The sequence below is a fragment of the Nonomuraea pusilla genome, assembly GCF_900109355.1.
In the GTDB taxonomy this organism is placed as follows: domain Bacteria; phylum Actinomycetota; class Actinomycetes; order Streptosporangiales; family Streptosporangiaceae; genus Nonomuraea; species Nonomuraea pusilla.
The window spans coordinates 1-54,208 of sequence record NZ_FOBF01000034.1 but is presented as its reverse complement, the minus strand read 5'-3'; the positions used below and the strand labels follow the sequence as shown (position 1 = coordinate 54,208).

The 54,208-nt window shown below is 70.4% G+C and carries 62 protein-coding genes and 3 pseudogenes (1 of these 65 cut by a window edge); 41 read left to right on the top strand and 24 right to left on the bottom strand.

Annotation, left to right across the window (positions count from 1 at the left end):
* Both BMX74_RS40815 and BMX74_RS40810 read right to left on the bottom strand, forming a co-directional pair.
* A protein-coding gene (locus BMX74_RS40815; RefSeq protein WP_091105792.1) for a hypothetical protein crosses the window boundary here: on the bottom strand, positions 1-373 show its 5' portion. The gene continues 104 nt to the left of window position 1, outside the view; only the first 373 of its 477 coding nucleotides appear in the window; it begins with the start codon at positions 371-373; its stop codon lies off the left edge, out of view.
* The gene (locus tag BMX74_RS40810) at positions 370-735 is read right to left on the bottom strand and encodes a hypothetical protein (RefSeq protein ID WP_091105791.1); all 366 of its coding nucleotides are present in this window, start codon (positions 733-735) and stop codon (positions 370-372) included. Before BMX74_RS40810 ends, BMX74_RS40815 begins: the two co-directional genes overlap by 4 nt.
* 187 nt (positions 736-922) lie before the next feature.
* Between BMX74_RS40810 and BMX74_RS40805 the strand changes: the two genes are divergently transcribed.
* Together BMX74_RS40805 and BMX74_RS40800 are read left to right on the top strand one after the other, a co-directional pair.
* On the top strand, positions 923-1,474 hold the full coding sequence (locus tag BMX74_RS40805; protein WP_091105789.1) for an RNA polymerase sigma factor: 552 nt from the start codon (positions 923-925) through the stop codon (positions 1,472-1,474).
* Positions 1,471-2,226, top strand: a complete 756-nt coding sequence (locus BMX74_RS40800; RefSeq protein ID WP_091105788.1) for a hypothetical protein — start codon at positions 1,471-1,473, stop codon at positions 2,224-2,226. Before BMX74_RS40805 ends, BMX74_RS40800 begins: the two co-directional genes overlap by 4 nt.
* A 133-nt stretch (positions 2,227-2,359) precedes the next feature.
* Here the strand turns inward: BMX74_RS40800 and BMX74_RS40795 are convergent, their stop codons facing one another.
* A complete protein-coding gene (locus BMX74_RS40795; protein WP_091105786.1) occupies positions 2,360-3,580 on the bottom strand; it encodes a helix-turn-helix transcriptional regulator in 1,221 nt (406 codons plus the stop codon).
* 155 nt (positions 3,581-3,735) lie between these two features.
* Between BMX74_RS40795 and BMX74_RS40790 the strand changes: the two genes are divergently transcribed.
* Positions 3,736-4,227, top strand: a complete 492-nt coding sequence (locus tag BMX74_RS40790) for a hypothetical protein (protein ID WP_143078945.1) — start codon at positions 3,736-3,738, stop codon at positions 4,225-4,227.
* Positions 4,228-4,276: 49 nt separating this feature from the next.
* On the opposite strand, the gene BMX74_RS40785 is transcribed toward BMX74_RS40790, so the two are convergent.
* Entirely contained in the window at positions 4,277-4,807 is a 531-nt protein-coding gene (locus BMX74_RS40785; protein WP_143078944.1) for a hypothetical protein, read from the bottom strand.
* A 100-nt stretch (positions 4,808-4,907) separates the two neighbouring features.
* On the opposite strand from BMX74_RS40785, the gene BMX74_RS40780 reads away from it, so the two are divergent.
* From BMX74_RS40780 to BMX74_RS40765, 4 genes are all read left to right on the top strand, one after another.
* Positions 4,908-6,101 (top strand): sensor histidine kinase, encoded by a 1,194-nt coding sequence (locus BMX74_RS40780; protein WP_143078943.1) that lies wholly within the window; start codon positions 4,908-4,910, stop codon positions 6,099-6,101.
* Positions 6,098-6,763 (top strand): response regulator, encoded by a 666-nt coding sequence (locus BMX74_RS40775; protein ID WP_055509300.1) that lies wholly within the window; start codon positions 6,098-6,100, stop codon positions 6,761-6,763. The genes BMX74_RS40780 and BMX74_RS40775 overlap by 4 nt, the downstream gene beginning before the upstream one ends.
* A gap of 150 nt (positions 6,764-6,913) precedes the next feature.
* Positions 6,914-8,176, top strand: a complete 1,263-nt coding sequence (locus BMX74_RS40770) for a cytochrome ubiquinol oxidase subunit I (RefSeq protein ID WP_091105805.1) — start codon at positions 6,914-6,916, stop codon at positions 8,174-8,176.
* An 11-nt stretch (positions 8,177-8,187) separates the two neighbouring features.
* Complete coding sequence (locus BMX74_RS40765) at positions 8,188-9,141, top strand: cytochrome d ubiquinol oxidase subunit II (protein ID WP_177227705.1); 954 nt, start codon at positions 8,188-8,190, stop codon at positions 9,139-9,141.
* Positions 9,142-9,228: 87 nt separating this feature from the next.
* Here the strand turns inward: BMX74_RS40765 and BMX74_RS40760 are convergent, their stop codons facing one another.
* On the bottom strand, positions 9,229-9,453 hold the full coding sequence (locus BMX74_RS40760) for a hypothetical protein (protein ID WP_055509303.1): 225 nt from the start codon (positions 9,451-9,453) through the stop codon (positions 9,229-9,231).
* Between the two features lie 71 nt (positions 9,454-9,524).
* On the opposite strand from BMX74_RS40760, the pseudogene BMX74_RS46825 reads away from it, so the two are divergent.
* Together BMX74_RS46825 and BMX74_RS40750 are read left to right on the top strand one after the other, a co-directional pair.
* Positions 9,525-9,605 (top strand): annotated as a pseudogene (locus BMX74_RS46825) (YnfA family protein); the annotation flags it as partial.
* 104 nt (positions 9,606-9,709) lie between these two features.
* Positions 9,710-10,276: a hypothetical protein gene (locus BMX74_RS40750; RefSeq protein ID WP_143078942.1), complete on the top strand. Its 567-nt coding sequence runs from the start codon at positions 9,710-9,712 to the stop codon at positions 10,274-10,276.
* Between the two features lie 25 nt (positions 10,277-10,301).
* Here BMX74_RS40750 and BMX74_RS40745 read toward each other — a convergent pair whose 3' ends face one another.
* Positions 10,302-10,946: a class I SAM-dependent DNA methyltransferase gene (locus BMX74_RS40745; protein WP_091105780.1), complete on the bottom strand. Its 645-nt coding sequence runs from the start codon at positions 10,944-10,946 to the stop codon at positions 10,302-10,304.
* Between the two features lie 39 nt (positions 10,947-10,985).
* Positions 10,986-11,663 carry an SDR family NAD(P)-dependent oxidoreductase gene (locus BMX74_RS40740; protein WP_091105778.1) on the bottom strand — a complete coding sequence of 226 codons (678 nt, stop codon included), beginning with the start codon at positions 11,661-11,663 and terminating at the stop codon, positions 10,986-10,988.
* A 186-nt stretch (positions 11,664-11,849) separates the two neighbouring features.
* On the opposite strand from BMX74_RS40740, the gene BMX74_RS40735 reads away from it, so the two are divergent.
* Together BMX74_RS40735 and BMX74_RS40730 are read left to right on the top strand one after the other, a co-directional pair.
* Entirely contained in the window at positions 11,850-12,092 is a 243-nt protein-coding gene (locus BMX74_RS40735; protein WP_055509310.1) for a hypothetical protein, read from the top strand.
* 278 nt (positions 12,093-12,370) lie between these two features.
* Complete coding sequence (locus BMX74_RS40730; protein WP_055509312.1) at positions 12,371-12,577, top strand: cold-shock protein; 207 nt, start codon at positions 12,371-12,373, stop codon at positions 12,575-12,577.
* A 110-nt stretch (positions 12,578-12,687) separates the two neighbouring features.
* On the opposite strand, the gene BMX74_RS40725 is transcribed toward BMX74_RS40730, so the two are convergent.
* From BMX74_RS40725 to BMX74_RS40700, 6 genes are read right to left on the bottom strand one after another with little or no spacing between them, the layout of a single operon-like run.
* Positions 12,688-13,866, bottom strand: coding sequence for an ABC transporter permease (locus BMX74_RS40725; RefSeq protein ID WP_091105777.1), 1,179 nt, complete (start codon positions 13,864-13,866; stop codon positions 12,688-12,690).
* A gap of 1 nt (position 13,867) precedes the next feature.
* Positions 13,868-14,530: an ABC transporter ATP-binding protein gene (locus BMX74_RS40720; protein ID WP_236715136.1), complete on the bottom strand. Its 663-nt coding sequence runs from the start codon at positions 14,528-14,530 to the stop codon at positions 13,868-13,870.
* A 52-nt stretch (positions 14,531-14,582) separates the two neighbouring features.
* Complete coding sequence (locus BMX74_RS40715) at positions 14,583-16,316, bottom strand: peptidoglycan-binding protein (protein ID WP_091105773.1); 1,734 nt, start codon at positions 16,314-16,316, stop codon at positions 14,583-14,585.
* Positions 16,317-17,216: a hypothetical protein gene (locus BMX74_RS40710; RefSeq protein ID WP_143078941.1), complete on the bottom strand. Its 900-nt coding sequence runs from the start codon at positions 17,214-17,216 to the stop codon at positions 16,317-16,319. It abuts the gene before it with no gap.
* 34 nt (positions 17,217-17,250) lie between these two features.
* Positions 17,251-18,162, bottom strand: a complete 912-nt coding sequence (locus tag BMX74_RS40705) for a hypothetical protein (protein ID WP_091105770.1) — start codon at positions 18,160-18,162, stop codon at positions 17,251-17,253.
* Complete coding sequence (locus BMX74_RS40700) at positions 18,159-18,479, bottom strand: PadR family transcriptional regulator (protein ID WP_055509324.1); 321 nt, start codon at positions 18,477-18,479, stop codon at positions 18,159-18,161. The genes BMX74_RS40705 and BMX74_RS40700 overlap by 4 nt, the downstream gene beginning before the upstream one ends.
* A gap of 75 nt (positions 18,480-18,554) precedes the next feature.
* On the opposite strand from BMX74_RS40700, the gene BMX74_RS44660 reads away from it, so the two are divergent.
* Positions 18,555-18,722: a hypothetical protein gene (locus BMX74_RS44660; protein WP_177227704.1), complete on the top strand. Its 168-nt coding sequence runs from the start codon at positions 18,555-18,557 to the stop codon at positions 18,720-18,722.
* Positions 18,723-19,116: 394 nt separating this feature from the next.
* Complete coding sequence (locus BMX74_RS40695; RefSeq protein WP_218154233.1) at positions 19,117-19,926, top strand: DUF1259 domain-containing protein; 810 nt, start codon at positions 19,117-19,119, stop codon at positions 19,924-19,926.
* Between the two features lie 20 nt (positions 19,927-19,946).
* Here BMX74_RS40695 and BMX74_RS40690 read toward each other — a convergent pair whose 3' ends face one another.
* Positions 19,947-20,345: a hypothetical protein gene (locus tag BMX74_RS40690; RefSeq protein WP_055509331.1), complete on the bottom strand. Its 399-nt coding sequence runs from the start codon at positions 20,343-20,345 to the stop codon at positions 19,947-19,949.
* A 20-nt stretch (positions 20,346-20,365) separates the two neighbouring features.
* Positions 20,366-20,872: a DUF2231 domain-containing protein gene (locus tag BMX74_RS40685; protein ID WP_055509333.1), complete on the bottom strand. Its 507-nt coding sequence runs from the start codon at positions 20,870-20,872 to the stop codon at positions 20,366-20,368.
* 98 nt (positions 20,873-20,970) lie between these two features.
* On the opposite strand from BMX74_RS40685, the gene BMX74_RS40680 reads away from it, so the two are divergent.
* The 4 genes from BMX74_RS40680 to BMX74_RS40665 all read left to right on the top strand — a co-directional run bounded on the left by BMX74_RS40680 (position 20,971) and on the right by BMX74_RS40665 (position 24,361).
* Complete coding sequence (locus BMX74_RS40680) at positions 20,971-21,693, top strand: helix-turn-helix transcriptional regulator (RefSeq protein WP_091105767.1); 723 nt, start codon at positions 20,971-20,973, stop codon at positions 21,691-21,693.
* A gap of 149 nt (positions 21,694-21,842) precedes the next feature.
* Positions 21,843-23,030: an FAD-dependent monooxygenase gene (locus BMX74_RS40675; RefSeq protein WP_091105765.1), complete on the top strand. Its 1,188-nt coding sequence runs from the start codon at positions 21,843-21,845 to the stop codon at positions 23,028-23,030.
* Positions 23,031-23,061: 31 nt separating this feature from the next.
* Positions 23,062-23,922, top strand: a complete 861-nt coding sequence (locus tag BMX74_RS40670; protein ID WP_218154231.1) for an MBL fold metallo-hydrolase — start codon at positions 23,062-23,064, stop codon at positions 23,920-23,922.
* Complete coding sequence (locus BMX74_RS40665; RefSeq protein WP_055509343.1) at positions 23,909-24,361, top strand: MarR family winged helix-turn-helix transcriptional regulator; 453 nt, start codon at positions 23,909-23,911, stop codon at positions 24,359-24,361. Before BMX74_RS40670 ends, BMX74_RS40665 begins: the two co-directional genes overlap by 14 nt.
* A 493-nt stretch (positions 24,362-24,854) precedes the next feature.
* Here BMX74_RS40665 and BMX74_RS40660 read toward each other — a convergent pair whose 3' ends face one another.
* Entirely contained in the window at positions 24,855-25,289 is a 435-nt protein-coding gene (locus BMX74_RS40660) for a hypothetical protein (RefSeq protein ID WP_055509348.1), read from the bottom strand.
* A gap of 92 nt (positions 25,290-25,381) precedes the next feature.
* On the opposite strand from BMX74_RS40660, the gene BMX74_RS40655 reads away from it, so the two are divergent.
* From BMX74_RS40655 to BMX74_RS40600, 11 genes are all read left to right on the top strand, one after another.
* A complete protein-coding gene (locus BMX74_RS40655; RefSeq protein ID WP_091105762.1) occupies positions 25,382-25,762 on the top strand; it encodes a DedA family protein in 381 nt (126 codons plus the stop codon).
* A 25-nt stretch (positions 25,763-25,787) separates the two neighbouring features.
* Positions 25,788-27,413 carry an ABC transporter substrate-binding protein gene (locus BMX74_RS40650; protein ID WP_091105760.1) on the top strand — a complete coding sequence of 542 codons (1,626 nt, stop codon included), beginning with the start codon at positions 25,788-25,790 and terminating at the stop codon, positions 27,411-27,413.
* Positions 27,414-27,417: 4 nt separating this feature from the next.
* A complete protein-coding gene (locus tag BMX74_RS40645) occupies positions 27,418-28,383 on the top strand; it encodes an ABC transporter permease (RefSeq protein WP_091105758.1) in 966 nt (321 codons plus the stop codon).
* Positions 28,380-29,336 (top strand): ABC transporter permease, encoded by a 957-nt coding sequence (locus BMX74_RS40640; protein ID WP_063792343.1) that lies wholly within the window; start codon positions 28,380-28,382, stop codon positions 29,334-29,336. The genes BMX74_RS40645 and BMX74_RS40640 overlap by 4 nt, the downstream gene beginning before the upstream one ends.
* Positions 29,333-30,298 carry an ABC transporter ATP-binding protein gene (locus tag BMX74_RS40635; protein ID WP_055509355.1) on the top strand — a complete coding sequence of 322 codons (966 nt, stop codon included), beginning with the start codon at positions 29,333-29,335 and terminating at the stop codon, positions 30,296-30,298. The genes BMX74_RS40640 and BMX74_RS40635 overlap by 4 nt, the downstream gene beginning before the upstream one ends.
* Before the next feature lie 61 nt (positions 30,299-30,359).
* Positions 30,360-31,472: an oligopeptide/dipeptide ABC transporter ATP-binding protein gene (locus tag BMX74_RS40630; RefSeq protein ID WP_091105757.1), complete on the top strand. Its 1,113-nt coding sequence runs from the start codon at positions 30,360-30,362 to the stop codon at positions 31,470-31,472.
* The gene (locus BMX74_RS40625; protein ID WP_177227703.1) at positions 31,469-32,230 is read left to right on the top strand and encodes a FadR/GntR family transcriptional regulator; all 762 of its coding nucleotides are present in this window, start codon (positions 31,469-31,471) and stop codon (positions 32,228-32,230) included. Before BMX74_RS40630 ends, BMX74_RS40625 begins: the two co-directional genes overlap by 4 nt.
* A gap of 46 nt (positions 32,231-32,276) precedes the next feature.
* Positions 32,277-33,461: a M20 metallopeptidase family protein gene (locus BMX74_RS40620; RefSeq protein WP_091105753.1), complete on the top strand. Its 1,185-nt coding sequence runs from the start codon at positions 32,277-32,279 to the stop codon at positions 33,459-33,461.
* A 30-nt stretch (positions 33,462-33,491) separates the two neighbouring features.
* The gene (locus BMX74_RS40615) at positions 33,492-35,447 is read left to right on the top strand and encodes an alpha/beta fold hydrolase (protein ID WP_091105752.1); all 1,956 of its coding nucleotides are present in this window, start codon (positions 33,492-33,494) and stop codon (positions 35,445-35,447) included.
* A gap of 474 nt (positions 35,448-35,921) precedes the next feature.
* On the top strand, positions 35,922-36,251 hold the full coding sequence (locus BMX74_RS40605) for a hypothetical protein (RefSeq protein ID WP_143078940.1): 330 nt from the start codon (positions 35,922-35,924) through the stop codon (positions 36,249-36,251).
* Positions 36,252-36,490: 239 nt separating this feature from the next.
* Entirely contained in the window at positions 36,491-37,327 is an 837-nt protein-coding gene (locus BMX74_RS40600) for a S1 RNA-binding domain-containing protein (protein WP_218154230.1), read from the top strand.
* Positions 37,328-37,713: 386 nt separating this feature from the next.
* On the opposite strand, the gene BMX74_RS40595 is transcribed toward BMX74_RS40600, so the two are convergent.
* Positions 37,714-39,006 carry an NsdA family TPR-like regulatory protein gene (locus BMX74_RS40595; protein WP_143078939.1) on the bottom strand — a complete coding sequence of 431 codons (1,293 nt, stop codon included), beginning with the start codon at positions 39,004-39,006 and terminating at the stop codon, positions 37,714-37,716.
* A gap of 338 nt (positions 39,007-39,344) precedes the next feature.
* Here BMX74_RS40595 and BMX74_RS40590 point away from each other — a divergent pair, with 338 nt between their 5' ends.
* Together BMX74_RS40590 and BMX74_RS40585 are read left to right on the top strand one after the other, a co-directional pair.
* Positions 39,345-39,626 carry a hypothetical protein gene (locus tag BMX74_RS40590; RefSeq protein ID WP_091105748.1) on the top strand — a complete coding sequence of 94 codons (282 nt, stop codon included), beginning with the start codon at positions 39,345-39,347 and terminating at the stop codon, positions 39,624-39,626.
* 239 nt (positions 39,627-39,865) lie between these two features.
* On the top strand, positions 39,866-40,582 hold the full coding sequence (locus tag BMX74_RS40585) for a GntR family transcriptional regulator (RefSeq protein WP_218154229.1): 717 nt from the start codon (positions 39,866-39,868) through the stop codon (positions 40,580-40,582).
* Between the two features lie 10 nt (positions 40,583-40,592).
* Here the strand turns inward: BMX74_RS40585 and BMX74_RS40580 are convergent, their stop codons facing one another.
* Positions 40,593-41,018, bottom strand: coding sequence for a hypothetical protein (locus tag BMX74_RS40580; protein WP_143078938.1), 426 nt, complete (start codon positions 41,016-41,018; stop codon positions 40,593-40,595).
* A gap of 207 nt (positions 41,019-41,225) precedes the next feature.
* Between BMX74_RS40580 and BMX74_RS40575 the strand changes: the two genes are divergently transcribed.
* Entirely contained in the window at positions 41,226-41,642 is a 417-nt protein-coding gene (locus BMX74_RS40575) for a plasmid replication, integration and excision activator (protein WP_091105802.1), read from the top strand.
* 133 nt (positions 41,643-41,775) lie between these two features.
* Positions 41,776-42,048: pseudogene (locus tag BMX74_RS40570) on the top strand (tyrosine-type recombinase/integrase); the annotation flags it as partial.
* Positions 42,049-42,543: 495 nt separating this feature from the next.
* On the opposite strand, the gene BMX74_RS40565 reads toward BMX74_RS40570, so the two are convergent.
* The 3 genes from BMX74_RS40565 to BMX74_RS40555 all read right to left on the bottom strand — a co-directional run bounded on the left by BMX74_RS40565 (position 42,544) and on the right by BMX74_RS40555 (position 45,396).
* A complete protein-coding gene (locus BMX74_RS40565) occupies positions 42,544-43,767 on the bottom strand; it encodes a PP2C family protein-serine/threonine phosphatase (protein ID WP_091105740.1) in 1,224 nt (407 codons plus the stop codon).
* A gap of 741 nt (positions 43,768-44,508) precedes the next feature.
* Entirely contained in the window at positions 44,509-44,769 is a 261-nt protein-coding gene (locus BMX74_RS40560; RefSeq protein ID WP_091105739.1) for a hypothetical protein, read from the bottom strand.
* A 171-nt stretch (positions 44,770-44,940) separates the two neighbouring features.
* Positions 44,941-45,396 carry a site-specific integrase gene (locus BMX74_RS40555; protein WP_091105738.1) on the bottom strand — a complete coding sequence of 152 codons (456 nt, stop codon included), beginning with the start codon at positions 45,394-45,396 and terminating at the stop codon, positions 44,941-44,943.
* A 148-nt stretch (positions 45,397-45,544) separates the two neighbouring features.
* Between BMX74_RS40555 and BMX74_RS40550 the strand changes: the two genes are divergently transcribed.
* Both BMX74_RS40550 and BMX74_RS40545 read left to right on the top strand, forming a co-directional pair.
* Positions 45,545-46,135, top strand: coding sequence for a DUF5994 family protein (locus tag BMX74_RS40550; protein ID WP_256257592.1), 591 nt, complete (start codon positions 45,545-45,547; stop codon positions 46,133-46,135).
* A gap of 118 nt (positions 46,136-46,253) precedes the next feature.
* The gene (locus BMX74_RS40545) at positions 46,254-46,577 is read left to right on the top strand and encodes an STAS domain-containing protein (RefSeq protein WP_091105734.1); all 324 of its coding nucleotides are present in this window, start codon (positions 46,254-46,256) and stop codon (positions 46,575-46,577) included.
* Between the two features lie 233 nt (positions 46,578-46,810).
* On the opposite strand, the gene BMX74_RS44655 is transcribed toward BMX74_RS40545, so the two are convergent.
* Entirely contained in the window at positions 46,811-46,960 is a 150-nt protein-coding gene (locus tag BMX74_RS44655) for a hypothetical protein (protein WP_177227702.1), read from the bottom strand.
* 287 nt (positions 46,961-47,247) lie between these two features.
* Between BMX74_RS44655 and BMX74_RS40540 the strand changes: the two genes are divergently transcribed.
* The 6 genes and pseudogenes from BMX74_RS40540 to BMX74_RS46820 form a co-directional block, all read left to right on the top strand.
* Complete coding sequence (locus BMX74_RS40540) at positions 47,248-47,769, top strand: Asp23/Gls24 family envelope stress response protein (RefSeq protein WP_256257591.1); 522 nt, start codon at positions 47,248-47,250, stop codon at positions 47,767-47,769.
* Positions 47,766-48,110: a hypothetical protein gene (locus BMX74_RS40535; protein ID WP_256257590.1), complete on the top strand. Its 345-nt coding sequence runs from the start codon at positions 47,766-47,768 to the stop codon at positions 48,108-48,110. The genes BMX74_RS40540 and BMX74_RS40535 overlap by 4 nt, the downstream gene beginning before the upstream one ends.
* Positions 48,107-48,292: a hypothetical protein gene (locus tag BMX74_RS40530; protein ID WP_091105732.1), complete on the top strand. Its 186-nt coding sequence runs from the start codon at positions 48,107-48,109 to the stop codon at positions 48,290-48,292. The genes BMX74_RS40535 and BMX74_RS40530 overlap by 4 nt, the downstream gene beginning before the upstream one ends.
* A gap of 287 nt (positions 48,293-48,579) precedes the next feature.
* Positions 48,580-49,551 (top strand): acyl-CoA desaturase, encoded by a 972-nt coding sequence (locus BMX74_RS40525; RefSeq protein ID WP_091105730.1) that lies wholly within the window; start codon positions 48,580-48,582, stop codon positions 49,549-49,551.
* Positions 49,538-50,053 carry a DUF5994 family protein gene (locus BMX74_RS40520; protein WP_091105728.1) on the top strand — a complete coding sequence of 172 codons (516 nt, stop codon included), beginning with the start codon at positions 49,538-49,540 and terminating at the stop codon, positions 50,051-50,053. Before BMX74_RS40525 ends, BMX74_RS40520 begins: the two co-directional genes overlap by 14 nt.
* Positions 50,054-50,574: 521 nt before the next feature.
* Positions 50,575-50,976, top strand: a pseudogene (locus tag BMX74_RS46820) (tyrosine-type recombinase/integrase); the annotation flags it as partial.
* 197 nt (positions 50,977-51,173) lie between these two features.
* Here BMX74_RS46820 and BMX74_RS46175 read toward each other — a convergent pair.
* Entirely contained in the window at positions 51,174-51,647 is a 474-nt protein-coding gene (locus BMX74_RS46175) for a hypothetical protein (RefSeq protein WP_256257589.1), read from the bottom strand.
* Positions 51,644-52,404 (bottom strand): IS5 family transposase gene (locus BMX74_RS40500; protein ID WP_256257588.1). Its coding sequence is split into 2 segments (ribosomal slippage): positions 51,644-52,102 and positions 52,105-52,404, totalling 759 coding nucleotides; the frame shifts between segments, so codons are not numbered across the junction. Before BMX74_RS40500 ends, BMX74_RS46175 begins: the two co-directional genes overlap by 4 nt.
* A gap of 231 nt (positions 52,405-52,635) precedes the next feature.
* On the opposite strand from BMX74_RS40500, the gene BMX74_RS40495 reads away from it, so the two are divergent.
* A complete protein-coding gene (locus tag BMX74_RS40495) occupies positions 52,636-54,192 on the top strand; it encodes an IS4 family transposase (protein WP_177227506.1) in 1,557 nt (518 codons plus the stop codon).
* Positions 54,193-54,208: the final 16 nt, after the last annotated feature.

Sequence of the window (54,208 nt, the reverse complement as noted above, 5' to 3'; positions counted from 1 at the left end):
CGAGCGGCGGCGCGGGGCCGACCGCCTTGGTGAAGGCGTACCACCGCCGGGTGAGCGCGGACAGGCCGTCCCAGGTCGCGGCGTACGCCTGGTCGAGCGGCCCGGCGTCGAAGTTCGCGGCGACGTGGGCGTACACGCCGAACGCGGAGGCGAGCAGCACGACCAGGGCGATCACCCGGACCCCGGCGGCCAGCGGGGGCGCGTCCCCGGCCGCCGCGAGGACGACCGCGACGGCGAGGAGCCCGAGCGCGCCCCACGGGACGAGCTGCTCCAGGCTCCGCCAGTGCTGCTCGGTGGTCAGTTCGAAGGCGGTTGCGAGGACGCCCACACCGGTCAGCGCCACCAGCCCGCGCCGTACGAGCACCGGGGTCATGGCGTCAGCGCCGATACGATCTCGTTGACGGTCTCCTCACCCGGGTTGTACTTGGCGAGGTTGTCGCGCAGCGAGGTGAGGTTCGCGTCGCCCGCGGCGTAGGGACGGTACTCGATCACCTCGTGCGCCCACCGGTCGGCGTTGTCCACGCCGGCCGCCTTCAGCGCGGCGGCGATCTCGCTCTCGCTCGCGGTGTTCGCCGATACCTTCCCCGACTGCGCCGCGCCACCGGACGCGCCCGCCGCGCTGGTCGCCGCGGTGCCGCCTCCGGTCGCCGCGTCGCCCCCGGACGCCCCGCACGCCGTCACCGAGACGCCCGCCAGGAGCGCCACCGCCGCCACCTTCACCTTCACTGCTCTCACGATGACCCGACTCTCCGTATCCCTGCCAGACGCCCTCATCCTCCGCGCGAACCCTGAGAACCCCCTCTGCCCCACATGAAGGGACGCTGAGAAACGGACGGCGGCGAGGAAATGATGGGCTCGGTCGGCACATAGGCATAGGTGTTCGTATTTGTGCTGAGAAGGAGGCCGGGCATGGGAAGCGCCCGTGAGTGACGAGCGCCTGGCCAGGTTCGAGGCCGTCTACCAGGAGACGTACGGCCGGGTCACCGCGTACGCCGCCCGCCGCTGCGCGTCGCCGCAGGACGCGGCGGACGTCGTGGCGGAGACGTTCACGGTGGCCTGGCGCCGCGTGGACGAGCTGCCGTACGGGGAGGAAGCACTGCCCTGGCTCTACGCGGTGGCCCGCAGGGTGCTGGCCAACCACCACCGCGGCGAGTCTCGGCGACGGGCGCGCACGGCCGAGCTGGACGCCGAGCTGGCCGACCTGTACGCGCGCTCGCCGGAGGCGGAAGCCGAGGCCGCCGCCGTCGCGCAGGTCTTCGCGACCCTGTCCGACGACGACAGGGAACTGCTCGCGCTGGTGGCCTGGGAGGAACTGGACCGCCCGCAGATCGCCGCCGCGATGGGGCTGTCACGCAACGCCGTACGCATCAGGTTGCACCGCGCCCGCAGCCGTTTCGCGCGGGCGCTGGAGGAGGCGGGGGTCCGCCACACGCAGGGGAACCGGCTGGTTCCGGTGAAGGAGCGGCTGTCATGAGGACTGACGGGAACAGAGGCAGGCGCGCCGGCGCGACCGGCGAGCGGGGGATCGACGCCGTGATGAGGGCGCTGGCCAGGGTCGAGCCCGGCGGCTCGGGGGCGGACCCGTCCGGCGCGGGGGCCCGGACGCTGCTCGCCGCCATCACGGCCCACCAGCCGACAGCAGACGGGGCCACGGCCGGGGCGCCGGGTGCGGCGGGAAGGCGGCGGGACCGGCGCCGGCGCAGGCTCGCGCTCGGCCTGGCCGCCGTGACCGTGCTGACCGCCGCACTGGTGGTGGGGCCCAGCCTGGTGGGCGGCGGCGGCGCGGGCAGCGCCTCCTACGCCGTCACGAAGAGCTCGGACGGCATCGTGACCATCGAGGTACGCGACTTCCGTGACGCGCCGAAACTGCAGCAGCGGCTGCGCGAGCTGAATGTCCCCGCGATCGTGGACCACGTGCCCGAAGGCATGGTGTGCCAGGGGGAGAGGGGTGAGCACGTCGCCGACGTCCCCCGGGGCCTGTACCACGCGCCGTCGAACATCCCCGGAGAGCCGGACGGCTGGCGGATGCGGATCGACACCCGGCTGTTCAAGCCGGGTCAGACCTTCGTCTGGCAGATCACCGACCTGGCCGACGGCGGCAGCAGCACGAGCACCATCCTCATGCGGGACCCGGTGGCGCCGTGCGTGCTCGCCCCTGAGCCGCTCAGGACGCTCGGCGACCGGCTCCCGGCGGCCACCCGGGAGGGCGGCTCGCTGTCGGGTTAGCGGGTGGAGGGCAGGACCGTCGCGGAGGTGCCGCCCGACACCAGGAACCCGGTCCTCCCCCCCCGGAGGACCACGAGTAGCACGGACGATCCGGGACCGGGGCGCGACAGCCGTCGGCAGTCGCCGGCCGGGGTCACCCGTCGAGGTGGATGTCCGGGTCCAGGGTGCCTTTGTAGTGGTCGGCGAAGATCTTCGCGACCAGCCCGCCCCGGGTGGACACTTCGACCTTCTCGAAGACCTGCTTCAGATAGCCCCTCACCGTGTGGGTGGACAGGCAGAGCGTGGCCGCGATCTCCGATGTGGTCAGGCCGTTCGCGACCAGCCGGGTGACCTGCTGCTCCCTGCGTCCGAGCCGGTAGGCCCTCGCGATGAGCGGGGCGATGTCGGCGGCCTTGGCGGGCTCGATCACCAGGGCGGTCCTGGGGGCGGCGGCCTCTGGTCCGCGTAGCGGGAAGCCATGGATCGTCAGCCAGCGGCCGCGTACGAGCAGCCGGGCCCGTGCAGGGCCGGTGTCGCGGCCCGCCGCGACGGCGCGCGCCTTGTTCAGGACCGTGCGCAGCTCGGCGGGCAGGTCCAGGAGCGGCGGCGGGGCATCGCGGCCGCCGCCGTTCAGGAGGGTCAGGTGCGGGGTGGCTGGGGCGTCGCCGTTCAGGAGGGTCAGGCCCGGGGTGGCTGGGGCGTCGCCGTTCAGGCGGGTGAGCGGCAGGTCCCGCAGCCACTCCTCCGCGGCCTCGTTGTACGACTCCAGCACCCCCGCCCCGTCGAACGTGAGCAGCCCCGGCACGTCGGGCACCCTGCCCACCGGGTCGGGCCGCAGCAGCGCCGCGCGTCTGAAGGCTTCGGCGACGGGCGCGGACAGGTCGGCCAGCACCCGCTCCTCGGCCACGCTGAACGGCCGACCGCCTTCAGCACGCCACAGGCAGGCGTACCCCCACACCTCGCCGCCGGTTCTGAACACGCAGCGCAGCTCGTCGCCGAGCCCGAGCGGCCGGTTGAGCGTGTGGTACCTGGAGCTGCGCGCCGGATGGCCGCCGGTGGCGCGGTACAGCGACGCGGCCGGCGACGTCCTGCGCGCCAGCGCGCGGAAGTGGTTGACGTCCTCGACGAAGAACTCCGCCTCCCAGTACCTGTCGCAGGCCTCGCCCGAGCCGAGGTTCTCCAGGCGGGACGGCGAGGTGGCGAGCATGGTGAGCGGGTCGGCCGCCGCCCAGAACGAGGCGTCGAAGGGGACGATCTCCCTCAGCAGGCGGGTGAGCTCGTCCAGGAGGGCGTTGTCGGCGATGCGCGTCCGGGTCGTCCGGTGGATCCGTTCGAGGACGCGCGGCGCCGGTGCGGTACCGAGGGGCAGCTCCACTGCCTGAGCATGAACGTCCCGGAACGTTTAGACAACCCCTCATATGAGGGGATTTTTCGACCGCTGTCCCCTGCAGTCGCGGGGTCCCGCCGCCCAGCCGCACCGCGCATGCTGAGGATCACGCACCCGGACGCGCCACCTCGCAGGAGGAGTACATGCACCGTTCCACACGTCGTCTGCTCAGCCTGTCCACTGCCTGCGCGGCGGTCATAGCAGGCATGACGGGCGTCGCCGTGCCCGCCTCCGGCGCCGCCGTCACCGCCTTCGACCCCCCGGAGTCCTGGGGGCCCCTCTACTCCCGCCCCTTCGACCTCTCAGGCAACCGCGCCATGGCCCGTGGCCGGTACGTCCTCGACGAGGAGTTCGGCGACGAGCTCACCGTCACGGCGAAGCTGTACGACCGCAACTCCCCGACCCACCTGTGCGCATACCTCGAACTCGCCTACGAGTACGACGACGAGGACGAGAAGATCTTCTCGCGCAGGAAGTGCGACCCCGACGGCTACCAGGGCTTCCGCCGCGTCGACAGCAGCCCCGACATCCCCACGTCGGTCTCGGCCCGCGTCTGCTACTGGGACGTGAAGGCCGGCAGCAAGAGGTTCTGCGGCAAGTGGACGTACATCTACGGCGACGACGAGGAGGAGTAGCGGCTCCCGCCAGGGGACGCCGGGCGCCCCCGACGCGCGGCGCGTGTCGTCAGAGGCACATCCAGCAGTAGAGCAGCTGGTCCGCCTGCCTGGCGCGCCTGGCCAGGGCGACGAGGGCGCGGGCGACGGGCAGCAGGTCACCGGGGTCGAGGTGCCAGGCCGCGAACTCCTCGATCAGCGCCCAACGCGCGGCCAGGTCGGGCAGTCGCCCGTCGTCCACCCCGGCCAGGACGTCACGCACGGACGCCCCCAGCTCCACGATCGCGCCGCCGTCCAGGTAGGGGGAGTCCTCCGGCAGGGCGTCCCACTCCTCCGCGGTCCTGGGCGCGCCCTCCGGCGGCGGGTGGAGCATCGCCATCGGGACGAGATCCACCGTCCAGGGGACGCCCTGGACGAGCGCGACGAACTGGCCGAGAACGACAATCGGGTCGATGCCCTTGGCCTCCACGGCGTCGAACGGAGGCAGGCCCGGCCCGTGGCCGCCTCCCGCGCGTCCCACATCGGGCTCGACCAGCGCCGCCGCACGGCCGCCTGCCCGGTAGTAGTCGTACAGGGCCCCCATGCGTGGCTCCAGTGCCATGATCGTCAACGTCCGGCACCACAGTAGAGGGTTCGCGCGCACGTACGAAAGGGGCGGCGCCACCGGTGCCGGGGCGTGTTCCGTGCCGCAGAGTGGTGCTATGCCGAGCACACTCAGGGCGTTGCGGGCGGAGGCGCCGCTCGTGGCCGCGGTCGTGGCCGTCACCGTCGCCGGCACCGTGCTGATCGCGCGCGAGTCGTCCCCAGGCCCCCTGCCGCTGTGGACCGGGCTGCTGCTCCTGACCGCGACGTCCCTGCCGCTGCTGGCCCGGCGCACGGCCCCGGCGGCGACGGTGGCGGCCGTGGTGCTCGGAGCGCTGCTCTACCAGGCGCTCGACTTCCCCGGCGGCGCGGCCACCGTCCCACCCGCGATCGCCCTGTTCAGCGCGATGGCGGCGGGCCGCAGGCGCGCCGCGCTGGCCGGCGGCGTGGCCTGGCCGGCCGGCACGCTGCTCCTCGGCTGGTTCGGGCTGCGTCCCCCCGGCCTGCAGGGCGCCGTGTGGTTCCTGTTATGGGTGGCGGCGACCCTCGTCCTCGGCGAGATGTCGCGCAACCGCCGCGAGCAACTGGCGGCCGAGCGCGAACGGGTGGCGCAGGTCCAGCGGGCGCAGCAGGAGGAGGCCAGGCGGCGGGTGACGGAGGAGCGGCTGCGCATCGCCAGAGAGCTGCACGACGTGCTCGCCCACAGCGTCTCCGTCGTGAACCTGCGGGCGGGCGTCGCGGAGCATCTCATCGACCGTGATCCGGAGCAGGCGCGGGCCGCTCTCGGCGACATCAGGAAGGTGACGAAGGAGGCCCTGGTCGAGCTGCGCGGCCTGCTGGGCGTGCTGCGCGCCGTCGACGGAGACGGAGACGGAGACGGAGACGGAGACGGCGACGCCGACGGTGACGGTGACGTGGGCGGCGGCATGGACCGCCTTCCCGAACTGGTGCGCAGAGCCGCGAACGGCGGCCTCGACGTCGTGCTCACCCTGCCCGACGACCACCGAGAGCTGCCGAGGAGCGTGGACCTCGCCGTCTATCGCATCGTCCAGGAGGCGCTGACCAATATCATCAAGCACGCCGGCGCCGCCCGCGCCCAGGTGACGGTGCGCCGCGACGGCGGCGACCTGCTGATCGAGGTCCGCGACGACGGCGCGGGCCCGCCCCAGGGCGGGCCGCCGCGCGAAGGGAACGGGCTGGTGGGCATGCGGGAACGGGCGGTCTCGCTCGGCGGCGCGTTCGGCGTGGGCCCCGGGCCGGACGGCGGCTTCGAGGTGTGGGCGAGGCTGCCCGTGAGGAGCGTGGCGCTGTGATCACCGTGGTGCTGGCCGACGACCAGCCGTTGATCAGGGCGGGCCTGCGGGCGCTGCTTCACTTCGAGAGCGACATCGAGGTGGTCGGGGAGGCGGCCGACGGCCTGCGCGCGCTGGAACTGGCCGCGACGCTGAAGCCCGACGTCGTGATCATGGACGTGCGCATGCCGGAGATCGACGGCATCGAGGCCACCCGCCGCATCGCGGGGAACCCGGCCCTGGACGACGTCCGGGTGATCATCCTGACCACCTTCGAGCTCGACGAGTACGTTTTCCAGGGGCTGCGTGCGGGCGCCAGCGGCTTCCTCGTCAAGGACACCGAGCCGGCGGTGCTGCTGCAGGCCATCAGGGTGGTCGCGGAGGGCGACGCGCTGCTCACGCCGGGGGTGACCAGGCGCCTGATCGACGAGTACGCGGCCATCCCGGTGGACGGCCCCGCCTCCCCCGAACTGGACCTGCTCACCGCCCGCGAGCGCGAGGTCGTCACCCTGGTGGCGGCCGGGCTGTCGAACCAGGGGATCGCCGAACGCATGGGCATCACGCAGGCCACCGCCAAGACCCACGCCAGCCGGGCGATGATCAAGCTCGGCGCCAGGGACCGGGCGCAGCTCGTGGTGATCGCGTACGAGTCGGGCCTGGTCACGCCACGCAGACGCCCCTGAACATCGCCTGGCGGGCGGCGCCGCGGGTCGCCGGGTGGCTTCTACGTCCGCTGGCGTAGCCGGGGCGCGCCCGCTGCGTCGGAGACGGTAGGCCGAGAACCGTTCCCGAGGCGGACGCCCGCCGCCACCCCCGCTGACACGCTGGTGGCCATGGACAGCCTCCTCCTGTCGAGACTGCAGTTCGCCACCACCACGTCGATCCACTTCCTCTTCGTCACGCTGACCCTCGGGCTGGTGCTGTTCGTGGCCGGCATGCAGACGGCGTACACGATCACCGGCAACCCGGTCCACCGCCGGATGACCGCGTTCTGGGGCAAGGTCTACGTGGTCAACTACGCGCTCGGCATCGTCACGGGGCTGGTCATGGAGTTCCAGTTCGGGCTGAACTGGAGCGGCCTGTCGAAGGTCACGGGCAACGTGTTCGGCGTGCCCGTGGCCCTGGAGACGCTGGTGGCCTTCTTCGCCGAAGCCACCTTCCTCGGTATGTGGATCTTCGGCTGGGACCGCCTGCGCAAAGGCGTCCACCTGGCGCTGATCTGGCTGGTCGCGATCACCGCGTACGCGTCGGCCTTCTGGATCATGGTGGCGAACTCCTTCCTGCAGCATCCCGTCGGGTACGAGCTGCGCGACGGGCAGGCGTACCTGACCGACTTCGGCGCGCTGCTCACCAACACCAGCCTGATCGACGCGCTGTCGCACGTCGTGTCGGCGGCCGTCCTCGCCGGCGCGCTGTTCGTCGCCGGGATCAGCGCCTGGCACCTCGTCAGACGCACAGGGGAGACGGAGGTCTTCGGCCGTTCGCTGCGGTCGGGGCTGGTGCTCGCGCCCGTCGGCGCGTTCTCCGTCGTCCACTTCGGGTTCCTGCAGGAGGTCGTGATCGAGCGGAACCAGCCGGCCAAGCTCGCCCAGATGTACGACGAGCCGGCGCGGATCGCCGCCGCGCAGGAACTCCTGGGCCGGCAGTTCGGGCCGGGCGACCTCATGCCGCCGTCCTGGATCGCCGTGCCGTACCAGATCATGATGACCAGCGGGTTCGTGATGGTGATCGTCACGCTCGTCTGCCTGCCGCTGCTCTTCCGCGGGTGGGTGGTACGGCTGCGGGTGCCGTTGTACGTGCTGACGGCCCTCGTGCCGCTGCCGTTCGTCTCGGCCGTCGCGGGGTGGCTGGTACGTGAGGTCGGCCGCCAGCCGTGGACCGTCTACGGCCTGCTCACCACGGACCAGGCCGTGTCGGACCTGCCGCCTGGCGCGGTGCTGCTGTCGTTCGCCACGTTCACGACGGTCCTCGGCGGGCTGGCGGTCGTGGACTACCTGCTGATCGCGCGGGTGGTGCGCCGGGGCCCGGACGACCGGCTCTTCGGCGCCACCCTGGAGCCGCCCTCGGCCGAGACCGTCGCCACCCCCGGATTCTGAAGGAGCAGACCGTGAGCCTGCTGTGTGCGATCCTGCCGGCCCTGCTGTTCGCCGGCTACTTCGTGGCCGACGGCTTCGACATCGGCGCGGGCCTGCTGCTGCGCCGTCTCGGCCGCGACGAGCGCGGACGCCGTGCCGTCCTCACCTCGATCGGGCCGTTCTTCCTGGGCAACGAGGTGTGGCTGGTCGCCGTCGGGGGTCTGCTCGCCGCCGTCCTGCCGCTGCTGAAGGACCGCGTCCTCGGCGGGCTGTACCTCCTCGTCGTGGCCGGTCTGCTCATCTGGGTGGTGCGCGACGCCGCCCTCTGGTTCCGCAGCCGCAGGCCGTCGGCGCGCTGGCGGCGCCGCTGGGACGGCGTGCTGGCAGGGGTCAGCACGCTGTTCGCCGGGTTCTGGGGCGTGCTCGTCGGAGTGCTGCTTGCGGGCGCGCCGCCCCTGGCCGGTCGCTGGGTCGTCGCCGCGGGCAACGGGGCGCTGTGGGCCGCGGTCATGGTCCTGCTGTTCGCCACGCACGGCGCCGCCTTCCTCGCCGCGAGGCTGCCGGAGGACCTCGCCAGCCGGGCCGCCGACACCGCCGCCCGGCTCGCCGGGCCCGCCGCCACGCTGCTCGCGCCGGCCGTCGTCGTCCAGCTCCTCATGACCGTCCCCAGGCAGGCGGGCCCCCTGGTGGCCACCGCCCTGCTCGGGCTGCTGGCCGTGGCCGCGCTTCGCGCCGCTCCCCGGGCCCTGTCCAAGGGGAGGCACGGCAGGGCGGGCGCGGCGAGCGCGTTCGCGGTGGCCGCGCCCGCGCTGCTCGTCGGCGTCCGGCTGGCCGCCGACCCGGCCACCGCCACCGCTGACCCGGCCACCCTGAGCCTGCTCGGCGGCTTCCTCATCGTCCTGGTCCCGCTGCTCGGGGCGATGCAGTGGTGGATGTGGCGAACGTTCATGGGCAGGGTGGGCGCCGGGACGCCGGTGTTCTTCTGACCGGCCGCGGGCCGCACCCCTGGCCGCGCTCCTGGCCGCGTTCCTGGCCGCGCTGGTCGGCGGGCCGGGCGCGCCCGCCGGCGGCCGTCAGCCGTGAAGCAGGTCGAGGACGTGCGGCCAGGCGGCGGCTCCCAGCTCGGCGTCGGCGACGGCGTCACCTCCGTACAGGAACCGGGGCGACGCGGAGGCCGGGCCCTCGCCCGGGAAACGCGGACGATGCCCGGCTTCGGACCGGCTGATCAGCCGCACTGCGCGGCCGACACCGCGGCGTCGCTCGGCCCTGCCGAACCACCGGATCGCCGGCGCGGTCATCCCCTCACGCGCGAGGAGCCGACCCGCCGCCCCTGGCTGAGGCTTGAGGCGCCGTCGGTACAGTCACGCCCGTGACCGTCGTACGCTCCCTGCTGCTGTTCCTGCCGGCTGCCCTGGCCGAGATCGGGGGAGCGTGGCTGGTCTGGCAGGGCGGGAGCAGCATGTACGCCCCCCGCGGCTGACCCGACAGGCGTGGCGGACCTCGCACGTGAAAACCGGGTGAGCCTCCGATTCCGCGAGTGGGATGATCCGGGCCATGGCGAAGGGGACGATTCTCAAGGATCTGAAGAAAGCAAGGCGCTGCGGCAAGCCGATGAGAGTCAGCCGGGCGATCGACGGCGCCGACCGGCTCGACGCCTACGTGGTCGGCGTCGGCGCCAAGTGGGTGCTGCTGCACACCATCTCCGACCAGATCCATCTCGACGGCTACTCGGCGGTACGCCTCCGCGACATCGACCAGGCCGCGCGCTCGGGTTGGAAAGGCTCTGCCATGACCCATCGTGCTCTCACCTTGCGCGGGGAGCGCTTCCAGCCTCTGCCGGAGATCGACCTGGACTCGACCAGGGGACTGATCAGCTCGCTGACCAGGGCGTTTCCTCTCCTGTCCGTCCACCTTGAGAAGATCGACCCCCACGTCTGCCACATCGGCCGGGCGCGGGGGATCACCAGGAGGAAGCGGCTGCGCCTGCAGACGATCGGACCCGCGGCCGACTGGGCATCCACGTGCTGTACGAACAGGACAGCGGACATCACGCGGTTCGACGTCGGCGGCGGATACCTCGACGCCCTCCAGACAGTCGGCGGATATCCACCGGAAGGTTGATCGCAGGCGGTTCGCGCCGGCCGTCCTACGGCCGGCGACGGGCGAACAGGATGCCCGCGGGCGAGCCTTCTTCCGAGCTGAGGGTCATCTGCGCCTCGACGGTGAATCCGGAGTCTTCCAGCCAGGTCGCGACCTGCGCGGGCCGGCGCCGGTGAACGTGGACCTTCATGGGACGGCCGCCGTACCCCTGTGTCTTCAGCCGGGAGCCGTCGCCGACGTGGAAGCCGAGCAGCAGCGGGCCACCAGGACGCAGCACCCGCCGGAACTGCGTGAAGACCTCGCCGACCTCCCCGTCGGGGACGTGGATCAGCGAGTACCACGCGACCAGGCCGGCCACGGACGCGTCGGTGAGGGGAAGGTCCGTCATGGATCCGACCTCGAACCGGATGCCCGGATGGTCGCGCCGGGCCACCTCGATCATCCCGGCGGAGAGATCGACGCCGAAGGCCTCGACCCCGCGCTGACGCAGGTGAGCGGTGACATGTCCCGGCCCGCACCCCACATCCGCGACCGGTCCTCCACCGGAGGCCCGCACCAGGTCGGCGAACAAGGCGAACACCGCCCGTACGTACGGAGCCTCGTCCAGGAAGCCGCGCACCAGGTCGGCGTAGCTCTCGGCGACGGCGTCGTAGGAGGCGCGGGTGTCGGCCAACCAGTCTTCGGTGTTCACGCCGGGACACCGTAGCGCGACGATCAGGGCGGCGGCGGGTCAGTGTGGCGACGGTACGACGGACAGTTCCGCCGTGTAGGCGTCGGGCGGGGCTCCCAGCACCCAGAGGATCATCGCGGCGAGCGTCCGCGGCCGGATGCACAGTTCGGGGTCGTACGGGCGGCCGAAGGCGGCCCTGACCTCGCCCAGCAGGTCGGTCGCCGTCGGGCCCGGATACACCGTGGTGACGCGTACCCCGAAGGGCGCCTCCTCCTCCCGTACCGAGTCGGCCAGCTCGCGCAGCGCCGCCTTGCTGCCGGCGAAGGCTGACCAGCGGGCGACCCCGGTCGTCCCCGGCGCGGCGTTGACGAAGATCACGTGACCGCGGGAGCGCCGTAGGGCGGGTAACGCCAGCCGGGTCAGTTCGGCGGCGGAGGCCACGTTCACCGCCAGCGTGCGCCGCCACGTCTCGGGGTCGGCGTCGGCGACGGCCGCGACGGGGGAGATCGCCGCGCAGTGCACCAGCGCCTGCACATCCTCCAGCGCCTCCGCGTGCTCCGGCGCTCCCATCACGCCGGCGAGCGCCGCGGGCTCGGCGAGATCCGCCTCGATCCCCTGGACGTTCAGCCGCCCGACGTCGCGCCCCACGGCGGTCACGCGGTGCCCGGCCTCCACCAGGGCGTCGACCAGTGCCACCCCGATCCCTCCGGTGGCCCCGGTCACCAGCACGTGTCCCATGACGGCTCCCATCCTCGGCCCCGCATCGCCTGGCCCACCAGCGCGATCATCTCCGGGGCGACCACGCCGCGTTGCGACTAAATTAACGTAAAGACTTTTTGGGGAAAGCGCACGCCGGCTCGATTCGGGCCAGTTCGGCGTTCTCCTGGAAGAGCGGCGTTGCCGGATATTCCTGTGGAGGGCCGTATGGCTGACGTGGACGTATGGATGTACGAGCTGTCGAGCGTCGAAGGCAAACAGCAGCGGGTGACGGTTCACCTGCATGGAGGGCAGTCGCTCAAGGGGGCCGTCGTCCAACTGGACCGTACGCGCAACACCGTTGTTCTCGACGAGTACGCGCATGGTTCCGCTTCGACGCGACACGCATCCCCTGTGCACACGATCCTGTTGACGGCGATCCAGGCTGTCACGATCCACCAGGAGGAGTAGGCGGGCGCACTCGACGGCACTCGACGGCTCAGGCGGGGTCGCCTGGTTCCCTGGCGCCCACCACGCCGGTGGACGGTCTTGAGCGCGGCGTCTCGGAAAGTGTGCTAGGTTGGGTGGCGTTGCAGTTGTGGTACCCATAGAGACTTTGTGCGCGCCCGGCAGAGTATTATTCGGGCGCGTTTTGTTTTGCCGGTCATTTCCGGATGGGCTCATTGCGGCGACACGGGTTCCGTACGGTGCGGATTCCGTTCCTCTGCGCATATCTGAAGGAGATCGACATGGCAACCGGAACCGTGAAGTGGTTCAACTCGGAAAAGGGCTTCGGCTTCATTGCTCAGGACGGCGGCGGCGCCGACGTCTTCGCTCACTACTCCAACATCGTCTCCAACGGTGGCTACCGTGAGCTGACCGAGGGCCAGAAGGTGGCCTTCGACGTCGTCCAGGGCCAGAAGGGCCCGCAGGCGGAGAACATCGTCCCCGCCTGACGCGCGCGTCTTAGATCCGGGCCTGCTCCACATCCGTGGGGCAGGCCCGGACCTGTTCTCCGACCGGTTGACGCGCCGCTTCACGCGGTTCCCGTCCACCGTCCGCGGCGCTACCTGAGCGCCTCCACCGGCTCCATCCTGGCCGCCCGCAGGGCCGGATAGAGCCCGGCCAGCAGTCCCACCACGGCCCCCGCGACCGGGGCCGCGACCGCCAGCCGCAGGTCCAGGAGAGGCGTCCACTGCTTGGCGGCCGACACCGCGACGACGGTGACGACGCCCAGGGCGGCGCCGATCACGCCGCCCGTGAGGCCGATCAGCGTCGACTCCAGCAGGAACTGGGCCGCGATGTGGCGTCTGGCGGCGCCGAGCGAGCGGCGCAGGCCGATCTCCGGTACGCGTTCCATCACCGTGACCAGCGTGACGTTCGCGATGCCGACCGCGCCGACGACGAGCGAGACCAGGCCGAGGATCAGGAAGAGCGCGTTGACGTCGTCCTCCGCCTGGTCGCGTGCCCTCGTCGGGCTGGGCGGCGCGACCACCTGCAGCATGTCGCCGTTCCCGGGGCTGAGCGCGGTGGGCGCCTGACGCGCGATCAGCCCGGCGGCGCCCAGGCTGGTGTTGACCAGCACCCTGGTGACGTCCCGCAACCCGAACTGCCTGCCCACGGTGGGCGGCACCAGCACGGCGCTGCTCAGGTCGCGCTCGCGGCGCAGGTCGCCCAGGATCCCGATGACCGTGTACGCGTGCTCGCCGATGAAGATCGCCGGCGCCCGGTCGAGCCGGGTGACGCCGAGCAGTTCGGCGGCCTGTTCGCCGATCACCGCCACCCGGTCGTGCCGCCGGACGTGGCCGAGGTCGTAGAACCTGCCCCGCACCATCCTGCCGCGCGCCGCCTCGGGCAGCCCGGTCGTCGCGGCCAGCACGGTCAGCGACTGCGCGGTGACCCGCGTCGGGTCGACGAGGTCGTTGGAGCGCACCGACACGTTCGCGCCGTCCTTCGACTCGGACACCGCCGCCGCCGACTCGACGCCGCGCAGCCTGGTCAGCCGGTCGATCGCGTCCCACTCGACAAGGGGCGCGTTCGGCGATTCCGGCACCCCGACCGTGATGGCCGTGGCCACCAGCTCGTCGAAGCGGCCGACGATCTGGTTGCCCGCGGTGGCGGCCACGCCGAGCGTGACGACCAGCGTGGTGATGCCGAGCACCGTCCCGAGCGTCGTGAGCGCGGAGCGCACCGGCCTGGCGAGCATGCCGGCCACGGACTCCTCGATCAGGTCGCGTACGTGCATGTCACTCCTCCACCAGCACGCCGTCGGTGATCCGCACCCGCCGCGCGGCCCGCTCGGCGACCTCCTGCTCGTGGGTGATGACCACGATCGTCAGGCCTTGCCGCCGCAGCTCGTCGAACAGGTCCAGCACCGCCTCGGTGTTGCGGCTGTCGAGATTGCCCGTGGGCTCGTCGCACAGCAGCAGCGACGGATCGCCCATGAGGGCCCTCGCGATGGCGGCGCGCTGGCGTTCGCCCCCGGACAGCCGGCCGGGCAGGAATCCCGTCCGATGGCTGAGGCGGACTCGTTCCAGCGCCGCCAGGGCCCTCTCCCGCCTGCCCGCGCGCCCGCTCTTCCTGTAGACCTCGGCGAGCATGACGTTCTCCACCACGCTGCGGTGGGAGAGCAGGTGGAAGGCCTGGAAGACGAAGCCGATCCGGTCGCCGCGCAACCTGGTCCTGGCCCCGTCGCGCAGGGTCGTGGTCTCGGTGCCGTCCAGGCGGTAGCTGCCGGAGCTGGGACGGTCGAGGAGGCCCAGCACGTTCAGGAGCGTGGACTTGCCGGAGCCCGACGGGCCCAGGACGGCCACGTAGTCGCCCCTGCCGACCCGGAGCGTGACGCGGTCGAGCGCCCGGACCGGGGGTTGTGCGGGAAACTCCCTGACGACGTCCACCAGCGAGATCACCGCCTGAGGCCCTTGCTCAGACACTTCCTCAGGCGCCGCCTCAGGCACCTCCTCAGGCACCGCTGACCACCACCCGGTCGCCTTCCTTGAGCGCGCCCGTGACACCGGTGACCTCGACGTTCCCGTCTGCGGTCAGGCCCGTGCGCACCTCGACCTCCCTGGTCCTGTCGGTGGCGTACTCCACCTGCACGCGCGCCCTGCCGTCGGCCGCGGTGACGACGGCCGCCACGGGCACCACCAGCACCGGCTCCTCGGTCGCGCCCACCGTCACCCGTGCCGTCACCGCGGTCCCGGCCTTGAGCCCCTTCATCGAGGCGGGTGTGAGCAGGACCGGCTGCGCCCCGTTCGGCGGCGCCTCGGCGCCGGGCGTCCTGGCCTGGTCGCCGACGGCGGTGAGCGTCGCCTTGTACGTCTTGCCGCTGTCGAGCTCGATGCTCGCCGCCATGCCCACCCGCAGCAGGTCGGACTCCGTCGCCTCGACCGACCCGGTCACCGCGAACGCGGAGCCGGTCACCGTGGCGATCTCTTTCTCGACCTGCTGGCCCGGCTTCACCGAGACCTTCTCCACCCGCGCCGGCAGCTTCGGCAGGAACACCACCTCGCCGGGCGGGATGGAGGTCCCGTACGTACGCGCGAACTCGGCCAGCATCTCCTTGGCCGCCGCCACGTCCTTCCGGGCGCCGGCCACCTTGAGCCTGGTGGGGGAGAGCTGCCTGGCCTGGCGCAGCGCCTGCTCGGCCATGGCCTTCGCCTCCTTCGCGGTACGCGCCGTCTTGCGTAGCTCCTCGATCCGCTTGCTCCTGGCCTGCCGTGCCTCCTCCATCGCCCGGTCCCGCGCCTCCTGGGCCGCCGCCAGATCGGCTCTGGCGTTGTCGACCCGCATCTCCAGCAGGCTCGTGTCAGCGGAGGAGGTGGGCCGGGGCACGGCGGTGGGCTGGGGGGTGGCGGTGGCCGCCGGCGTGGGCGGGTTCCTGGCCGCGTCCAGCTCCTGCTCGGCCTGCGCGAGCCTTTCCTCCGCCGCGCGCACGGCGGCGTCCGCCGCCGCCAGCTTGCCCTCGTCCTCGGGCGTCAGCTCCTGGGACTCGGCCTCCCCGAGCGCCCGCTCGGCCGCCGCCAGGTCCGCCTTGGCGTTGGCGAGCTTCATCTTCAGCGGCCGCACGTCGAGCCCCTGGTCCAGGTTCTTCTGCTCGGTCGCCAGGGTCTCCTGGGCGGTCTGTACGGCCTTGCGTAACGTGTCGTACTGCTGCCGGTCGGTCAGTGTGGGCTGCTGGGCCTCGTATCCCTTCTTGGCGTACATCCGGGTGACCGCCGCGATCGTGGCCCGGTCGAAGACGCCCGTCACGGGAGCGCCGTACCCCAGCCGCCGCAGCGCCCGCTGGAGCTGCCGGACGTCGTCCCCCTTCGCACCGGGGGCGATGGTCCGGTGCATCGGGACGGAACCGCGAAGCGCGAACACCGGACGGCCGTTGACCTCCATCAGCACCGCGCCTTCCCTCAGCCTGCCCGGCCGCGGCGCCCGGGTGGCCCGCTGCGTCTCGGACGTGCCGCCGACCACGCCGGCCAGGCTGATCGGCAGCGGCGAACCGTACTCCAGGGTGCCGCTGACCACGATGGTGCTGACCAGCTTGCGGCGCTCGACGGCGGCGGTGACGAGGGAGGCCGGGGGCGCGGCCCGCCGGGCCGCCTCGTCGGCGGGGGAGCGCAGGCGCGTGCTCACGGCCCACCCCGCCCCGGCGGCGAGCACGACGCCGGCGATGACGCCGGTGAGGAGTCTGCGTGGTCTCATTCACATGCCGTACTGCTCGTCGACCCGCTCCCTGATCGCGGTCTCCTTCGGCAGGTAGGCGGGGTAGAAGTCCTTGCCGCATTCCAGGTCGTCGAGAGCCGCCTTGATCTCCTTGGTCAGGTACGGCTTGGCCTGCTCCGGGGTGAGCGTCGGCGCGTAGATCATCGGCACCTCGTCCTCCTTCGGCGGAGGAGCGACGTCGGGCACGTCGTCGAACTGCGCCCTGCCCAGCTTGTCCTCCTGGGCGGAGAACTCCTTATAGCCTCGGTCTCCCATGGCCATGGGCGTGGTGTCCGCGATCGCGTAGCCCTTGCCCTTCAGGCAGGTGGCCATGGCGGTGGCGAGCTCCACCAACTGGGGGTCGCTGTTGACCGTGGTCCTGACGGCCCGGTTCGAGGCCTTGCTCGCCTCGCCGAAGTAGTCGGCGCCCGGCTTCAGCTGCAGGCCGAAGACCTGGTTGGCCGACGTGACCTCACATGAGTCCATCGCCTTGCGGAACGCCTGACTCTGCGCCTTGGAGAGCGAGGACTGGATCTTGAAATTGGGGTTGACCTGGCCGGGGTCGTCCGGCTTGACCTGGGGGTTCCCCAGCTCCTTCGGGTAGACGTGGATGGCGAAAACGCCGAACCCGTACTTTTCGCGATATTTCTTCATCGCTTGGTAATCGCCCGCCATGCGGCGGCGCCCCTCGTCGGTGCCCTTCGGCTCCGGACGCACGTACGGGATGTACTTGAAGCCCTTCTGCTTCATGCAGTCGGCCTTGGCCGATTCGAACTGGTGCTTCTTGTCCTTGGCCGCCGCCGCCCCGGGCGAGGGCGAGGCGGCGGTCTCCGCGGCGCCCCCGCAGCCGCAGAGGACGGCCAGGGCCAGCAACGCGGTAGGCAGCGTCTTCCTCGTCATGGCGGACGACCATACTCCGTTTAACGAAGTATGGTCAATCCAGACAATGCCGCCGCTGCCGGAAAGGCGCGCAGGCGGCCCCGAGGGCCAGCACGGCCAGCACGGCCCAGTAGGCCAGGTGCTGCCTGGTCAGTTCCTCGGCGTGCAGGGTCAGCTCGACGGACGTCACCAGCAGGTAGATGCCCGACGCCAACGCCCACCGGGGGTCGCGCGCCAGGTAACACGCCGCGGCGGCCAGCCCCAACGCCGCCGCCTCCACCGCCAGCCTGCTCAGACTGAGCGGGAACGTCCTGTCGTCCTCCATCCACGCGGGACCCGCCCACGCGACGGCCACGGCGGCCCCGTACCACCACCACGACCGGACCCGTGGCGCCTCCCGCCTCCTCGACGCCAGCACCAGCAACCCGAGCAGCACCACCGCGTACTGCGAGGCCACGGCGAAGGGGCTGCTGACCGCGAACAGGGGGCGGTCGGAGAGGAACGACGGGTCCACCGGCAGCAGCGTCACGTCGAACACCTGCCGGCCGTCCGCCATCGCGACCGCCTTAAGGCCGGTGACGAGCGAGAGCGGTAACGCCGCCAGCACCCGGCCGCGCAGGACGGCCAGCAGCGCCAGCGCCGACAGCAGCGTCCACAGCGGCATGGCGCCCACGTACGGGAGCAGCGCGGCCAGGTTCGCCGCCGCCACCGCCGTGACGCCCAGGTGCAGGCCGTCCGCCCACGCGCTGCCCGTCGCCTGGTGGGCGATGCGGCTCCGCACGCCGCCCGTCAGCAGGCCCCACGCCTCCCTGGGCGCCGGGACCGTCCTGCCGGGGCCGGCCGACTCCAGCAGGACGTCGAGCAGCTCGTCACCGTGCGCCGCGCGGTACTTCCTCGGATACGCGAGCAGCAGCCTGCGGTAGCGGCGTTCGAGGACGGTCGTCGGCGAGGGTGTGGCGGTGGTCATGTGCTGGGGTGCAGCACGAGCTGGGCGGCCTCGTGCATGCGCCTGGCCTCGGCCTCCACCAGAGCCTGACCCTCATCCGTGATCCGGAAGTAGCGCCGGTTGCGGCCGTTGACCGTCTCCTCCCTGTCCACGGCGATCACGCCCCGCTCGTTGAGGCGCTCCAGGATGCCGTACAGGGTGCCGACCGACGGCTGGACCCGGCCTCCCGACAGCTCCTTGACCGACTTGCTGATCGCGTGGCCGTGCAGCGGGCCGGCGCGTAGGGCGGCGAGCACGAAGTACATCGGCTCGCTGACTTCAGAGGTTCCCCTGGGCATGCGCCGACATTATTCCGTTCAACGAAGCGTCCGCAACGCCGGCTCCTGCTGCGGCGGCGTGTCAAGCTGGTGGACATGGAGACCGGTTCCGTGCGCCGCGTTCTGGCCGTGAAGCCGGACGGCCCGTGGCTGGTGCTCGTCGACGGGACCACCTGGAACGTCGAGCCCCGGAACACCGAGGTGGACGAGCCCCTTGCCCGTCCAGCGTTCAAGTCACCCAGCACGCCGCGAAACGGCTCCTGAAGGAGAACGGCCACTGGCAGCACCGTCGGTGAGCCAGGGTGAGGAGCGAGCCCCGGACCGTCGGTCATCGCAAGCGCCCAGGGTGGCCCGGCCATGTCGTGGCGATCGTCAGGGCCGCTTCGGCGCCGTGGCGCGGCCCGATTGGTTACCATGCGTAGCCTTTGGGTACTTTCTGTAGTCGTTGGGTGACTTATCAGAAAAAGCGTGGGATTGGGTGGCGATGGGGCGGCATGGATCTCTTGCGGTGTTGACGTTGGTCGTGGCGTTCGGCGCTGGATGCTCCCTCATCCAAGGGGATGCGCGGACCGCGTACGACATCGGCGCTGTCCGGGATGGCGGTGGCGGACCCGGCACCGATCCGTCCCCCACCGGTGACGCGTCCGGGTGGGAGGGGGTGGCCCGTGCCCTGGGGCGCCCGGGGAAGCTGTCGGCGGACAAGAAGGTCTACCGTGTCCCGTTCCCGCGCTCGGACCTGAAGGTCACGTCGTACGGGGTTGACGTCAAGCCCGGCCTGGCTCTGGGCGGCTACACCGCGTTCACCCGCTACCCCGACGGCGACGTCATGATGATGGGCGACCTGGTCGTCACCGAGCCGGAACTGCAGAAGGTCACGGACGCCCTGCAGGCCCATGGCATCCAGCAGACCGCGATCCACAAGCACTTGCTGTCTCACCGGCCCGAGGTGTGGTGGACGCACATCCACGCCATGGGCCGCGACGCGACGGCCATCGCCCGCTCGGTCCGGGCCGCGCTGGACGTCACGGCCACCCCGATCGCCCCGGCCTCCACGACCCCCGCACCGAGCCTGGACCTCGACACTGCCGCCCTCGACCAAGCCATGGGAACCAAGGGCACCAACGACGGCGGCATCTACAAGTTCACCTTCAAACGCACCGAACCGGTGACAGAAGACGGCCGCGTCATTCCCCCCGGCATGGGGGTGACCACCGCGCTCAACTTCCAGCCCACCGGAGGCGGCAAGGCGGCCGTCAACGGCGACTTCGCCATGACCGCCGGCGAGATCCAGCGCGTCATCAAAGCCCTTCGCGGCGGCGGCATCGACGTCGTCGAGCTCCACAACCACACTCTGCGCGAACGACCCCGCCTGTTCTACATGCACTTCTGGGCCGACGACGACGCCGTGAAGCTCGCCAGGACCCTGCACGAAGCCGTCGCCGAGCAAGCCGTCACCCCGGCGTCGTGACCGACGCCCCGGACGTTTGCTCAGCTGCCCGTCACGTTGGTGAGAAGGACCAGGATCAGGGTGGCGACGGCGAGGACGCCGTGTCCGGCGACGACGGCGACCGGGATGGAACGTTCCGGGGCGGTGCTGGTGGCGCCTGCGCGGTGGACGGGGATCCAGCGGGCCAGCATCGAGAAGCCGAGCAGCGCGACCACCACCAGCAGGGCCAGCGCGATCCACGCGAGCAGGTCGGCGTCGAAGGCCAGGTAGAGGATCCACAGGATGAGCCCGGCGGCGGCGAGCAGCAGGTGGCCGAAGGCGACCGGGGCGGGCAGGCGGGATTGCCCGCTGCGGGGCCCGCCGCGGGAGATCCACACGCTGAGCATGTAGAAGCCGCCGAGCGCGGTGAGGATCCAGAGGACGAGTGCTGCGACAGCCATGGTGACGTGCCTTCCTGGTGTCAGGAGCGGAAGCCTTCTTGCTGGGTGTTCTCGTCGGCGACGCGGACGCCGTAGCGGTAGGCGAGCTTGCCGCCGAGGTAGCCGGAGACGGTGAGCGCGGCGAGGGCCACCACCGACAGCGCGATCTGGCCCGCCTGCACCGGACCTGTGCCCGCGCCGGTGGCTCGCCACGCCCAAGCCGCGCCGTAAAGGGCGGTGACGAGCAGGTTGAGCACCATGTGGAGGCGTGCCGTGCGGAACGCCGGCGTGCCCGGCGGGATGGCCAGGAAGTCGAGGAACCCGAACATCGCTGCGGCCAGCGCGCCGATCACACCGACGGCGATCAGCCACAGCGAGCCGCGGGCCAGGAATGCGGGCTCGGGCACCACGAGTGAGGCCAGGTCGAAGACCAGGCTCGTGACCCAGGCGCCGATGGGCACGGCGACCAGGATCGGGTGGAACGGATGCCCGTACGGGCCGGCCAGCGCCGTGAGGGGCCGCTTGGCCTGATGCTGCTGCGCGGACATGAACCACCTCCTATTTCACCAACAAGTCTTAGCTTTATCTGCTCGATGGTCAAGAGAAGATCGGTTTCAAAGGACAAAGTTGGTGTTATCGTGAACAGGTGACGGATCAGGCGGTGCGCGCCGTGGCGGCGCTCGAGGACGAGCTGAGACGCCGCATGTACGCGTTCATCCGGCACTCACCCGCGCCGGTGACGCGCGACGAGGCCGCGCAGAGCGTCGGGATCTCCCGCAAGCTGGCGGCCTTCCACCTGGACAAGCTGGTCGAGGTGGGGCTGCTCAGGGCGACGTACGCCCAGCCTGACGGCATCCGGAGGGTCGGCCGGGCCCCCAAGCTGTATCAGCCCACCGGCCTGCAGGTGCAGGTCAGCATCCCGCCGCGCGAGCACGGCCTGCTCGCCGAGATCCTGCTGGACGCGGTACGGCGGCAGCGTCCCGGGGAGAGCGGGCCGCAGAGCGCCGTACGGGTGGCGGCCGACCGCGGGCGCGAGCTGGGCCAGGCCGAGCGCGAGCGGCTCAAGCCCGGTCGGCTCGGTACCGAACGGGCCCTCACCTACATCGCGGACATGCTGGAACGCCATGGCTTCGAGCCTGCCCGCGTCGCGCCGACCTGCCTCCAGCTCGACAACTGTCCCTTCCACCCGCTCGCGGCCAAGGATCCCGACCTGGTGTGCGGCATCAATCACGCCTTCCTGTCGGCGTACTGCCAAGGGCTCGAAGCGACCACGGTGGAGGCGAGGCTCGTCCCCCGGCCCGGCGCCTGCTGCGTGGAGCTGGGCTCCGCTTCGAAGGGGGCCGCTTCGTTTCCGGGACGTGCCGGCTGAGGCGAGCGGAGGGCCGTAGCCCGGACGGCGCCACTAGCACTGGTGTACCAATTTGGGATTAATTACCCGATTTGGGGTATAGGCGGGGCTGCCACGCTGCTGCTACATGCCGTAGCGAATGGCGGCGTTCTGCAACAGCGGGGGCTTGCATGAAGATCGCCTGTGTCGGCGGCGGACCCGCCGGCCTGTACTTCTCCATCCTGATGAAGGGCGTCGCCCCCTCCCACGACGTCACCGTCTACGAGCGCAACCCGGCCGGCTCCACGTACGGCTGGGGCGTGACCTACTCCGAGTCCCTGCTGCGCAGTCTCCACGCGACCGACCCCGAGTCGGCGCGCGCCATCCTCGACAGCTCGGTCCGCTGGGACCGGTGGGACTACTTCCGCGGTCCCCGGACGATGTCCGATCCCGAGGGGGGAGAGGGCTTCGGCATCGGCCGGCAGCGGCTGCTCGACCTCCTCGCCGAACGGGCCCGCGGCCTCGGTGTGCGCATCGCGTACGAGCGAGAGATCGCCGACGAGCGGGAACTCGCCGACGCCGACCTCGTCGTCGCCGGCGACGGGGCCGGCAGCAGGATGCGCGAGCGCCACGCCGTCCACTTCGGCACCGAGGTCGGCGTCGGCCGCAACAGCTACGTCTGGCTGGGCAGCGCCAGGGCCTTCGACTCCTTCGTCTTCTCCTTCGAGGAGACCGAGCACGGCTGGATCTGGTGCTACGGCTACCCGTACAGCCCGGACCGCAGTACCTGCGTGGTGGAGTGCGCGCCCGAGACCTGGAAGGGGCTCGGGTTCGACCGGGCGAGGGAGGCCGACACGCTGGTCCGGCTGGAGAAGATCTTCGCCGGCATGCTGGACGGGCACCCGCTGCTCGGCCAGGGTGACGCCCAGGGAAGCGCGCGCTGGCTGAACTTCCGCACGGTCTCCAACAGGACCTGGCGCCGGGGCAACCTGGTGCTCGCGGGCGACGCGGCCCACACCACCCACTACTCCATCGGCGCGGGGACCACCCTCGCCCTGCGGGACGCGGCCCTCCTGGCCGCGGCCCTGCTCCAAGGGCCGCCGCTGCCGGTCGCCCTCGCCCGCTACGAGCGGCAGGCCAGATCGGCGGTCCGCTCGGCCCAGCGCTCAGCGCGTTACAGCTCCCAGTGGTACGAGAACCTGCCACGCTACACGGACCTCCCGCTGCCGCAGATGGTCCTGCTGAGCAAACTGCGCGGCTACCGCCTCGTGCACCATCTTCCACCGAAGCTGTGCTATTTCACACATCAGGCAGCGGCGAACACTGTAGGCAGGATTCCCCGTGCCATGCGCCGGAAGGCGGCGAGGCCAATTAGTTGACACGACATATATGTCGTGTAATGTAACTCTCGTGACAATCAAGAACGTCTCCGTGGTGAGCACCGGCACCGTGAGCATCCACCCCGAACACGTCCTGGCCTCCGGCAAGCCCCTCTACTGGTGGGTCATGACCTCGCGCCGGTGGACCGCACCCCGCCCCATCAACGTGTACGTGATCGAGCACGAGAACGGGCTGGTGCTGTTCGACACCGGCCAGGACCGCGCGTCGGTCACCGACCCGCGCTACTTCCCCGGCGGGCCGACCGGGCTGTTCTACAAGCGCCTGGCCCGCTTCGAGATCGGTGAGGACCAGACCCTCACCGCTCGGCTGGCGGCCCAGGGCCACGACATCGCCGACGTCAGAACCGCGATCATCTCCCACCTGCACCAGGACCACATCGGCGGACTACGGGAGCTGACCCACGCCGACATCATGGTCAGCGCGCAGGAGTGGGCCTCGCTCCACGAGCCCCGCCCCGAGATGCGCGGGCTGCTGCGCGACCACATCGAGCTCCCCGGGCTGCGCCCGCGCCACCCCGAGTTCCGGCCCGTGCCCGGCATCGCTCCCTTCACCGAGGGCCACGACCTGTTCGGGGACGGCTCCCTGGTGCTGGTCCCGACCCCCGGCCACACCCCTGGATCGATGTCCCTGCTCGTCCGCCGGCCGGGCCGCGACCCGCTGCTGATGGTCGGCGACCTCACCTACGACGACCACCTGCTGCGGGAAGGCCGCCTCCCTGGGGTCGGCGAGGAGGAAGGGCTGCGCGCCAGCACCGCGCTGGTCAACGAGTTCCGCCGCCGCAACCCTGGAGTGACGATCCTGGCCGCCCACGACCCCCGGGCCGCCGCCGCGCTCGCCGCCGTCGAGAGCACCGCGCATGCGTCCCGCTGAGGAGTTCCGCTACCTGGTCCTGGCCGCCCAGCGCGAGGGCAACCGGCTGCTCGGCCAGGCGCTCAAGCCGCTGGGCGTCACCTCGTCGCAGGCCGAGGTCCTGCGCCTCCTCCAGGACCGCCAGCCCCTCACCCTGTCCGGCCTCGGCGACCTGCTCGTCTGCGAGAGCGGCAACAGCCCGAGCCGCCTCGTCGAACGGCTCGTGCAAGCCGGGCTCGTCCACCGCGAGACCCCCGAGCACGACCGCCGCCACATCGAACTCACCCTCACCCAGGAAGGCCAGGACCTCGCCCGCCGGATCGCCGCGATCGAGAACGACCTCTACGCCTCCATCGACGCCCTGCCCGCCGACCTCGAACCGGCCATGGCCGCCCTACGAGCCTTCGTACAGGACCTCCCCGCAGGCCAGGCCCTCACCCGCCGAATCGAGGGCGCCTGAGTGGGCCCTCCCGCCGCCACGGGGTGGCCGTCCGCGCGGGCGACCGGGGCGACGGAGACGGCGAAAGGGCTGAGACCGAGGCTGATGCTGCGTTTCGGTGGCGTGGCGCTGGGGTCGGCGAGTTCGCTCGGGTCGGCGGGCGTGGCGGTCGGCGTGGCGGGCTGGCGCTGCTGCCGCTCAGGACCGGCCCCCAGGCCGCATGCCCGCGCGGCGGGCAAGCGCCGGACCGCGGTACGGCGGCGCGCCGCGCCGCCGCCTGATATCTAGAAGAACAACTCGGCAAAGCAACTGGTTGACCGGCCGGTGTTCAGCCGAGCGGCTCCACTCGGCGGCTTGTGAGGGCTCGGCGGGCGGTTCGAAGAACGTGCCGCTGCTGGCGGTGTACGGCGCGGTCCGGGACGCTTCCGGTCGTCCGCTGGTCGTGGTTGAGGTACTGCTTCCGACCGATCGTCACGAGCTGGAGGACGCCTGCCGGTGAGGTGACGGCTCGCCTCTACGTGCAACGCCAGTCCCAGTCGCTGCCGTGCCTGTCGGTGACCTCGACGATCACACGGCGGCCCGACGTGTCTCCTGTGTCTTCGAAGAACAAGGAGAGTGTCGCGTTCTCTTCGGCTCCTTTGATCGTGGCCTTTCCGTAGTGCCTGCGGATCTCCTCCTGCGTGCGCTTGGTCTGCAGGACGATCCTGATGCGGTAGTCGCAGTAGTCGCCGTTGCCTCCGAACAGGCCACGGCCGAAGTCCGCATCGCGCTGGTCGGATAGCTCGCTGGTCTCTGGCGGGAGCGGGTGGGTCAGTACTCGGTCCAGCAAGGCGTCGAGGCGGTCGTCGTCACGCCAGACGGGCGGCATGACGAACCCGAACACCAAGATGAGCGCGCCGAAGAACGGCAGGACAACAGCGACTAAGCACCCCCATGTCCACCGCGTCATGATCGCGACAATAGGGCACAGCCGCTGTCCACAGCTATGGAGTCGCTGAACGGCTCCGGGCGGCCGATGCGCTCGACCTCTCTCGTCCAGGCGTGCCGTTCCCGCGCGCCATGCAGGCGATGCAGATCAAACGCCGCTGCAGCCCGAGGCGCCGCTCGGTGCTGGCGTGGGTGTCGGACCGCATCCAGCGGTACGGCGTGTCATCCGTGGTCGGCGTCCGCTTCGTCCCAGGAGGAAGGGGGAAGGGCGCGATCACCGCGGGGATCGTCGACCTGTCGTTCCGCGGGTTCCTGCTCGCCGCCTGCCTCTCCGAGATCATCTTCGTCACGTGCACCATCGGGCTCGGCTACCTCGGCGGGCGGCTCGTCCCGGGCGGCGCCTCGCCGGCCCCAGGAGACCGCTCCAGCCCGGCAACCGGTTCCCTGTCAGAAGAAGCGCACCTAAGGTCAAACATAAAGTTCATTGACTTTTAAGCAGGCGCCTGACTAGGGTCGCGCCATGTTGAGGAAGATGCTCATCGTGGCCACACTCGCCACGGTGGCCGGGACGACCGCCTGCGGGTCGTCGTCAACGGAGTCTGGTGGCCAGACACTGCGCATCGGGATCACCGACAGCCCGGTCGACTCGCTGAACCCGTTCGTCGCACAGTACGTACTGCCGCTCTCGGTGATGCGCAACATCTACCCCTACCTCGTCGGATACAAGGGCGAGCAGGTGGTTCCCGACTTCGCGAGCTCGTGGGAGACCTCGAAGGACGGGACGACGATGACCTTCCACCTTCACCCGGGCGCCAAGTGGAGCGACGGGCGGCCCCTCACCTCGGCGGACGCCCTGTGGACGATCCAGACGACGCTGAAGTTCGCCAAGTCGTCCACCGCCGGCCTGGCGTTCCTGCTCAACGGCGTGACGTCGGCGAGCGCGCCCGACGACCACACGCTCGTGATCAAGCTGGCGGCGCCGCTGAGCACCGCCCTCGCCCAGCTCGCGATGCTGCCCGTCCTTCCCCAGCACATCTACGCGTCCGCCGCGGCCGGTGACGGCTCCGGGCTGCGGCGCTTCGCGAACAGCGCGCCCGTGGTGTCCGGCGGTCCGTTCGCACTCTCCGAATACCGCAAGGACGAGTTCCTGCTGCTGAAGCGGAACGCGAACTACTACGGGCAACGTCCGAAGGTGCAGGCCGTCGGCATCCGCCTCTACAGTTCGGGCGACGCGATGGTCTCCGCGCTGCGCAACAACGAGATCGACCAGGCCAAGGTCGTCCCGGCGACCGTCGTTGACCAGCTCAAGGGCGACGGCAGGCTGCGCGTGAGCAAGGTGCCGAGCGCCGACGTCTTCGTGCTCGGCTTCAACTCCAACAAGGCCAAGCCGGAGCACCGCGAACTGCTCGACCCTCGTGTGCGCAAGGCGTTCGCGTCGGCGATCAACCGTCCGCAGCTCACCGCCACCGCGACCGTGGGCACCGGAACCGTCATCGACACCCTGCTGCCCCCGAGTATCGGCGGCGGCTGGACCGCGACCGGCGTCAAGCTGCCGGCCTTCGACCCCGACGGGGCCGGCCGTCAGCTCGACGCGCTCGGCTTCAAGCGCGGCGCCGACGGCGTGCGGACCGCGAACGGACACCCGATGAGCTACAAGGTGCGCTTCGTCGCAGGCGAGAGGGAGCGCCAGTTCGAGAGCATCAGGAACGACCTCGGCCGCATCGGTGTCAAGGTCGAGGCCGCTCCGTCGGATGCCAGCTCGTTCGTCTCCGCCGTCCACGGGCCGGACGACAAGTACCTCGACACCGACCTCTTCCTCAACAACTGGATGTCACTCTACGACCCGACGCTGCAGCTCAGCGTCCTCAGCTGCGGCCAGCTCGCCAACCTCAACGATGCGGGCTACTGCGACAAGACCTACGACGGCCTGCTCCAGCAGCAGGCCACCGAGCTCGACCCGGCGAAGCGCAAGGCGATCGTGGACCGCATGCAGCAGATCCTCGACGACGACCTGCCGTGGATCCCGCTCTACGCGAGGGCGATCCTCAACGCGCACGCCTCCACCTGGGACGGCTTCGTGACCAGCCCGTACACGACCGACTTCCTCTCGACCAACGCGTTCGCCGACGTGCGGCGCTCCGGCTGAGCCGATGAACCGCGGCCTCGACCTCGTTCTCCGCCGGACTGCGGTGGCGCTGATCACGATCTTCTGCGCGGTCAGCCTCAACTTCCTGCTCTTCCGCGTCGTCCCCGGCGACGCGGTGAGCAACCTCGCCCGTGTGCCGAACTCGACCGTCGCCCAGCAACAGGCGCTGCGCCACGAATTCGGCCTCGACCGGTCGATCGGCGCGCAGTACGTGGCCTACCTCCGCGAGCTCGCGCACGGGAACCTCGGGCGGTCGTTCGCCAACGGCCAGCCCGTCTCCAAGAATTTGGGCGAGGCCCTCGGCAACACACTGCCGATGGTTCTGCTCGGCACGGTGGTGGCGATCGTCGCCGGCATCGCGACCGGTGTGCTGGGCGCGGTACGGCGGGGAACCCGGACGGACCGGGCCTTGACCGTCTCGTCGCTGGCCGTCTACGCCCTTCCGGCGCAGTGGGTCGGGCTGCTGCTGCTCTTCCTCCTCGGCGGCGTCTTCCCCTCGGGCGGCCGTGTCGACGAGTTCCTGATCGAGCCGAGCGCGTGGCAGCACGCGGTCGACGTGCTCTGGCACATGACACTCCCCTCACTCGTGGTGGGCCTCACCCTCTTCGGTCAGTACGCGCTGCTCACGCGCACCGCGACGCTGGAGACCCTCTCCGAGGACTACGTGCTGACCGCACGCGCCAAGGGCCTGTCGACGCCCCGCATCGTGCGCCGCCACGTGCTGCGCAACGCGATGCTGCCGATCTCGACGATGATCGCGCTCACGCTCGGCTCCGTCGTCGGGGGTGTCGTGCTGATCGAGACGGTCTTCTCGTGGCCGGGCATCGGCCGCGCCGTCTACAGCGCGGTGACCTCGCGCGACTACCCGATGCTGCAGGGTGCGTTCCTGGTCCTCACGGTCGTCGTGGTCGTCTGCAACTACGTCTCCGATCTCGTCTGTCTGCGACTCGACCCCAGGATCACCGCATGAGCCAGTTCCGGTTCCTCCGCCGGCCCGCGATCGCCGTCGCGGCCGGAGTCCTCGCGCTGACACTTCTGGTCGCGCTGTTCGCGCCGCTACTGGCGGCCGGCGAGGCCGGGCGCCGCGTCGGTCCGGTCTTCGGCGGGCCCTCCTCCGCTCATCTCCTCGGGCTCGACGACGCGGGCCAGGACGTGCTCTCACTGCTGTTGCACGGTGCGCGTACGGTACTGATCGTCGGTGCGGCGGCCAGCCTCGTCGCGGTCCTGATCGGCTGTGCCGTCGGGGTTCTCGCGGGTTACGCGGGCGGCTGGGTGGACACCGTCCTCATGCGCGTCACCGACTACTTCCTCGTCGTCCCGGCGCTGCCGTTCATGATCGTCGTCGCTGCCATCTGGGGACCGAGCCTGGACCACATCATCCTGGTCATCGGGCTGCTGTCGTGGACGCAGATGGCGCGGCTCACCCGTGCCCAGACGATGTCGCTGCGCGAGCGCGGCTACATCGTGCGCGCCCGCGGCCTGGGCAGCAGCCATCTGCGGATCGTCACGCGTCACCTGCTGCCGCACCTCACCCCGCTCGTCGTCGCGAACGCCGCGCTGACGGTGGCCACCGCGATCTTCGCCGAGGCCGCGCTGGCGTTCCTCGGTCTCGGCGATCCGACGAGCGTCTCCTGGGGCCGCATGATCGAGCACGCCTTCAGCCGGTCGGCCCTCAGCGCCGGCGCCTGGTGGGCCTTCGTCCCTCCGGGCTTGTGCATCGCCGCCGTGGTCGTGGCCTGCAGCGTCATCGGCCAGGGCGTCGCCGAGATCGCCAACCCCCAGCTCCAGCGCGACCACCTGCCCCCGCGACGGGTCCGGCTGCGCGCGACGCCGGCGGGTGGCGGCGAGGACGACGGTGGCGGGTCCGAGTCCGGCCCGCGACTCAGCGGGCGTACGGCTGCGACCGTGATGGAGGAGTCATGAAGGGACCGGTACTGGAAGTTCGTGATCTCCATGTGTGGTTCGACGGGCCCGGCGGGCGGGACGTCCATGCCGTACGCGGCGTGAGCTTCGACGTGCGCCCCGGGGACCGGCTGGCGCTGGTCGGGGAGTCGGGCTGCGGGAAGACCACCACCGTGCTCGCCGTGCTCGGGCTGCTGGGGGCCGCCGCGTCGGTCTCGGGTTCGGTCCGCGTGGACGGGCAGGAGGTGCTGCCCGGCGGTGACGCCGCGATGGCGCCCTATCGCTGGGGTGACCTCTCGATCGTCTTCCAGGGGGCGCTGAACGCGCTCAATCCCGTACGGACTGTGGGCAGCCAGATCGCCGAGGTCCTGCCCCGCGACCGGCGGGTGTCGCGGCGGGCGGCGCTGCGGCAGGCCGGTGAGCTCCTCGAACGGGTCGGGATGGCGGCCCGCAACGTGGCCCGCTACCCGCATGAGCTGTCGGGTGGGATGCGCCAGCGCGCGTGCATCGCGATGGCACTCGCGGGCGAGCCGCGCGTGCTGTTCGCCGACGAGCCGACGACGGCGCTGGACGTCGTCGTGCAGGCGCAGATCCTCGAACTGCTCGACCGGCTGGCGGACGAGCTGGGGCTGGCCGTCGTGCTCATCAGCCACGACCTCGGGCTCGTCGGCCAGCTCTGCGACCGGGCGATGGTGATGTACGCCGGCCGCGCGGTCGAGGAGGGGCCGACCGTGGGGCTCTACACCGCGCCGCGCCACCCCTACACGCGACTGCTCTACGAGGCGACGCCCGTCCTCGGCGCCGAGCGTCCGCTTCGCTCCATCGGCGGCGGCCCACCCGCCCTCGACGTCCCCCTCGCGGGCTGCGCCTTCCGCAGCCGCTGCCCCGACACCGAGGACCGCTGCTCCCTCACGGAGCCCGCCCTCACCCCGGTCGCTCCGGCCCGCCGGGCCGCCTGCCACCTGACCGGCAGGACCCCATGACCCACCGCCCTTCGGCCGGAAGCCCCTTGCGGCTCGGCCACCCGCACCTGATCAGGAAGCCATGAGTCATCTTCTCGAGGTCGAGGACCTGGTCCTCCACCACCGTGTTCCGCGTACGGTCGCCGATCGGGTGGCTCGGCGGCCGGCCCGCGTGGTGCGAGCCGTCGACGGCGTGTCGCTGCACGTCGATCGGGGCGAGCTCGTCGCGCTGGTCGGCGAGTCGGGCTCGGGCAAGACGTCGACCGCCCAGAGCATCCTCGGCCTGGTGACCCCGTCCCGCGGGACCGTACGCATCGACGGCTCCGCGATCGAGGGCCTCGGGGCTCGCGCGATGCGGCCCTGGCGGCGGCGGATGCAGATGGTCCTCCAGGACCCGTACGGCTCGCTGGACCCGCGCTGCACGGTCGCGTCGATCGTCGAGGAGCCGCTGCTGATCCACCGCCTCGGCGGCTCGGCGGAGCAGCGGCGAGCCAAGGCCGTGGACGCGCTCGAACGCGCGGGCCTGCGGCCTGCCGGGACTTTCCTGCCGCGGCGTCCGCGTGAGCTGTCGGGCGGGCAACGCCAGCGGGTCGCGATCGCCGCCGGCCTCGTGCTCGACCCGAGCCTCCTGATCGCCGACGAGCCCGTCTCGATGCTCGACGTCTCCGTGCGCGCGGGAGTCCTCGGGCTGCTGCGCGAGCTGTGCGACGGCGGCGGGACCGGCATCCTCCTGATCACGCACGACCTCGCCACCGTCGCGCACTATGCCGACCGGCTGGCCGTCATGTACCTCGGCCGGATCGTCGAGGAGGGTCCGCCCCGTACGGTCATCGAAGCGCCGGCGCACCCGTACACCCGGGCGCTCATGTCGTCGGTGCTGCATCCGGACCCGCGCGAGCGGGGGAGCCGCGTGGTGCTGGGCGGTGATGTCCCCGACCCGGGTGCGCGGCCGGACGGTTGCGCGTTCCATCCCCGCTGCCCGCTGGCCGACGACGGCTGCCGTACGACCGATCCCGCGCTCGGCCCGGTGGATCGGCGTCCGGCCGGGCACAACGCGGCCTGCCTGCGACCGCTGCCGGTCAGCCGGACGACCGCGGCGCCGGATCACGCGCCGGGGGGTACGGCCGGGACGTCGCCGGCCACCGGTCCGGGTGCGGTCCCGGACCCGTCGCCCGGCGGTACGGTGATGCCGTGACCGTCTCCGAAGAGCCCACGCCGGCGGTGCTGTTCCGTCCGATCAGCGGCACCCGAGCGTTCGAGGAAGTCATCGGACAGATCACTTACGCGATCCGCGCGGGCTACTACATGTCGGGCGACAAGCTCCCGACCGTCGCGGAGCTCGCCGAGCTCTTCCGCGTCAGCCGGCCCACCGTCGGCGACGCGGTGCACGTGCTGGCCCGTGCCGGGGTCGTGGAAGTACGCCGGGGCGCCACGGGCGGGATCGTGGTGCGCTCGGGGAACGTGCCCGCCGCGCTGGTCGGCTTCGACGTCGAGCTGCGGGCCCGCGAGATGATCGAACTGGTGGAGGCGCGCAGGCCGGTGGAGATGGAGCTCGCGCGGCTCGCCGCCATGCGCGCGACCGAGAAGGACTTCGAGCAGATGGCCGAGGCGGCGGCGATGCTGCACGCCGCGCAGGAGCCCGACGACATCATGCATGCCGAGAACCTCTTCCACTACCTGATCGGCAGGGCCGCCCGCAGCGACATGCTGGCTCGCTACCAGCACGAGATCCTGGAGGCCAAGGCCGTCCTCATGAACTCGTGGACCGTGCGGCTGGATCCGGTGCCGATGGCCGTCCTCCACGACGAGACGCTCGCCGCACTGCGCACGCGCGACCCCGAGGTGGTGCGGGCGGCGATGGACGACCATCTCCGCGATCTGGAGGACACCGTGGAGCGTATGCGGCGCGGGCGCGACCGCGATGCCCGGCGGTCGGCGAAGGCGAGCACATAACATCAAAGTCTTTTATCTTTGATGTTTCCTCGGTAGAGTCGTCGCCATGCGCAACCTCCTGCCTTCGGAAGCCCTGAACGCCGAGATCCTCGCCGAGGTCGCCCGGCACACCGAACGCACCATCGAGATGCGCCGTCACCTGCACGCCCACCCCGAACTGGGCTTCGAGGAGCACGCCACCAGCGCCTACGTCGCCGACCGCTGCTCGGCGCTGGGACTCGACGTCCGGCGCGGTGTCGGCGGCACCGGGGTGATCGCCGACCTCGACTCAGGACGACCCGGCCGTTCGGTGCTGGTCCGTGCCGACATGGACGCCCTGCCGATCCCGGAGGTGGACGACGGACGGCCGTACCGCTCGACCGTGCCCGGTGTCATGCACGCCTGCGGGCACGACGGCCACACGGCGATCGCCCTGAGTGTCGCGCACGTCCTGCACGCGCTCGGCGACCACTGGAGCGGGCGCGTCCGCATGTGCTTCCAGCCGGCCGAGGAACTCGACGACGGTGCTCGCCGGATGATCCGCGACGGGGCCATGGAGGGCATCGACCGCGCCGTCGGCCTGCACCTGGCCTCGCACATGCCGACGGGCCGGCTCGGCGTCGGCACGGGGTTGCTGCTCGCGAGCCTCGACACCTTCCACATCACGATCACGGGTACGGGCGGGCACGCGGGCTCCCCGGACGGCGCCGTCGACCCGGTGCCGATCACCGCCGAAGTCATCCTCGCGCTGCGCGACCTCGGGAAGCGGGCCCGCGCGGACGGATCCGTCGTCACCGTCGCCCAGGTCAACGGCGGTGCGGCCCCGAACATCATCCCCGCAGACGTCACGCTCGCGGGCACGATCCGCACGCTGGACCCCGGACGACGCGTCGCGCTCCGCGAGACGGTCGAGCAGACCGCGCGGGACGTCGCCGCGCTCCACGGCGCGACCTCCACGTTCTCGCGCGGCGCCGGCTGCCCGTCCCTGACCAACGACCCGGCCGTCACCTCACTGGTCCGCGACGCGTTCACCGGAGCGTTCGGACCGGACCGGGTCCTCGACGTCGAGCCGGCGACCGGCTCGGACGACATGGCCCTCTACCTCGACGAGGTCCCCGGCTGCTACTACGCCGTCGGCGCGGGCACCCCCGACGCCGTCCCGCACCACCATCCGGCCTTCGACATCGACGAGCGCTCCCTGGCGGTCGGAGTCGAGTCCCTCACCCGGGCGGTGCTCGCACTGCTCGCCTGACCCATCCGATGACGAACCGGAGGAGAGAGATTGCTCTCGACACCCCCCGCCGCCCGTAGGCGGACACGGTGGCTGGCCACGACCGTACTCGCCGCGTTCGCCGCCTGTGCCGTCGGCACCGGCCCCGCCGCCGCGGCCATGGCCCCCACGCCCTCGGCGCCGCCGCGGCTGTCCGCCCCGCTGGAGCCCTGCACCTACGACGGCGCGCCGGCGGGCGCCCGCTGCGGCACCGTCGAGGTCGCCCTCGACCGCGCCAACCCGGGCCGGGGCACCACGCGCGTCGGGTTCGCGTTCCTCCCCCGGCGCGACCAGTCGCAGCCGTCGCTGGGCACGGTCGTGCCGAACCCCGGCGGCCCCGGCGCCCCGGCGTCGCGCTTCGTGAACTACGCCGGCCTGCTGGCGCCGCTGCTCGACCGCCGCGACCTGCTTCTCGTCGATCCGCGCGGCATCGGGCTGTCGCAGCAGATCAGGTGCAAGGCGATGACCGATCCGCTCGCCGGGTTCTCGCACCCCGAGCTCGTCGCCGCGATCGGCGCGTGCGGGCGGGAACTGGGCTCGAAGGCCGGGCTCTACGGCTCGGCCGCGGTCGCCGACGACATGGACGCGGTCCGCCAGGTCCTCGGCCTCGACCGACTCGACCTCTGGGGCGACTCCTACGGCACCTACCTGATGACGGTCTACGCGGCTCGCTACCCCCAGCACGTCCACTCGGTCGTGCTCAGCGGCTCCTACCCGATCGCGTTCGACACCTTCGGGCGCGACCGGCTCGACGCCGCGATGCGGGCGATCCGCCTGATCTGCGCGCGCACACGCTCCTGCGACGGCGACGCCGTCATGCGCGACCTCGCGCAGGTCGCCGCGCGACTGCGCAGCCACCCTGTCCGCTTCACCGTCGCGACCGGCTCGCGTACCTATCGGGCGACGCTCGACGAGGCCGCGCTCGCGTCGGTCGTCTACGCGCGCGGCGAGCGGACGATTTCGGCGGCGCTGCCGTCCGCACTCGCGAACGCCGCGGCCGGGGACCTCGACCCGCTGAAGCGCCTCGCCTCGCTCGTGATGCGCGACGTCGCCGGGCTGACGCAGAACCCCGCCTTCAACGCGACCGCCTTCGCGGCCGTCATGTGCCACGACTACCCGCGCGCGTTCCGCTACCAGGACCCGCCGGCCGTGCGCCGCGCCGACTACCGGCGGGCGCTGTCGGCGCTCGGCCCGTCGGCCTTCGGGCCGTTCTCGGCGGCGGGATGGACGGCGGCCGGATTCGAGGGCGCCGACCTCTGCATCGAGTGGCCGAACGACCCGACCGCAGCCGCCCCGGTCGCCACCGACCGGCCGCTGCCGGACGTGCCGGTGCTCGTCCTCTCCGGCGACCTCGACGCGAACACGCCGAGCGGCGCCGGTCGCGAGACCGCGGCGCAGTTCCCGCACGCGATCTTCGCGGAGGTCGCGAACGCCGGCCACACGCCGTCGGGAGACCCCTGCGCCCTCGCGCTCGCGATCGGCTTCGTCAAGACGCTGTCCGCCGATGCGGGGGCATGCCTGCGCACGGGGACGCCGCCGCCGGTGCCCGGCCGCGCCGCGGTCCGGGGGGCGCAGCTCCCGCCGGCGCGCGCGGCCGCGACGTCCGCGGTACGCCGCGCACTCGGGCTCGTCGGCGCCACCGCCGAGGACCTCGTCCAGCAGAGCGGGGCGGTCCGCGCATGGGGCGCCGCAGACGGTCTGCGCGGCGGACGGTACGCCGCCGACACCGCGACACCCGGCGCGATCACGCTGAAGGCGGTGCGCGTGGTGCGCGACGCGAGCGTCTCCGGGACGCTGGCGCCCGGCACGGGTCAGCAGCTCATCGGCACGCTGCGGCTCTCCGGGCCCGGCGTGGCACCGGGCCGGCTGCAGGTACGGATCGCACCGGGGACCGGAGCCGGCCACGCCACCGGCACACTCGGCGGACATGCCGTCGACCTGGACTTCCAGCTCGAAGGCGGGCAATGAGCGCCGGCAGCCACCCGTTCAGCGCGGCGATCAGGCGGGGTGTGGAGTGGTAGGGCGCCCGGGGCTCGAACCCGGAACCTACGGATTAAAAGAAGACGCCTCGATCAAGCTCGGCGGCCCTGACCTCGGCGTTCGGTGTCCGTGGATGTTCGCTGAGTTCCGCCGGTGTTCGCCCTCTTGGCTGTACTCGTGGCTGTACAGCCAAGGCTGCCGACGTCTGGCCTTCTGTCTACAAGGTCTCCAAACGATCTTCGTGGGCGTTCGTAGGTGTCCGCCACCTCGTCGACCGGCACCCTCGCCGTTCGTCTCCGTCCGCCGCAGTTCATGATCGTCCGTTCGGGTGGCTCCCAAGGTGGCTCCCGGAAATCGCCCCGCGACCATGGCTTGCTTGTGCGCCCCGCTCGCCTCGGCCACCAGCCGCTGAGTTCCCACCCAGCCATTGTGCTCGTCGACATGGCTGGCAGACTGCGCGATATGAGCGAGGCCCTGTGGCACGTCCCCTTCCCGTTTCCCGATGACACGTTCCCGCCCAGCCTCGGGGCCGTCGTACAGAGGACGGTGATCTCCGGCGAGTTGCCCGCGCTCATCGTGATTCACGACGATGAGAACGACTGGCTCATTGGCGATGACGTCACCGACGCCAGTGACCCGGATGCTTCGGCAATCTGCCACGTTGCTCACGTCGTGGATCTCGATCCGAGCGTGGCCGAAACCGCGTCTCTCCCGTGTGGGTACGCCGCGCGTAGAACCTCGAAAGAAGAGCCATGGGTGATTGAGGAGTGGTACTACGAGGAGGAAGAGTAGGTTTGACCTGCGTGTCCAGCGGCGGCACCCCACCTTGCCTGATTGAGAGCGGGTGACGAGAATCGAACCCGCGCTGTCAGCTTGGGAACTGCATCGATCACGGCCTGATGAGGCGCTGAGCTGGGCAACGGACCGGTCCTGAGTGACCATGGTTGACCCCTCGTCACCCCTCCTGATGGCCCGCTAATGGCCCGGCGTTTGCGGCGGGTGACATCACCGCGGTTATGACAAAGTGAGCTGTGGACAGACCGACGAACGATCAAGACATAGTGGAGATCTTGAGGGCGGTTCGGGTCGGCGACATCGTCTCGGGGACGATCACGCAGGTGGGACGTCCTCACGGGGCCGCGGTGAGGCTTGACGGGTGGCTGGGTCTGGCATCGGCGGACATCGGGCCTTTGGACGTCTCCTGGTGTCGCCTGCCGGATGAGGTCATACAGGTCGGCCGGCGCGTCACCGCCGAAGTGATCGATGTCGATGAGGAACGGGGAAGGATCGGCCTGTCCCTGGCCGCGACCGAGAATCCCGAACTCTGGGCATTCCTGAAAGGACTCCGCCCTGGCGAGGTACTCGGCGGCGAAGTGGCAGACGTGCAGCGGTTCGGGGTGTTCGTGGCGCTGGATGATGGGCCGCCGCATCCCGTCTATCCAGGAGTAGGTTTCATCTCGATCCCCGAGCTGTCCTGGCGACATTTCGATGAGGTCTCTGAGGTCGTCGAGGTAGGGCAGCGGGTCACCTGTTCCGTTCTCTGCTTCGATACCTACCAGGGCGAAGCCAGGCTCTCCCTTCGCGCACTTCAGCCTGATCCTTTCCAGGGGTTCGCCGACGCGGCTCGCGAGGGACAAGAGTTCTGCGGAACCGTGACCAAGCTCGTCCCGTTCGGAGTCTTCGTCAGAGTCGTAGAAGGCATCGAGGGCCTGGTGCCCTTGGATGAGCTCGGCTCCATGCCTATCGAGACCGAACAGGTCGTTCAGGTCGGCGACCGCGTCAAGGTGACCATCATCAGCCTGGATCGCGACGCCCGCCGATTGCTCCTCTCCCGCAAGAAGGCTGGTTCTGATCCCCTACCGCCTTGATGGCATCTGGACGGGGGCCGCACGCTCCGGGACCGATGCGAGCGCGCCGACCTCACGCGTGCGGTACGCACAGACAGGTGCCCGCTATCCGGTGGGCCGGGGCTGAGGAACGAAGTCCCGGACCTTCGAGCCAGCTACGATGACCGGCCATGCTGTGGCGATCGTAGGGCTGCATCTGTGCGGCGGTGTGGCAACCCCGGCCGGTGCGTTCGGTCGGTACGGCGGGGCCGGCGTGCGGTGCCCGGGCCGGTGTCCCGCCGCCGTCCGGGACCGGCCCCCAAGCCGCACGCCCGGACGGCGGGCGGGTGGAGGGCCGGGGGTACGGCGGCGCGCCGCTTGATACCTAGGAGAACAATTCGGCAATGCACTGGTTGAGCGGCCGGTGTTCAGTCGAGTAGCTCCACACGGCGGGTGGTGAGGGCTCGGCGGGCGGTGACGAAGCGGTCGTGGAACTCTTCGGCAAGTGCTTCGCGGCGGTAGCGCTGGCGTAGGACGCGGTCCAGGTCTGCGGCGCGGTTGACGAGATCGGTGAGGGATCTGCGGTCGATGTCGAAGGCAGCCATGCCGTTGTCCACTGCGGCGTCGAGGTCTCCGCGTCGGGCGTGGACGATGCCGAGGTCGATGTGGGCATCGGCCACACGCATGGGGGCGTTGCTGGTGCCGTCCGGGCGGGTGTGCATCTGGATGGTCTCGCGGGCGTGTTCTTCGGCGCGGTCGTCGTCGGCCAGCCAGGTGTAGCAGGTGGCGGCGTAGAAGACCCATTTGCCGTGGTCGAAGACGAAGTGGTGGTCCGGGTTGTCGGGGATGGGCAGGCGGCTGAGGGCTTCGGCTCCGCGGGTGAGTGCGCGGTCGGCTTCGCGGCGGTCGCCGATGCGGGCAAGGCCCCGCGCTTCTTGCAGGGTGAGCTGGACCATGGCGCTGGTTTGGCCGGCGACGGCCTGGCCCATGCGGGCGGCGGTGACGACGTCTTCGAAACGGCCTTCGACGAGGGCGAACCAGGCGGACATCTCATGTGCCCAGCCCATGAGTTCGCCGTGGCTGACCTGGCGGCCCATTTCGAAGGCGGCTCTGCGGGCGGTTTCTGCTTCTTCTCGTTCGCCCAGGTCGTAGTGGACGCAGCCCAGGAGAGCGGTGAGCCAGCCGGTGATGACGAGCAGTTCGCGGTGCTGGTCGAGGGTGAGGCGTCCGGAGAGCAGGCGGTTGATCTGGGCGAGGCGTTTCTGGGTGCGGTCGCGCAGGGTGGCGACTGAGACCACCGGGTAGGCGCGGCAGAGGAGATCGACGGCTTCGGCGAGTGCTTCGAGGGTGCCGGTGCCGACGTCGGATGCCTGGAGTTGCTGGGCGAGTTCCATGGTGCCGTACAGGTCGGCCTCTGCCCGCAGGGCGTCCATGGGGAGGATGGGCGGGGCCTCGATGAGGCGGCTGCCGGGCGGTCTGTGCTGTGAGAACCCCAGTGTCTCGGGTGGCAGGCCGGTCAGTTGGGTGAGTGCCAGCCGGTACGGCGGGCGTGGCCAGCGGACTTCACCGGCTTCCCAGCGGCGGATGCGTTCCTCGTCGCAGGTGAGGCGTTCCGAAATGCCGATGTGTGTGGCGTTGATTCGGTCGGCCATTTCCGCGCGAGTGAGCCGATTTTCGTTCCGCCACGCGCGCAGTTGGACATTAGGAATGTTCTCTGACATCGATGGGTCTTCCTCTCGGCTGGGGGCTCAAGAGGGGACTGTTCGGGGGTCCTGCGTAACTCCTTTTGGTGGACTTGCCATCAACCAACACGGTACGTGAAGCGGCCTCCCGCCACAGGGAACGCCGGATGAATCGAGGAGATGGCGACGGTGACCCGGCCAGACGAGAACAGCGAGACAACGCACCCCCCCTGCCCGTCATGCCGGGGACGCGGAATCAAGCTGCGCGACTCGCGCCGTGCGCTCCTCATCGGGGGTGACGGCGTTGACGAGGTTCCGGAGGGGGATCGCAGATGTCTCGACTGCCTCGGCGGCGGCCGGGCCGAAGGGAGCGGGGAGTGAATTCGATCATGCAGGCTGCGATGGCCGGCCTGGGGCGGCTGGAGGAGGCGAACGCCCTCATCCGGTTGCGGGACCGGCTCGGCAGTCTGGGCGTGAACGCGGAGCTGCGGGACAACAACAGCGCGCTGATGGCGCATCGGCCGGGGCCGGGGCTGCCGGTGTGGGTGTTCGTCGGCTATGGCGGGGCCTACTACTCGTGGCAGCAGGCTGAGCGGCGTCATTTGGTGGATGACGTGGAGGGTGCGGCGCGTGTCTTGGCGGAGTACGTCGCCAAGTAGCAGGCGGGAGCGGCGGGCATGACCGTGGGGACTGGGTGTGGTTCTTCCCCTCGTCCTCGTCGCGCCTCTTCGCCCGGCAGGTGGCGGTGTCCACGCCCACATGAGGGACGCCCCCGGTCCTTTCCGTGTTCGTCGCCGGGTTTGTGGATGGGCGTGGACAGGCAGGTCGCGCCGGGATACTCTCAAACTTGGTAAAACAACCTGTCGGGTGTTGGACGGTCAGAATGTCTCTTGAGTCCGTGCCGCCGAAGTATGCCCAGCTTGTGCAGGCCCTTCAACGGCGTATCGAGGCGGGAACCTACCCGCCCGGCTCCATGCTCCCCAGCGAGCATCAGCTCATCCAGGAGTTCGGCGTCTCCCGCCCGACCGTGGTGGCGGCGTTGCGGGTGCTGCGCGAGCAGGGCTGGATCGAGTCGCAGCAGGGCAAGGGCCGGTTCGTGCGGGGCCGTCCGGCGATGGCGGCCGTGGAGCCGGTCCGGGCGGGGCAGGCGTATCTCACCAACCCCGAGGCCGGCACTCCCGGTGAACTGGTCGAGGCCGGCGCCGTGCTGGTGCCGAACCGGGTCGCGGCGCTGCTGGACGTGCCGCCCAAGAGCAAGGCGTTCCTGCGGCGACGGCTGATCGTGCGCGAGGGCGAGCCGAGCGAGCTGGTGTCGCTGTGGCTGCCTCTGGAGTTGTCGGAGGGGACCGATCTGACCAGCGGTGAGCCGCTGCCGCAGGGCATCCGGCAGCATCTGCAGTCCCGCAAGGGGCTCCGCTTCGATCACATCGTGGAGCAGATCACCGCGCGCATGCCCACCGCGCAGGAGGTCAAGCAACTCGGCATGCCGAAGAACGTGCCGTTGCTGGCTGTGTTCGGCGCGGTCCGGGACGCTTCCGGTCGTCCGCTGGTCGTGGTGGAAGTACTGCTTCCGGCCGATCGTCATGAGTTGGAGGACGCCTACCCGGTGGCGTGAGGGCTCCTCTCTATATGCAGCGCCAGTCCCAGTTCCACCTGTGGGAGTCGTATACCTCGACGATGACCCGGCGTCCGCCCGCCTCGTCCGGGTCCTGGAAGTACAGGGAGATCATCGCTTTATGCTCGGCCCCCCTGATGGTGGCCTTGTCGTAGTAGTCGCGGATCTCCTTCTCTGTGAGGGCGGTCGCGAGAGTGATCCTGATCCGGTAATCGCAGTAGGAGCCGCTTCCTCCGATGAGGTTCTTTCCGAAGGTCACGTCGCGGTCCATGGGAAAGTACTCACGGGTCCGGGGTGGTAAGGGGTAGTCGCTCGCCCGTTCGTAGAGCGCTTCGAGGCGTGCGTTGTCCCGCCAGACGGGAGTCATGACCAAGCCGAGTACCACGGCAAGCGGCAGAAAGATGGCGGCCAGGGCCACCCAGGCACCACGAGTCATGATCGCGACCATAGGGTACGGCTGCCCTCGGCACCCGTGGAGCAGCCGAAGTAGCCCAGGGCAATTACTGAGCTTTCGGGCCCTATCTGGACGGACGCCTCGGCGATTCGAGCAGGATCTCGGACGACTCGACGAAAGTCACTTGACCTAGCAAGTTTGAGCGCCCTGCTCTCAGAGCATTACTTGATAGGTCAAGTGTCAGCCGTCATGGCTCTGCAGGGCCCCATCCCCGTCACCTACGCCATGGTCTTCCCGCACGGCTGCTACGTCGTCGGCGAGGTCGAGCCCGTCAAGGACTTCGACGCCTCCGCCGGCGGCTGGTTCGTGCAGGCCCGCGACAAGCAGACCGGAGAGCTGGTCTGGCAGGTCGCGGTCATGGACGGTGACCCGACCCTCAAACCCGCCCAGAAGGCGGTAGCGGTCAAGATCCTGGCTCCGGTCCAGCCGGTGCCGCCGGCCCCGATGCCGGGGCTGCCGTTCACGCCGGTCGAGTTCGACGGCGTCTCCGTCACCCCGTACGTCAACGCGGCCGGACGCCTCACCTACTCGATCAAGGTCCGCGAGATGCACGCGCCCCGCACCACCGCCCACACCAAGCCCCAGGCAGGAAAGGACGCCGCCTGAATGACCCGACGCCGCACCCCGCGCCTGTCCTGGCGCTCGACTTCGGCGCCACCTTGGTCCTGGTCGCCACGGCCGGACCGGTCACGGCGGCGGACCTGGCCTTCGCCCGCCAGCCGGGAACCCCAGTGCCAGGTGGCGCAGGGCAAGGGCGAAGGCCGGCCTCGACTGGCTGCGGCTCCACGATCTCCGGCATGCCTGCGCGTCGTACCTCCTGGCCTGTGGTGCCTCGCCTCGGACGGTCATGAAGACGCTCGGCCACAGCCAGATCGCCCTGACCATGAACACGTACGCCCCGACATCGAACGGGCGGCGGTCGACGCGGTCGCCAGGCAGCTCTTCGGATGACCTTCAGCACGACCAGAGGGCCGGGCTCCCATCAGCGGGAATCCGGCCCTCTTGGCTGTGAAAGCTGGCTGTACGACCTCGGCAGACAAGATCGAGCAGAGGTGTTCGAGCTGGTAGGGCGCCCGGGGCTCGAACCCGGAACCTACGGATTAAAAGTCGCGGTTCTCGATGCCGCCCACTATCGGACCGTGTCTGATTGTATCGCAGTGTCATGCGATGTCCGCTTTTGGAATGCCTGCGAATGCCGCCCGGTGTTATGCCGTATCGCGTGCCGACGAGCATCCAACGAGCAACCCACGGCTTCCCAGATGGTTCTTACTTTGCGCCCGGTTGGCGAGCTGACGTCCCGGGTGGTTTCCGGTCCGGGAGGGGTTGGATGCGATCCCCGGCAGGCCTGTGATGATCGTTCAGGAACGAGCGAAGCTGTGATGGCTGCCAGGCACAGCTCGACGGTCACGTCACGGCGCATGGCCGGCAGTGGGGCCGGGCGCCGCTGGGAACGCCATGCAAGCCGGACGACCTGCGCGGATGGCATCATCGGCAGGACGGGCCGCGCTCAGTCAAGAACCGCGAGGTGGTCGGCGGCGCCTCCGCGCCATTCGATCATGAAAAGGGTGGCGTCGTCGCTGGTGTGCCCGCCCCGTTCCCCCTTCAGCGTGTGGGAGAGCCGGCGCAGATCTGCCCGCACCGCCTCTGACAGATCTTCCCCCAGGCGGTTGATGCAGCGGATGAGGCGTTCCTCGCCGAACGGCTCGCCACCGGCGACGTGCTCCTCGATGATGCCGTCGGTGTAGCACAGCACCCGATCGCCCTGCTGCAGCAGGTGCTCTGCGATCCGGGGCTCCTCGCCGCCGCAGCCGACGGGGAGCGTCGTCGCGCTCTCCAGTTGTTGCACGACCCGGCCATCGCGGATCAGCAGCGGCGCGGGGTGGCCCGCGTTGACCAGCTCCAGCTCACCGGTGGTGATGTTCACGTGCATCAGCTGCGCCGTGACGAAGTGGTCGGGCCCGAACTGCCGGGATATGGCGTCGTCCATGAATGCGTACGTCTCGGCCAGGCTGACGAACACGCGCCGGGCATGTCGGTAGGCGCCGATGGCGATGGTCGCCATCGAGGCGGCATCCAGGCCGTGGCCCATCGCGTCGATCACGGCCACGTGCAGGATGTTGTCGTTCAGGGCGTAGTCGAAGCTGTCACCGGCGACGCGGTAGGCCGGCTCCAGCATGCCGGCCACCTCGATCTGCGGCACGGACATCGACAGCGGCGGCAGCAGGCTCCATTGGACCTCCGCGGACACGCTCATCGGCTCCCGGCGCCGGGCCAGGAAGAACTGGTCGGTGTAGGAGTTCTTGGTGACCAGCATGTCGGCGACCAGAGCGACGAGCCGGCGCAGCAGGCGCCGGTCGTCGTCGGTGACGGCGTCCAGGGTCAGGGCCATCACACCCACCTGATCGCTTCCGTCCAGCAGGGGCAGGTACATCCGTACGCCTCGGGCCTGCGCTACCTCGACGACTTCCGCGTGCAGGAAGGCACGGCCGGCGGGGGAGTCGGCCATCGGCTCGGGCCGGCCCACGTGCAGCTTCCGGCCCGAAAGCGGCACCAGCAGCTCTTGGGCGTAGTCCTGGAGCAGGATGGAGACGTCACTGCCGCCGACCCTGGCCACTACTTCCGCGATCAGCGGGGCGATCAGCTGCGGAGGCATCAGCCGCGCCCTGTCCAGCAGCAGTCCGAGCAGGCGCTCACCAAAACCCTCCGACCGGTCCACGATCTCCTCGCCCATGGCCGGGCTCACCCCCTCTCTCCTGCGCCCACGCCGATCATCGCCTCCGCACGACGTGACCTGAGAAGCCGCCGGAGCGGCCCATGACGCCATGCGCGCATGCCGTCCCACGCCGTCCACGCTCAGATCAGAGCTTTCCCCTCGACCGCGTCGCCCTGCCCTCAGCCTTTGCGCGGGCGGCGACCAGTGCATGTTCACCCGTGGGTGCCCCCGGCCACTGACCGGTCGCCAGAACAGCGAGGGAGCCCGGCGGCTACGTCCTCACCGGCGTTCTCCACCGTTCAAGATCAATCCCGCCGATAATCGCTCTACAGATGTTCCCCAAGGCCGGATTCCACAATCGTGTTCATCTCTGAACTCCCAGGTCGAGCGGGGCTTGCCGGTTCGGCGTTGCCCGGCGCTTACGTGGCGTCGGTGTCGAGGTTCCGGTAGACGGTGGCGCGGCCGACGCCGAGCCGGTCAGTGATCTGCTGGACGATGTACGTGCCCCCGGTCGCGAGCTCGCGAGGAGGCGAGACCTTCGAGGGGGCAGACCAAGGACGTCTGAACGGGACAGTGCCCGCCCTGCCCGGAAGAAGGGCGGCGAGCCGCGAGGTAGCAACAGTCGGATCAGCCTTTGATGGGCGTGTGTTCGGCCTTCGTCGGCGACCGCGGCCGCACGACGCTCGGGCACCGGTGAGAGGTTCGCCGAGGGCACCGTCGGGCTGGCCAATGCCAGGGCGGCGTCGGGGCAGCCCGCCGCTACAGGTACTGGCCCGCCTCGGCGCTGGCTGTCTTCGACACACGTGCCGACACCACGTTGGCGAGGTTGATGACCACGCCGTTCACGTCGGTCTCACGGCCATACCTCGCCCGCATCAACACCAGGCTGCGCTGCTCGTCCATGGCACGGGCGATCGCCGCCACCGCCTCCGGCTCCCCGTCGAAGTCCCCGCTCATCACGGAGACGTCTTCGCCGCTCATCAGGTGGAATCGAATGATCAGTGCGGCATTCTCAGGCACAGCCGGCTCCTTTCGCCAGAATCCGCAAGGGACCCCTGCCCAGCGTCGAACGCTGTAGGCGGCTGCCCTCCGCATTCGCCTACCGCGGCGCGGGCGCGGCGCCCTCCAGCCGGGCCGGGATACGGGAGTGACCATCGGGTCACCCGCTCCCGACCCGGTTTGTTGCTCTGCTCAGTGGCGGTCGCGGCCTGTTCCGCGGATGCGGAGTTCGGCCTTGCGGGCTGAGAGGCGCAGATCGGCCAGGTCGAGGCCGACGACTTCGGAGATGCGCAGGCCGGCGTAGTAGGGCAGCAGGGCGATGGCCTTGTCGCGCGGGGATGCGGTGAGCTGGACGTGGCGGAGGTAGCGGCGGGTGCGCCTGGCGTCCAGGGCGCGGAAGGCGGTGCGGCGGGCGTCGCGTTCGCGGCGGGTCTGGGGCATGCCGAGGTTGCGGCGGGTGTAGAAGTCGTCGATGGCCGAAAGGTAGGCGTCGATGGTGTTGGGGGCGCGGCGGCCGTTTCTCAGGTGGCGGCGGAAGCCGTCTACCGCGCCGGTGGCCGCGACCGCGTCAGTGAACGGCGTGTGTTCCCTGAAGCTGGTCCGGCCGGTTCTGTGATCTCGGAGGGCGGGTGTCCGGAAGTCACCCACACAGCCTCCTTCCGGCATCAGGGAATTCCGGAGGTAGGAGGTAGAATGAACTTACCGAGGACTTTCCGAGCGTTGGCATTCAGGTCTGCGTCGCCCCCGGCGAACCACCACCGGCCCCTTCAGCGGGGCCCGGACAGGTCAGGCGACCATGACGCCGACACTCCTCTCTCAACGGGCACCGCTCAGCTCCACCTCGTCGGCGATCCCTCGGGTCGATTCCGGGCTACGGCTCAGTCTCCACCCGGTGCTGGATCGGCGAGCGGTGGTGGACGGCGCCTGGTGGCCCTACTCCCATGACGCGGCCGCCGAACTGCCCGGTCTCATCGCCGCCGTCGACCAGCGGCTGCAGCGGACCACGCTGCTGGTAGGCGTGCAGCGGGACGCGTGGCAGAGCATCCCGCACCGCATCCCGGCACGCGGGCGTCAGGTCCGCATCGGCTGGTTCCGCCACGCCGACCCGCGCGTGATCACTTTCATCTTCGCAGCCGGCGAGCCGGTCGTCCTGCTGGTCATACCTCCGGGCACCACGGCCGGTCCTGCTGAGGCCGAGCTCACCGCTCAGGACACCGCAGGCTTGAGCATCGACGACATTCTCACCGTCGAGCGCTTGCCGCCCGACCCCGCTCCGCCACTGCGCGGGACGGCCGCCGACAGCTTGGCCTGCTGGGAGGACGAGGGCGGGTCGGTCACCGACCAGGAGGCGCCCTCCTCCACCAGACGGCCGTCAGCGCCGGCGTGACCCCCGTGCCGTCTGCCGACCGGATCGAACTGTTCCAGGACCACCCGTTCTGGCCGCGGACCGGCTTTCCGGTCGGCAGGCATCTCAGCTTCTCAGCTTCTCCAAGAGGGAGACTTCCATGACCGTCACAGACACCACGCCACTCGGCGTGGCCAACCCATCACGTCCGACCACCGTTCATCTGTCCGGCGAGATCGACATCTTCACCAGCGCAGCGCTTCGCCGGCAGCTGATGAGCACGCTGCACTACAGCACGAGCCTGCTCATCCTCGACCTGTCGCAGGTGTCGTTCTGCGACGCCGGAGGCCTGGCCATCCTGGTCGGCATCCAGCACCGCGCCCGACCGATGGGCATCACCTTGGCCCTGACCGCGCCCCGCCCGTTCATGACCCGGCTGCTGCACATCACCGGCCTGGACCGCAGCCTGCCGATGGTGGTGTGACCGTGCGCCCAGGCCCCGACCGCGATCTGCTGAAACGGCTGCGACTGTTCAAGCCGGGAGAGCTCGAGATCCAACATGTCCATCGAACCCGGAGGCCGGACGCTGTGGCCGAATGTTCGAACCTCACAGGATGCCCGGCTTACCGCAGGCCCTGCTTCTCCGCCTCGATGAACGGGTGCACCCTCACCGGGTCTCCTTGGCGAAGAAGGCCGGATGTGCTCGCCTCACCGGGGTCAGGGCGACGTGGTGGGTGCTGTGATCCAGCAGCTGCACAGCCGGCGCTGCTTGCTGGGCTGGGGTGTCTGGCAGGCGATCTTCGGGTTCATGCCGAGGTGGTTGAGCGGGCCTGCCACGATCGTCACCGCGATGTCGCAGTTCTCCACCGCAACAGCACAGGCCACGGCACACCTGGCGGATTCGGCACTCAACGGAGATCCAGTAGATGTGAAGGATGGTTGTGGAAGATCACCCGTTCTATCGGATCTCTGTGTCCCAGCTTCCCGAAGACTCTAGAAACGCCAGCCCAGGCTCTACTCACCGACATTACTTCCTAACCCAATGCGTCAGGAGTTGTCGATAAGTCCCCCAAAAACCGGTTGGTTGGGCATCAGTCAGGTTCGTGCGGTTATTCATATCTATTTGAAGAGGACAAACAGGGGGGTAGCAGGTCATGTCGGACACAATGTCCAATCGGGCCGGCGTAGCCGGTCAGGCCGCGACCGTACCGAGGGCCAGAACACACGAGGGCGGCCCGGCGACCGGGCTGGTCACTGACAGGGGCACCACCAGCATCGACGACGGTGTCGTCGCCAAGATCGCTGGGCTGGCCGCTCGGGAGGTGTCCGGTGTCTACGCCATGGGCGGGGGCGCGGCGCGGGCGTTCGGGAGCATGCGCGGCATGGTTGGCGTCGAGGAGAACGTCTCGCAGGGTGTGTCGGTGGAGGTGGGCGAGCGGCAGGCCGCCGTGGACCTCGACCTGGTGGTCGAGCACGGGACGGCGATCCCCGATCTGGCGGGAGCGGTGCGGAAGAACGTCATCAATGCGATCGAGCGGATGTGCGGGTTCGAGGTGACCGAGGTCAACATCAGGGTCAACGACATCCACCTGCCCGAACAGGACCGCGACCGGCAGACCGAGAGCGGCCACACCGTCACCAGGAAAGAAGCCGAGCAGGAGCCGCGGGTCCAATGACGGACACGGGCTTGGAGCCGACGCCTGGCGCGGGGACGGGCACCGCGGGCGGCATCACCGGCGGTGGCGCGGACGAGGCGCGGGCGATCGCGGGGAGGGCGCGATCGTGTCAGGGCGTGGCCGGGCTGTCCGGTGGTCGGTTCGGGACGGTGGCCACGTACCTGCCGGGCGAGCGGCTCACGGGCATCTCCGTGAACGACCGCGCGGTGGAGATCGCCATCGTTGCCACGACGGACCGCCCGCTCCCGGAGGCCGCCGACGAGGTACGGCGGGCCGTGATGGACCTGGCCGGCGGCCGCCGGGTGAACGTGCGCATCGACGACATCGTGGAGGGACCATGAACAACCAGTGGCTGCCGCTGATCGGCATGGCCGTCGGCATGGTTCTCGGGCTCGTCGGAGCGTTCGTCGGGCTGGTTGCGTTCCTGCTCGTGCTCGTGCTCGGCACGGTCGGCTTGCTGGTCGGCCGGCTCGCCGAGACCGGTGAGCTGAACCTGTCGAGGCTCTCCGAGAGGCGGAGATGACCACCCGGCGCAGGCACCGTGACGGTGCCCGCGCAGCGCTCCGCACCCCCCATTCGCTGTGGGAGATGTGCGGGCGTACCCAGATCGCCGGTCCGGCGGTCGCCTGGATCGCCTGTCGCGTCGCTGAGGAGGTTCCCGAGACGCGGGGAGGTGCGTTTCGGGGGCGCCGTGGGCGCGGTCGCCGAGCGCGGAGGTGCGCGGTGACCAGGCCTGCGCGTGTGTGGGCAGGCGCGCTCGTTCCAAGGGGCTCGATAGGACGCTGCACGTGCGACGGGGGGAAAACTGGCATGGCTTTGAGGGGTACAGGCTTCGTCGATCGGCAGTGGGGCGGCGCGGCGCCGATCCTCGACGGGCGTAAGCCGGTCGCGGCGGTGGTCGCGTTGTGGGTGTTCGTGCTGGTGCCGTTCGCGGCGCTGGCCGCCGCCGTGCCGGTGGTCTGGGGGTGGGGGCTGAGCTGGGCCGACGTGGCGATCGCGGCCGGCGGCTACGTCCTGACCGGGCTCGGCGTCACGGTGGGCTTTCACCGCTATCTGACCCACGGCGCGTTCAAGGCGGGCCGGTGGCTGCGTTTCGGCCTGGCCGTGGCCGGGTCCCTGGCCGTGCAGGGCTCGGTCATCCAGTGGGTGGCCGATCATCGGCGCCACCACGCCTTCTCCGACCGCGACGGCGACCCGCACTCGCCCTGGCGCTACGGGCACAGCGTGCGCGGTCTGGCCAAGGGGCTGCTGTTCGCGCATGTCGGCTGGATGTTCGGGCGTGACCTCACCAACCGGCGGCGCTTCGCCAAGGACCTGCTCGCCGATGCCGACATCGGCCGGGTGGACCGGCTGTTCGGGGCGCTGGTCGCGGCCTCGCTGCTGTTGCCGCCCGCCATCGGGTTGCTGGCCACCGGCACCTGGCGCGGCGCGCTGACCGCGTTCTTCTGGGGATCGCTGGTGCGGATCGCGATGCTGCACCACGTCACCTGGTCGATCAACTCGATCTGCCACGTCTTCGGCGAGCGGCCGTTGAGAACCCGCGCCGGGGACCGGGCCGCGAACTTCTGGCCGCTGGCGATCCTGTCGTTCGGCGAGAGCTGGCACAACGGCCACCATGCCGACCCCACCTGCGCCCGCCACGGCGTGCTGCCCGGCCAGATCGACATCTCCGCACGGCTGATCCGGCTGCTGGAAAGGCTCGGCTGGGCCCACGACGTACGCTGGCCTGTCCCGGCGCGCCTGGCCGCACGACTCCGCGAGCCTTCCCATGACCGACCCTGAAAAGGCACGGCTCAGCCTGGATCCCACCCTCACACGCCAGGGCGCGGTGGACGGGGCGTGGTGGCCCGCCACCTACGACGCCGGCGCGGAACTGCCCGCCCTGATCGCCGCCATCGACCAGCGGCTGAACCGACGGGTCCTGCGCGTGGGCCTGCACCTGGACACCTGGGACAACATCCCGCACCGCATCGCCGCGCCCGGCCGTCACGTGAAGGTGGGCTGGTTCCGCACCATCGACCCCCACGTGGTCAACCTGATCATCCCGGGGATCGAGCACCTCAACCTGCTCGTCATCCCACCTGGCACCACACCCGCCGCCGCCGACAAGGCGCTCGGCATGGCCACCCGATGCCGTGGCCGTACCCGTCCCGGCGACATCCTCACCGCCGCAGACCGGAACAGCTCCGCCGAAGCCACCACCGAGCAGGACCTGAGCCTGGCCGGTTGGGACAACGAGGGCGGACAGCCCCAACAGCCCGCCCGCGGCGACTTCGCGTCCTGATCACGCGTTTGGCGGGGAACGCACAACCGTTACGGGTCCCTCCGGGCGAGTGCCTGGTCGGCCGCGGCGCTGAGCAACCGGGCCGCGGCGGCCACCTCAACAAGCTGACCAGGCGTTGTCGTTTCCATACGCGGCTCCCCACCGGACAGGTTGGCGCCACACCCGGTGAGTCGCGTGTGAAGGCACCCGACGGCGGATCTCGGCGTCGGGGATGTGGCGCAGGTCGGCGCCGTCGAGGGTGATGGTGCCGTCCGTGGGGGTGAGGGCGGCGGCTCGCACCCCCCGCATGGACACCGCCACACCCGCCGCTGCGGATGCTGCGGCTGCACGCGGCTCGGCCGACATCGCGAGCTCCATGCTCCTGTCGGGTGACGGCGCGAGGTCCGCGCGGGAGGGCGGCGCCGTCGATGATCGCGAATTTCCTGCCTGGTCCCGGAACTTTGCCCGCGCCCTGTTGCCGGTCGATTGCGTCAGGTGTGCCTGACCCTTGATGGCAAACCGATCGAGAAAGGGCAGGACAAATGAGACATCACCAAGATCGTATTCTGGTGTACAAGCGGTGCGGATGCGTCGATGCGACCACCGGCAGGCAACTCGGCCGACGCTGTGTGCGGCTGGACGAGAACGGGCACGGGAGCTGGTACTTCGCAGTGCAAGTGCGCGGCCCGGCCGGACGCCGCGAGCGGCTGCGGCGTGACGGGTCCACCACCGCCGAGCAGGCCCACCACGCGGGGGGTGACGCGATCACCGTCGATCAAGACAGTGGGTCGGGTGCGGGATACACGGTGGCGCGATGGCCGCGCTGCTGGCTGCAGACGCAGCAAGCACTGCGGCCCAGCACCCGCGAAGGCTACGCCGATCACCTACGCCTGCATCTGATCCCGTACCTGGGCCGGATCGAGCTGGCCCAGCTCTCAACCCGAGACATCAACCGCATGTGCGCCGCCCTCACCGGGCGGCGCACCCGGTACGGCAAGCCCATCGCGCCCTCCACCCTGCACCGGATCCGGGCCACGCTGCGTGCGGCATTGAACGCCGCAGTGCGTGAGGGCCTGATCGCCTCCAACCCGGCACGGATGATCCGGCGCGGACCGCTGGTCAATAGGCATGGAATCGCCGGTTACTCGGCTGTGAGGCCTGCGTCGTTGAGCCGCTTGATGAGGCTGGGCTTGCCCTGGTGTCGTTCCCGGAGGTGGGTGAGGCGCTGGGTGAAGGCGCCGGCGTGCTCGTCGCGGAGGGCCAGGGCGTGCAGGTCGCCAAGGAGTTCGACGGCCAGGTCGTATTCGCGGGGCTTCTTGGTGCCGATGGAGGTCTCCACCACGTCCCACGCGGCGTCGAGATCCTGGGCGAGCCGGTTCAGGCGCAGTTCCCTGGCTTGTCGCCGCTCCTGTTCCCGGCGGGCCTGTTCTTTGGCGCGCTGGGCGGCTTCCTGCTGCTCGCGGGCGTGGCGGCGGGCGGCAGCGGTGTCCAGCAGTTCGGCGACCGTCCGCCCCGTCTCCGTCTTCTGGCTGGTGGTTTCGCCGCCGAACTCGCGCAGCAGTTCCCAGCGAACGCTCGCGGCGTCCTCCTCGATTACCCTTAGACGGTGACTCAATTGGCGAGTCGGCGGTAGCAGATGAGGGCCGCGGCGATGGCGACGAAGGATGCGAAGTGGTCGGCCCGGCGCTCGTAGCGCCGGTGTAAACGGCGATAACCGGCCAGCCAGGACACTGTTCTCTCGACCACCCAGCGATGCCGTCCCAGCCGCTGGCTGGATTCGATCCCGCGGCGGGCGATGCGGGGGATGATGCCCCGGCCGCGCAGGAAGACCCGCAGATGAGGATAGTCATAGCCCTTGTCGCCGTGAAGTTTGCCCGGTCGGCGGCGTCGCGGGCCGCGCCGGGAGCGAATGGGCGGGATCGACCGCACCAGCGGTTCCAGTGCCAGGCTGTCGTGGACGTTGGCGGCGCTGATCGCGACAGCCAGGGGCAGACCGGTCCGCTCGGTGATGAGGTGGATCTTCGACCCTTTCTTGCCGCGATCGACAGGATTCGGACCCGTCAGCTCCCCCCTTTCATCGCCCGCAGGCTGACGGAGTCGATCGCGCACCGCGACCAGTCCAGCTCTCCTCGCACGCCGAGCTCGTCCAGCAGAATCCGGTACAACTTGGCCCAAACCCGCGCGGCGCTCCACTCGGCGAAGCGGCGGTGCACCGTCTGCCAGGAGGCACCGAACACCGGCGGCAACTGCCGCCAGGCGCACCCCGTGGTGGCCACGTACACGATCGCCGCCAGGATCACCCGATCGTCGACCCGCCGCCGCCCGCCACCTTGCGGCCGCGTCGGCGCCGACGGCACCACCCGCTGGAACAACTCGGGGGCTCGCCCAAGGCCAGGTAGTTAAGGTCGTCGTGGTGCTGTCAAGCACGCGAGTTCTCAGGACGTGGGAACGGAGATCCAGTAGAACGGTGATCTTCCACAACCAGCCGTCGAAGAACTGGATCTCCGTTGCTTGCCGAGTATGCCAGCTCTGCTGTTCCCCGCGCTGTCGAGACGGGCTCTTCGTCCCGCTCGGCAGCCGGGAGATTGTTCGCTCCCGGGCATTTGGGTGAGCTGACCGCGCTCGTGCCGGTCGAGCTCGTCGATGCTGTGCTGGAGGAGGCTCGCGGCGTGCAGCGTCGTCTGCGCGCTCTGCCCTCGCGTGTCGGGGTCTACTTCCTGCTGGCGATGTGTCTGTTTCCCGAGGTCGGCTACCTGCTGGTCTGGCAGAAGCTGACGGCCTCGCTGGCTGCCCTGCCGGTCGTGACGCCCACCGCCAAAGCGCTGCGTGACCTGCGCCGCAGGGTCGGCTGCGCGCCGATGCGGCGCCTGTTCGAGGTGCTGAGCGGACCGCTGGCCCAGCCCACGACGCCCGGAGTACGGTTCGGGGCCTACCGCATCGTCTCCTTCGACGGCTGCAGCTCGCTCAAGGCGCCCGACACCATCCGTAACCGGGCCTGGCTGGGCAGCCCCGGTCACGGCGGTTACCCGCTGCTGGAGCTGATGACGCTGGTGGAGACCGGAACGCGGGCCCTGATCGGCGCGGTCTTCGGTCCCACCAGCGAGGGCGAGAGCGGCTATGCCCGGCGCCTGCTGCACCTGCTGACGCCGGACATGCTGGTGTTATGGGACAAGGGCTTCGACGGCAACGCTTTCCTCGCCCAGGTCAGCGCCACCGGCGCCCAGGTGCTCGGCCGGCTGCGCAGCAACCGGCGCACCCCTATACTGGCCACCCTCACCGACGGCTCCTATCTGTCGATGATCGGTAGCTTGCAGATCCGCGTTATCGAGGCCCGCATCACGGTGACCTGCGCCGACGGCACCACCTTCACCGGCATCTACCGCCTGGTCACCACCTTGACCGATGCCCGCCGCTACCCCGCCGCCACCCTGGTCAGGCTCTACCACCAGCGCTGGGAACACGAGTCCGCCTACTACGCCCTCCGCCACACCATCATGCAAGGACGAATCCTGCGCTCGGGCGACCCGGCCGGACTGGAGCAGGAGATGTGGTCGGTGCTCACGCTCTATCAGCTGCTGCGCACCGTGATGGTCGACGCCGCCGAGTCCCGACCCGGCACCGATCCCGACCGCTGCAGCTTCTCCATCGCCCTGCATACCGCCCGCGACCTGGTCATTCAGCCGGGCGACAACCCCGGCATGGCCACCGGCTTGGTCGCAACCATCGGACGCCGTGTCCTAGCGGCGCTGCTGCCATCCCGCCGCCCGCGCGTCAGCACCCGCAAGGTCAAATCACCCACCTCCCGCTACAACGAACGGCTCGACGACGGCCGGCCCGACCACAGCCGCACCATCACTGACCTCGACATCACTCTCCTGCCACCCCCGCCCACGCTGCCCGCCGCGTCCCGGGACGAGCGACCCATGACCCCCACCGACCGCCGCAGACAACAACAGGTCCTGGCCCTCCTTCACCAAGATCCCAACCGCCCCTGGAAGGCCCGTGACATCGCCCAACACCTCGGCGAGGTCACCCTGAACACCATGTATCGGCAACTCTCGCGCTGGGCCGCCGGCCAACTCATCCGCAAAATCGGGCCAGGCGTCTACACCGCCGGGCCGATCCCCCCGGCACTCTTGCCAGCAGCTCAGAAACCTTAACTACCTGGCCTTGGGG

Coding starts and splice junctions, on each gene's coding strand:
- BMX74_RS40630 (WP_091105757.1), top strand. CDS start 30,360: ATGAGTCATCTTCTCGAGGTCGAGGACCTGGTCCTCCACCACCGTGTT.
- BMX74_RS40520 (WP_091105728.1), top strand. CDS start 49,538: ATGACCGACCCTGAAAAGGCACGGCTCAGCCTGGATCCCACCCTCACA.
- BMX74_RS40575 (WP_091105802.1), top strand. CDS start 41,226: ATGGCTCTGCAGGGCCCCATCCCCGTCACCTACGCCATGGTCTTCCCG.
- BMX74_RS40705 (WP_091105770.1), bottom strand. CDS start 18,162: ATGACCACCGCCACACCCTCGCCGACGACCGTCCTCGAACGCCGCTAC.
- BMX74_RS40760 (WP_055509303.1), bottom strand. CDS start 9,453: ATGACCGCGCCGGCGATCCGGTGGTTCGGCAGGGCCGAGCGACGCCGC.
- BMX74_RS40790 (WP_143078945.1), top strand. CDS start 3,736: ATGCACCGTTCCACACGTCGTCTGCTCAGCCTGTCCACTGCCTGCGCG.
- BMX74_RS40530 (WP_091105732.1), top strand. CDS start 48,107: ATGAACAACCAGTGGCTGCCGCTGATCGGCATGGCCGTCGGCATGGTT.
- BMX74_RS40710 (WP_143078941.1), bottom strand. CDS start 17,216: ATGACGAGGAAGACGCTGCCTACCGCGTTGCTGGCCCTGGCCGTCCTC.
- BMX74_RS40595 (WP_143078939.1), bottom strand. CDS start 39,006: ATGTCAGAGAACATTCCTAATGTCCAACTGCGCGCGTGGCGGAACGAA.
- BMX74_RS40800 (WP_091105788.1), top strand. CDS start 1,471: ATGAGGACTGACGGGAACAGAGGCAGGCGCGCCGGCGCGACCGGCGAG.
- BMX74_RS40685 (WP_055509333.1), bottom strand. CDS start 20,872: ATGTCCGCGCAGCAGCATCAGGCCAAGCGGCCCCTCACGGCGCTGGCC.
- BMX74_RS40665 (WP_055509343.1), top strand. CDS start 23,909: ATGCGTCCCGCTGAGGAGTTCCGCTACCTGGTCCTGGCCGCCCAGCGC.
- BMX74_RS40660 (WP_055509348.1), bottom strand. CDS start 25,289: ATGACGCGGTGGACATGGGGGTGCTTAGTCGCTGTTGTCCTGCCGTTC.
- BMX74_RS40740 (WP_091105778.1), bottom strand. CDS start 11,663: ATGGGACACGTGCTGGTGACCGGGGCCACCGGAGGGATCGGGGTGGCA.
- BMX74_RS40715 (WP_091105773.1), bottom strand. CDS start 16,316: ATGAGACCACGCAGACTCCTCACCGGCGTCATCGCCGGCGTCGTGCTC.
- BMX74_RS40690 (WP_055509331.1), bottom strand. CDS start 20,345: ATGGCTGTCGCAGCACTCGTCCTCTGGATCCTCACCGCGCTCGGCGGC.
- BMX74_RS40700 (WP_055509324.1), bottom strand. CDS start 18,479: ATGCCCAGGGGAACCTCTGAAGTCAGCGAGCCGATGTACTTCGTGCTC.
- BMX74_RS40650 (WP_091105760.1), top strand. CDS start 25,788: ATGTTGAGGAAGATGCTCATCGTGGCCACACTCGCCACGGTGGCCGGG.
- BMX74_RS40675 (WP_091105765.1), top strand. CDS start 21,843: ATGAAGATCGCCTGTGTCGGCGGCGGACCCGCCGGCCTGTACTTCTCC.
- BMX74_RS40550 (WP_256257592.1), top strand. CDS start 45,545: ATGACGCCGACACTCCTCTCTCAACGGGCACCGCTCAGCTCCACCTCG.
- BMX74_RS40735 (WP_055509310.1), top strand. CDS start 11,850: ATGGCTGACGTGGACGTATGGATGTACGAGCTGTCGAGCGTCGAAGGC.
- BMX74_RS40535 (WP_256257590.1), top strand. CDS start 47,766: ATGACGGACACGGGCTTGGAGCCGACGCCTGGCGCGGGGACGGGCACC.
- BMX74_RS40545 (WP_091105734.1), top strand. CDS start 46,254: ATGACCGTCACAGACACCACGCCACTCGGCGTGGCCAACCCATCACGT.
- BMX74_RS40635 (WP_055509355.1), top strand. CDS start 29,333: ATGAAGGGACCGGTACTGGAAGTTCGTGATCTCCATGTGTGGTTCGAC.
- BMX74_RS40640 (WP_063792343.1), top strand. CDS start 28,380: ATGAGCCAGTTCCGGTTCCTCCGCCGGCCCGCGATCGCCGTCGCGGCC.
- BMX74_RS40725 (WP_091105777.1), bottom strand. CDS start 13,866: ATGCACGTACGCGACCTGATCGAGGAGTCCGTGGCCGGCATGCTCGCC.
- BMX74_RS40770 (WP_091105805.1), top strand. CDS start 6,914: ATGGACAGCCTCCTCCTGTCGAGACTGCAGTTCGCCACCACCACGTCG.
- BMX74_RS40645 (WP_091105758.1), top strand. CDS start 27,418: ATGAACCGCGGCCTCGACCTCGTTCTCCGCCGGACTGCGGTGGCGCTG.
- BMX74_RS40540 (WP_256257591.1), top strand. CDS start 47,248: ATGTCGGACACAATGTCCAATCGGGCCGGCGTAGCCGGTCAGGCCGCG.
- BMX74_RS40620 (WP_091105753.1), top strand. CDS start 32,277: ATGCGCAACCTCCTGCCTTCGGAAGCCCTGAACGCCGAGATCCTCGCC.
- BMX74_RS40580 (WP_143078938.1), bottom strand. CDS start 41,018: ATGACTCGTGGTGCCTGGGTGGCCCTGGCCGCCATCTTTCTGCCGCTT.
- BMX74_RS40565 (WP_091105740.1), bottom strand. CDS start 43,767: ATGGGCGAGGAGATCGTGGACCGGTCGGAGGGTTTTGGTGAGCGCCTG.
- BMX74_RS40730 (WP_055509312.1), top strand. CDS start 12,371: ATGGCAACCGGAACCGTGAAGTGGTTCAACTCGGAAAAGGGCTTCGGC.
- BMX74_RS40785 (WP_143078944.1), bottom strand. CDS start 4,807: ATGGCACTGGAGCCACGCATGGGGGCCCTGTACGACTACTACCGGGCA.
- BMX74_RS40605 (WP_143078940.1), top strand. CDS start 35,922: ATGAGCGAGGCCCTGTGGCACGTCCCCTTCCCGTTTCCCGATGACACG.
- BMX74_RS40750 (WP_143078942.1), top strand. CDS start 9,710: ATGGCGAAGGGGACGATTCTCAAGGATCTGAAGAAAGCAAGGCGCTGC.
- BMX74_RS44660 (WP_177227704.1), top strand. CDS start 18,555: ATGGAGACCGGTTCCGTGCGCCGCGTTCTGGCCGTGAAGCCGGACGGC.
- BMX74_RS40780 (WP_143078943.1), top strand. CDS start 4,908: ATGCCGAGCACACTCAGGGCGTTGCGGGCGGAGGCGCCGCTCGTGGCC.
- BMX74_RS40525 (WP_091105730.1), top strand. CDS start 48,580: ATGGCTTTGAGGGGTACAGGCTTCGTCGATCGGCAGTGGGGCGGCGCG.